The organism is Paracoccus sp. MKU1, assembly GCF_001447385.1.
In the GTDB taxonomy this organism is placed as follows: Bacteria; Pseudomonadota; Alphaproteobacteria; order Rhodobacterales; family Rhodobacteraceae; genus Paracoccus.
Genome location: NZ_LLWQ01000187.1, coordinates 1 through 41,567, shown reverse-complemented (window position 1 = coordinate 41,567; position 41,567 = coordinate 1). Strand labels below are relative to the sequence as shown.

42 protein-coding genes and 1 pseudogene are annotated in these 41,567 nt (G+C 66.8%); 9 read left to right on the top strand and 34 right to left on the bottom strand.

Features of this window, described 5'->3' with window-relative positions; all coding sequences use genetic code 11:
- From AQY21_RS27945 to epmA, 3 genes and pseudogenes are all read right to left on the bottom strand, one after another.
- Window positions 1-205 (bottom strand): annotated as a pseudogene (locus tag AQY21_RS27945) (transposase); the annotation flags it as partial.
- Between the two features lie 348 nt (window positions 206-553).
- Window positions 554-1,828: a lytic murein transglycosylase gene (locus AQY21_RS15515; RefSeq protein WP_058098529.1), complete on the bottom strand. Its 1,275-nt coding sequence runs from the start codon at window positions 1,826-1,828 to the stop codon at window positions 554-556.
- A gap of 147 nt (window positions 1,829-1,975) precedes the next feature.
- Complete coding sequence (epmA, locus tag AQY21_RS15510) at window positions 1,976-3,022, bottom strand: EF-P lysine aminoacylase EpmA (protein ID WP_058098528.1); 1,047 nt, start codon at window positions 3,020-3,022, stop codon at window positions 1,976-1,978.
- Window positions 3,023-3,157: 135 nt separating this feature from the next.
- Between epmA and efp the strand changes: the two genes are divergently transcribed.
- A complete protein-coding gene (efp, locus tag AQY21_RS15505) occupies window positions 3,158-3,724 on the top strand; it encodes an elongation factor P (RefSeq protein ID WP_018001045.1) in 567 nt (188 codons plus the stop codon).
- An 88-nt stretch (window positions 3,725-3,812) separates the two neighbouring features.
- On the opposite strand, the gene AQY21_RS29380 is transcribed toward efp, so the two are convergent.
- Both AQY21_RS29380 and argC read right to left on the bottom strand, forming a co-directional pair.
- Window positions 3,813-3,980 carry a hypothetical protein gene (locus AQY21_RS29380; protein WP_203416519.1) on the bottom strand — a complete coding sequence of 56 codons (168 nt, stop codon included), beginning with the start codon at window positions 3,978-3,980 and terminating at the stop codon, window positions 3,813-3,815.
- A gap of 123 nt (window positions 3,981-4,103) precedes the next feature.
- Window positions 4,104-5,132 carry an N-acetyl-gamma-glutamyl-phosphate reductase gene (gene argC / locus AQY21_RS15500; RefSeq protein ID WP_058098527.1) on the bottom strand — a complete coding sequence of 343 codons (1,029 nt, stop codon included), beginning with the start codon at window positions 5,130-5,132 and terminating at the stop codon, window positions 4,104-4,106.
- Window positions 5,133-5,577: 445 nt separating this feature from the next.
- On the opposite strand from argC, the gene panB reads away from it, so the two are divergent.
- Both panB and panC read left to right on the top strand, forming a co-directional pair.
- Complete coding sequence (gene panB / locus AQY21_RS15495) at window positions 5,578-6,408, top strand: 3-methyl-2-oxobutanoate hydroxymethyltransferase (protein WP_058098526.1); 831 nt, start codon at window positions 5,578-5,580, stop codon at window positions 6,406-6,408.
- Complete coding sequence (panC, locus tag AQY21_RS15490; protein ID WP_058098525.1) at window positions 6,405-7,253, top strand: pantoate--beta-alanine ligase; 849 nt, start codon at window positions 6,405-6,407, stop codon at window positions 7,251-7,253. The genes panB and panC overlap by 4 nt, the downstream gene beginning before the upstream one ends.
- A 42-nt stretch (window positions 7,254-7,295) precedes the next feature.
- Here panC and AQY21_RS15485 read toward each other — a convergent pair whose 3' ends face one another.
- Genes AQY21_RS15485 through AQY21_RS15475 form a run of 3 tightly spaced genes read right to left on the bottom strand, consistent with a single transcriptional unit; the run spans window position 7,296 to window position 9,690 of the window.
- Entirely contained in the window at window positions 7,296-8,675 is a 1,380-nt protein-coding gene (locus AQY21_RS15485; protein WP_058098524.1) for a HAMP domain-containing sensor histidine kinase, read from the bottom strand.
- Window positions 8,672-9,376 (bottom strand): response regulator transcription factor, encoded by a 705-nt coding sequence (locus tag AQY21_RS15480; protein WP_058098523.1) that lies wholly within the window; start codon window positions 9,374-9,376, stop codon window positions 8,672-8,674. Before AQY21_RS15480 ends, AQY21_RS15485 begins: the two co-directional genes overlap by 4 nt.
- Complete coding sequence (locus AQY21_RS15475) at window positions 9,376-9,690, bottom strand: PepSY domain-containing protein (protein WP_058098522.1); 315 nt, start codon at window positions 9,688-9,690, stop codon at window positions 9,376-9,378. Before AQY21_RS15475 ends, AQY21_RS15480 begins: the two co-directional genes overlap by 1 nt.
- Before the next feature lie 243 nt (window positions 9,691-9,933).
- On the opposite strand from AQY21_RS15475, the gene AQY21_RS15470 reads away from it, so the two are divergent.
- Complete coding sequence (locus AQY21_RS15470; protein ID WP_082658129.1) at window positions 9,934-10,650, top strand: calcium-binding protein; 717 nt, start codon at window positions 9,934-9,936, stop codon at window positions 10,648-10,650.
- Window positions 10,651-10,861: 211 nt separating this feature from the next.
- A complete protein-coding gene (locus AQY21_RS15465; RefSeq protein WP_058098521.1) occupies window positions 10,862-11,326 on the top strand; it encodes an SRPBCC family protein in 465 nt (154 codons plus the stop codon).
- 89 nt (window positions 11,327-11,415) lie between these two features.
- Here the strand turns inward: AQY21_RS15465 and AQY21_RS15460 are convergent, their stop codons facing one another.
- Together AQY21_RS15460 and hppD are read right to left on the bottom strand one after the other, a co-directional pair.
- Window positions 11,416-11,772: a Rieske 2Fe-2S domain-containing protein gene (locus AQY21_RS15460; protein ID WP_058098520.1), complete on the bottom strand. Its 357-nt coding sequence runs from the start codon at window positions 11,770-11,772 to the stop codon at window positions 11,416-11,418.
- A gap of 4 nt (window positions 11,773-11,776) precedes the next feature.
- Window positions 11,777-12,889 carry a 4-hydroxyphenylpyruvate dioxygenase gene (gene hppD, locus AQY21_RS15455; RefSeq protein WP_058098519.1) on the bottom strand — a complete coding sequence of 371 codons (1,113 nt, stop codon included), beginning with the start codon at window positions 12,887-12,889 and terminating at the stop codon, window positions 11,777-11,779.
- A gap of 137 nt (window positions 12,890-13,026) precedes the next feature.
- Here hppD and AQY21_RS15450 point away from each other — a divergent pair, with 137 nt between their 5' ends.
- Both AQY21_RS15450 and AQY21_RS15445 read left to right on the top strand, forming a co-directional pair.
- Window positions 13,027-13,482, top strand: a complete 456-nt coding sequence (locus AQY21_RS15450; protein ID WP_238986800.1) for an Lrp/AsnC family transcriptional regulator — start codon at window positions 13,027-13,029, stop codon at window positions 13,480-13,482.
- A gap of 78 nt (window positions 13,483-13,560) precedes the next feature.
- Window positions 13,561-14,601, top strand: a complete 1,041-nt coding sequence (locus AQY21_RS15445) for a lysine-2,3-aminomutase-like protein (protein ID WP_058098517.1) — start codon at window positions 13,561-13,563, stop codon at window positions 14,599-14,601.
- A 90-nt stretch (window positions 14,602-14,691) separates the two neighbouring features.
- Here the strand turns inward: AQY21_RS15445 and AQY21_RS15440 are convergent, their stop codons facing one another.
- From AQY21_RS15440 to hmpA, 23 genes are all read right to left on the bottom strand, one after another.
- On the bottom strand, window positions 14,692-15,531 hold the full coding sequence (locus AQY21_RS15440) for an ATP-binding cassette domain-containing protein (protein WP_058098516.1): 840 nt from the start codon (window positions 15,529-15,531) through the stop codon (window positions 14,692-14,694).
- Entirely contained in the window at window positions 15,528-16,364 is an 837-nt protein-coding gene (locus tag AQY21_RS15435; protein ID WP_058098515.1) for an ABC transporter ATP-binding protein, read from the bottom strand. The genes AQY21_RS15440 and AQY21_RS15435 overlap by 4 nt, the downstream gene beginning before the upstream one ends.
- Window positions 16,365-16,367: 3 nt before the next feature.
- The gene (locus tag AQY21_RS15430) at window positions 16,368-17,270 is read right to left on the bottom strand and encodes an ABC transporter permease subunit (RefSeq protein ID WP_058098514.1); all 903 of its coding nucleotides are present in this window, start codon (window positions 17,268-17,270) and stop codon (window positions 16,368-16,370) included.
- Window positions 17,267-18,274 carry an ABC transporter permease subunit gene (locus tag AQY21_RS15425; RefSeq protein WP_058098513.1) on the bottom strand — a complete coding sequence of 336 codons (1,008 nt, stop codon included), beginning with the start codon at window positions 18,272-18,274 and terminating at the stop codon, window positions 17,267-17,269. The genes AQY21_RS15430 and AQY21_RS15425 overlap by 4 nt, the downstream gene beginning before the upstream one ends.
- 72 nt (window positions 18,275-18,346) lie before the next feature.
- Window positions 18,347-19,951 (bottom strand): ABC transporter substrate-binding protein, encoded by a 1,605-nt coding sequence (locus tag AQY21_RS15420; RefSeq protein WP_058098512.1) that lies wholly within the window; start codon window positions 19,949-19,951, stop codon window positions 18,347-18,349.
- A gap of 206 nt (window positions 19,952-20,157) precedes the next feature.
- Window positions 20,158-20,964: a 5-deoxy-glucuronate isomerase gene (gene iolB, locus AQY21_RS15415; RefSeq protein ID WP_058098511.1), complete on the bottom strand. Its 807-nt coding sequence runs from the start codon at window positions 20,962-20,964 to the stop codon at window positions 20,158-20,160.
- A complete protein-coding gene (locus AQY21_RS15410; RefSeq protein WP_058098510.1) occupies window positions 20,961-21,146 on the bottom strand; it encodes a hypothetical protein in 186 nt (61 codons plus the stop codon). Before AQY21_RS15410 ends, iolB begins: the two co-directional genes overlap by 4 nt.
- Before the next feature lie 9 nt (window positions 21,147-21,155).
- Window positions 21,156-22,052: a myo-inosose-2 dehydratase gene (gene iolE / locus AQY21_RS15405; RefSeq protein WP_058098509.1), complete on the bottom strand. Its 897-nt coding sequence runs from the start codon at window positions 22,050-22,052 to the stop codon at window positions 21,156-21,158.
- A gap of 10 nt (window positions 22,053-22,062) precedes the next feature.
- On the bottom strand, window positions 22,063-23,904 hold the full coding sequence (iolD, locus tag AQY21_RS15400; protein WP_058098508.1) for a 3D-(3,5/4)-trihydroxycyclohexane-1,2-dione acylhydrolase (decyclizing): 1,842 nt from the start codon (window positions 23,902-23,904) through the stop codon (window positions 22,063-22,065).
- Window positions 23,901-25,826, bottom strand: coding sequence for a 5-dehydro-2-deoxygluconokinase (gene iolC / locus AQY21_RS15395; protein WP_058098507.1), 1,926 nt, complete (start codon window positions 25,824-25,826; stop codon window positions 23,901-23,903). Before iolC ends, iolD begins: the two co-directional genes overlap by 4 nt.
- Entirely contained in the window at window positions 25,823-26,629 is an 807-nt protein-coding gene (locus AQY21_RS15390) for a TIM barrel protein (RefSeq protein WP_058098506.1), read from the bottom strand. The genes iolC and AQY21_RS15390 overlap by 4 nt, the downstream gene beginning before the upstream one ends.
- An 8-nt stretch (window positions 26,630-26,637) precedes the next feature.
- Complete coding sequence (locus AQY21_RS15385) at window positions 26,638-27,648, bottom strand: Gfo/Idh/MocA family protein (protein WP_058098505.1); 1,011 nt, start codon at window positions 27,646-27,648, stop codon at window positions 26,638-26,640.
- 2 nt (window positions 27,649-27,650) lie between these two features.
- On the bottom strand, window positions 27,651-28,553 hold the full coding sequence (locus tag AQY21_RS15380) for a sugar phosphate isomerase/epimerase family protein (protein WP_058098504.1): 903 nt from the start codon (window positions 28,551-28,553) through the stop codon (window positions 27,651-27,653).
- Window positions 28,554-28,560: 7 nt separating this feature from the next.
- Complete coding sequence (locus tag AQY21_RS15375; RefSeq protein ID WP_058098503.1) at window positions 28,561-29,673, bottom strand: Gfo/Idh/MocA family protein; 1,113 nt, start codon at window positions 29,671-29,673, stop codon at window positions 28,561-28,563.
- Between the two features lie 3 nt (window positions 29,674-29,676).
- Window positions 29,677-30,693: an ABC transporter permease gene (locus AQY21_RS15370; RefSeq protein ID WP_058098502.1), complete on the bottom strand. Its 1,017-nt coding sequence runs from the start codon at window positions 30,691-30,693 to the stop codon at window positions 29,677-29,679.
- Between the two features lie 25 nt (window positions 30,694-30,718).
- Entirely contained in the window at window positions 30,719-32,230 is a 1,512-nt protein-coding gene (locus AQY21_RS15365; RefSeq protein ID WP_058098501.1) for a sugar ABC transporter ATP-binding protein, read from the bottom strand.
- Window positions 32,231-32,291: 61 nt separating this feature from the next.
- Window positions 32,292-33,233 (bottom strand): sugar ABC transporter substrate-binding protein, encoded by a 942-nt coding sequence (locus AQY21_RS15360; protein WP_058098500.1) that lies wholly within the window; start codon window positions 33,231-33,233, stop codon window positions 32,292-32,294.
- Window positions 33,234-33,451: 218 nt separating this feature from the next.
- Window positions 33,452-34,483, bottom strand: coding sequence for a LacI family DNA-binding transcriptional regulator (locus AQY21_RS15355; RefSeq protein WP_058098499.1), 1,032 nt, complete (start codon window positions 34,481-34,483; stop codon window positions 33,452-33,454).
- 71 nt (window positions 34,484-34,554) lie between these two features.
- The gene (locus tag AQY21_RS15350) at window positions 34,555-35,229 is read right to left on the bottom strand and encodes a DUF2270 domain-containing protein (RefSeq protein WP_058098498.1); all 675 of its coding nucleotides are present in this window, start codon (window positions 35,227-35,229) and stop codon (window positions 34,555-34,557) included.
- Between the two features lie 95 nt (window positions 35,230-35,324).
- Complete coding sequence (locus tag AQY21_RS15345) at window positions 35,325-36,362, bottom strand: GlxA family transcriptional regulator (protein ID WP_058098497.1); 1,038 nt, start codon at window positions 36,360-36,362, stop codon at window positions 35,325-35,327.
- Between the two features lie 110 nt (window positions 36,363-36,472).
- Complete coding sequence (locus AQY21_RS15340; protein WP_238986799.1) at window positions 36,473-37,819, bottom strand: MFS transporter; 1,347 nt, start codon at window positions 37,817-37,819, stop codon at window positions 36,473-36,475.
- A gap of 153 nt (window positions 37,820-37,972) precedes the next feature.
- Complete coding sequence (locus AQY21_RS15335) at window positions 37,973-38,437, bottom strand: hypothetical protein (RefSeq protein WP_058098495.1); 465 nt, start codon at window positions 38,435-38,437, stop codon at window positions 37,973-37,975.
- 13 nt (window positions 38,438-38,450) lie between these two features.
- Window positions 38,451-39,659, bottom strand: a complete 1,209-nt coding sequence (hmpA, locus tag AQY21_RS15330; protein WP_058098494.1) for an NO-inducible flavohemoprotein — start codon at window positions 39,657-39,659, stop codon at window positions 38,451-38,453.
- A gap of 124 nt (window positions 39,660-39,783) precedes the next feature.
- On the opposite strand from hmpA, the gene AQY21_RS15325 reads away from it, so the two are divergent.
- A complete protein-coding gene (locus tag AQY21_RS15325; protein ID WP_058098493.1) occupies window positions 39,784-40,227 on the top strand; it encodes an Rrf2 family transcriptional regulator in 444 nt (147 codons plus the stop codon).
- Window positions 40,228-40,233: 6 nt separating this feature from the next.
- Here AQY21_RS15325 and AQY21_RS15320 read toward each other — a convergent pair whose 3' ends face one another.
- Window positions 40,234-41,139, bottom strand: a complete 906-nt coding sequence (locus AQY21_RS15320; protein WP_058098492.1) for a LysR substrate-binding domain-containing protein — start codon at window positions 41,137-41,139, stop codon at window positions 40,234-40,236.
- A 122-nt stretch (window positions 41,140-41,261) separates the two neighbouring features.
- On the opposite strand from AQY21_RS15320, the gene AQY21_RS15315 reads away from it, so the two are divergent.
- On the top strand, window positions 41,262-41,567 hold a 306-nt coding region (locus AQY21_RS15315), incomplete at its 3' end, for an aminopeptidase P family N-terminal domain-containing protein (RefSeq protein WP_203416517.1).

Sequence of the window (41,567 nt, the reverse complement as noted above, 5' to 3'; positions counted from 1 at the left end):
GTATTCCTTCGGCGCGTCACACCACCGCAAGCCATTGCGATTGACGAAGATTATCCCGCTCAGCACATGCCGGGCATCCACGCGCGGCTTGCCCATCCTCAGGAAAACAGTCCCCCGGACTGTTTTCTGATCTTCGGATACTCTTGGGAAAGAAGGGCCGTAGCCGCTCCATATGCGCCTCGCTCAGCCAGAAAAGATTGCTCATCGATCAGCTCTCCTTGCGGAGCCTGAAGCACGCCAAAGGCCTGAAAGCAATGGGTCTGGAGCCTAGGCAGGGCGCGGGTGTGCTGATCTTCGAATTGGGCGGGACTGAGATACTTAGGCGAGCAGTCTTGCCGCAATCTGGGCCGCGATACATGGCGCGAACAGCTCCTGCTTGCCGAAAATGTCAGGTTCACAACCGTAAAGTGATCGATCAGACAGGCGTGGTCGGTAGGCGGTAGCTTGTTGTGGTGGTAAGCGGTGCCGGTTTTGCTCCGACAGGACCGGGCGAGCGCGTGGTGGCGTTCGCCCGGTCGTCCGCTTCAGAGCACCGCGCCAGGCGCGATCCCCATCAGCCGCGACGCAATTGCTCGAGCAGCGCCGCCGAGGGCTCGCCGGTCACGGGCAGCCCGCGCGAGGCTTGATAGGCCCTGATGGCACTGATCGTGTTCGAGCCGACATTGCCATCGACGCCCTGGGTGTCGAAGCCGCGCGCGGTCAGCAGGCGCTGCATCTCCTTTCGCTGTTCGATGCGCAGGCCGGGATGGTCGGCCGGCCAAGGATTGGCGAGGCCCGGATAGCCCTTCAACCGATCCGCCAGATGCGAGACCGCCAGCGCATAGCTGTCGGCATTGTTGTAGCGCAGGATGGCGTGGAAGTTGCGGGTGATCAGGAAGGCCGCGCCCGAGGAACCGCCGGGCAGGATCAGCTCGGTCGAGGTGCCGGCGGGCGGCAGGGGCCGCTGGTTGGCCTGGCGCACGCCCAGCGACTGCCATTCCGCGACGCTGCGCCGCTTGCCCTTGCCGGCCAGCGCGGTGTTGAAGCCGGGCGGCAGCGTGACCTCGACCGCCGCCGGCAGGCCGCGCTGCCAGCCCGATTTCGCCAGGTAGTTCGCCGCCGAGGCCAGCGCGTCGGAGGGATCGTTCGACCAGATGTCTCGTCGGCCGTCGCCGGTGAAATCGACCGCGAAGCTGAGATAGGTGGTCGGAATGAACTGGGTGTGGCCCATGGCGCCGGCCCAGCTGCCGGTCATGTGGCCCGGATCGATGTCGCCGGCTTGCAGGATGCGCAGCGCCGCCATCAACTGGCTGCGGAAGAACTCGCCCCGGTAGCCCTCGTAGCTGAGCGTGGCCAGGCTTTCGATCAGCGGCAGGTCGCCGCGCCGCTCGCCATAGGTCGATTCCATGCCCCAGACGGCGGCGACGACTTCCTTGTCCACGCCATAGGTCGCCTCGATGCGGCTCAGCACGCCGCCATATTGCGCCAGCGCCGCCCGGCCGTTGGTCTGGCGCTTTTCCGAGACCGCGTTCTCCAGATATTCCCAGACGGACTTCTTGAACTCGGCCTGGCTTTGCGAGCGGCGGATGACCTCGGGATTATAGATCACGTCGCGGAAGGCGAAATCCAGCGTGCTGTCGCTGATCCCCTGCCCGCGGGCGCTGGCCTTGAAGCCCTGGACCCAGCTGTTCAGCCCGGCCACCTTGGCAGGGGGTGGGTTCTGGTTGCGGCCCCATTTGATCTCCTGGCTCTGCTGCGGCACCCCGGTGCCGGGATAATTGCCGGCGCAGCCGCCAAGCAGCAGGGCCATGGCCGTGAGCGTCGCTGAAACTCGCAATGAAAACCGCATTCCTGTCCCCTCGGTCGAGCGTTTTGGCCCAGCCTAGCGCCCGATTCCCAGGGCCGGAAGCCGGAATTTCCGGGCCGGCGAGAGGCCGCCTTTGGGGGAAACCCATAAACGACATGAGATAGGCGGGACTGCCGATTGATTTTCAGGTCATTCCGCAAGCGGCGTCCAGATCACCTCGTCGATTCGCGGGGCGCCGGTGGCCAGCATCACCAGCCGGTCGAACCCCAGCGCACAGCCCGAGGCCGGCGGCATGAACGCCAGAGCGGCCAGGAAATCCTCGTCCAGCGGGTAACGCTCGCCATAGATTCGGGCCTTCTCTTCCATCTCCAGCTCGAAGCGGCGGCGCTGCTCGACCGGGTCGGTCAGTTCGCCGAAACCGTTGGCCAGCTCGACGCCGCAGGCGTAAAGCTCGAACCGCTCGGCCTCGCGCGGCTCATCCGCGGCTCGGCGGGCCAGCGCGGCCTCGGCGGCGGGATAGCGATCGAGGATCAGCGGCCGGCCATGGCCCAGATGCGGCTCGACCTTTTCAACCAGCACGCGCGACAGGATGTCGGACCAGCCGTCGTCGGGGGCTAGCCGGACCCCCTGTCCCTCGGCTTGGGCGCGCAAGGCGGCCGCATCGGTCTCGGCCCCGTCGCAGGTCGCCAGCAGATCGATGCCGGCAAATTCGCGGAACGCCTCGGCCATGCTCATCACCTCGGGCGCGGCATAGGGGTCGCATTCGGCGCCGCGAAAGCGCAGAACCTCGGCGCCGGCGGCCTCGGCAGCATGCCTTAGATATTGACCGCAATCATCGAAAAGAACACGATAATCATCGCCAGCGCGATACCATTCCAGCATGCAGAATTCGGGGCTGTGCAGCGCGCCGCGCTCGCGGTTGCGCCAGACATGGCTGAAGGCGAAGATGCGCTCCTCACCCGCCGCCAGCAGCTTCTTCATGGCGAATTCCGGGCTGGTATGCAGATACATCGGCCGCGCCAGCCCGTCATTGCCGATCCGGCTGGTGGCAAAGGCATGCAGATGCGCCTCGTTCCCCGGGCTGACGGCCAGAGCCAGGGGATCGACCTCGATGAAGCCCTGTGCCCCGAGCCAGTCGCGGATCGCGGCCTGGATGCGGCCCCTCGCCAGCAGCAGCGGCCGGCGGCCGGCGTGGCGGTCGCGGTCCCACCAGGGGCTTTCGGAGGCGGATCTCATGCGCGCAACTCCTGCATCTGTGTCGTTTTCCGCTTGCGGCTGGCGCAAGGCTGCGAAAAACGCTATGGGGTGTCATCTTCGCCGGACTTCGTATCCGGCCTTCCGGAAATTGAAAAGCAGGCAAGGGAAACCGCCTTGAAAGTCATCGCCTCCAGCCTTCGCAAAGGCAATGTCGTCGAGATCGACGGCAAGCTCCATGTCGTCCTGACGGCGACCAACTTCCACCCGGGCAAGGGCACGCCGACGACGCAGGTCGATCTGCGCCGCATCTCGGACGGCAACAAGGTCTCGGAACGCTGGAAGACCACCGAACAGGTCGAGCGTGCCCATGTGGACGAACGCGCCTATAACTTCCTCTACGAGGACGGCGAAGGCTTCCACTTCATGGAGCCGGAAAGCTATGAGCAGGTCGTGGTCTCGCCCGACGTGGTCGGCGACGACAAGGTCTTCCTCGAGGACGGCATCAGCGTTTTCCTGCAAGTCCATAACGGCGTCGCCATCGCCATCGAACTGCCGCAGAAGGTGACGGTCGAGGTGGTCGAGACCGAGCCGGTGGTCAAGGGCCAGACCGCCTCGTCGAGCTACAAGCCGGCGATGGCGCATAACGGCGTGCGCATCATGGTGCCGCCGCATATCGGCGTCGGTACCAAGGTCATCATCAACACCGCCGACCTGACCTATGTCGAGCGCGCCAAGGGCTGATTGCTGAAGCTCTCGGGCATGGGCGTCCTCGCGCCCTGCCCTTGTCTCGTCATGCGGCACGATCCGCGGAACGGCGGAATCGTGCGGATCAGTCCGCGGTCGCGGCTCCGATGGTCCCGCCCACCACGGCACCCGCCGGACCGGCGATCACCGCTCCGCCCAGACCGCCGGTCGCAGCGCGTTCGGTGGGGTTGTCGCCGCAACCGGCAAGCAGAAGCACCATCGCGGAAACGGTTGTCGCAATCAGGCTACGCATCTCGTATGTCCTCCTTTGAAGCGGCAAGACGCCGCTCATATTGGACAAGACGCGCGGGCCCGCCCTCCGGTTCCGCGCGCCGCCCTTGAGGATCGTGGACGAAGGGCCGCCTGGCGGCAGCCGTCAGGGAAAGATCGGCGCCAGCATCAGCCCTTCGGTTTCCGGCAGGCCCAGCATCAGGTTGGCGTTCTGCACCGCCTGCCCCGAGGAGCCCTTGCACAGGTTGTCCAGCGTCGAGACGACCAGCGCGCGCCCCGAGATCCGGTCGCCGGTCACGCCGATATGGCAGAAGTTCGAGCCCTGCACATGCGCCATCGCCGGCAATTGGCCATAGGGCAGCACCACGATGAAGGGCTCGTCGGCATAGGCTTCAGCCAGGGCGGCATGCACCGCCTGCGGCTCGCCCTTGAGATAGCAGGACGCCAGGATGCCGCGATTCACCGGCACCAGATGCGGAGTGAACTGGATGCGCACCTCGCGCCCGGCCAGCGTCGAGAATTCCTGGTCGAACTCGCCCAGGTGGCGGTGCTTGCCGCCCTGGGAATAGCCCGCCACATCCTCGGACCGCTCGGCGAACAGCATGTTCTCCTTGATCGAGCGCCCTGCCCCGGACACACCGTTCTTGAGGTCGCAGATGATGTCGTCGAGGTCGATCAGCTCTGATCCGATCAGCGGCCGCAGCGCGAATTGCACGGTGGCGGCGTTGCAGCCGGTGCCGGCGACCAGCCGCGCCTCGCGGATCTGGTCGCGGTAGAATTCGGTCAGGCCATAGACCGCCTGGGGCTGGATCTCGGGCGCGGCATGGTCGAGCCCATACCATTTCTTGTAATCCGCCGGATCGCGCAGCCGAAAATCCGCGCCCAGATCGACGATCTTCACATCGCGCGGCAATTGCCCGACCAGCGGCTGGCTGAGGCCATGCGGCAGCGCGCAGAACACCAGGTCGATGGCGCCGAAGTCGATCTCCTCCATCCTGACCAGGGCCGGCAGCTTCAGGTGTCGCAGATGCGGGAAGACCTCGTCATAGCCCTGCCCCGCCTTGCGGTCGGCGGAAAGCGCGGCGATCTCGATCCGGGGATGGGTGGCCAGGATGCGGACCAGTTCCGCACCCGTGTAACCCGAGGCTCCAAGGATGGCAGCGTTCAGCGTCATGTCTCGATCCCGAGGAACTGGCCGCATCGGCGCGGCGCTGGTTGGTCGACCCCGTTTCCAGAGCCGAAACCGGCACTAGGCCCCGACCCCCGGCATGTCAAGCCGCCAGCCCCGATGCCGATCGGGGTGGATCGGGCCGGCAGAACCCATGCAGGCGGCCCTGACGCCGGTGGCGCAGTCGCAGGGGTATTTGGACAACGAAGAAGCCGCCGGTCGTGGAGGGGATGCAGCCATGGCCTTGCCGGCGGGGGCAGCCTTGGGGGAGGTGTTTTTATTAATTCATTGCATTTTATATGTAAAATTCGATCTCTGCCGACCGTCGTCGCCGGGCGGCTTCTTTTCATGCGCGAGAATGCTGCATCTGCATCATTTTATTGCGAGACATGGCGACGCGAATCCAATATTCGGGCATCGGCCGCCAAGGCCCTGGAAAACGGAGGAAGTGATGAGCGCGACCCCTGATCGCAAGGGCCAGCTTGGCCCCGGTGACATCCGCGCCCGCAAGGGCGGCGAACCCGTGGTCTGCCTGACCGCCTATACCACGCCCATGGCCCGGCTGGTCGATGCGCATTGCGACATCGTGCTGGTTGGCGACAGCCTGGGCATGGTGCTGCACGGCTTGCCCTCGACCCTCGGCGTCACCATGGAAATGATGATCCTGCACGGCAAGGCGGTGGCGCGGGGCTGCGCGCGGGCCTGCATGGTGGTGGACATGCCCTTCGGCAGCTATGAGGAGGGGCGCGAGCTGGCGTTCCGCAATGCCGCGCGGCTGATGGCCGAGACCGGCTGCCAGGCGGTCAAGCTGGAAGGCGGGCGCCACATGGCCGAGACCGTGGCCTTCCTGGTCGCGCGCGGCATCCCGGTGATGGGCCATGTCGGGCTGACGCCGCAATCGGTGAACACGCTGGGCGGCTACAAGGTGCAGGGCCGCGGCCAGCACGAGGCCGACCGCATCGCCGGCGATGCCGCGGCCCTGGCCGATGCCGGCGCCTTTGCCGTGGTGCTGGAAAAGCTGCCCGGGGCGCTGGGACGGCGCATCACGCAAGAGATCGCGGTGCCGACCATCGGCATCGGCGCCGGGCTCGATTGCGACGGGCAGGTGCTGGTGGTCGACGACATGCTGGGGCTGTTCTCGGAGTTTCAGCCGAAATTCGTCAAACGCTACGCCGAGCTGGGACAGGATGCCGATGCCGCCATCGCGGCCTATGCCGCCGAAGTGCGCGCCCGCCGCTTCCCCGGTCCCGAACACGCCTTTGGCGAGGGCAAGCCTGCATGAGCACGCCGATCGTCCGGCCGCTGGCCGAGCTGCGCGCGCGGGTGCGCGACTGGAAATCGCGGGGCGAAACCATCGGCGTGGTGCCGACCATGGGCGCGCTGCACGAGGGGCATCTGAGCCTGGTCCGCGCGGCGCGCGCCAGCTGCGACCGGGTGATCGTGACCCTGTTCGTCAACCCTCGCCAGTTCAACAATGCCGAGGATTTCGCCCGCTACCCCCGCACCGAACATGCCGATGCGGCGCTGCTGGGCCCCTTGGGGGTCGATGCGCTGTTCGTGCCCGATGGCGACGAGGTCTATCCGCCGGACCATGCCACGGTGATCTCGGTCTCGGGCGTGACTGCCCCGCTGGAAGGGGCGCATCGGCCGGGCCATTTCGACGGCGTGGCCACGGTGGTGACGCTGCTGTTCAACATGACCCAGGCCGACCGGGCGTTTTTCGGCGAGAAGGACTGGCAGCAGCTGCAACTGGTCCGCCGGCTGGCGCAGGACCTGAAACTGCCGATCGAGATCGTGCCCTGTCCCTGCGTGCGGGCCGGGGATGGGCTGGCGTTGTCCTCCCGCAACCAGCGGCTGACGGCCGAGGGCCGCGCTCGCGCCGCTGCCCTGCCGCGGGCGCTGTTCGAGACTGTGCGCCGGATCGAGGCGGGCGAACCGGCTGCCGCTGTACTGGCAGCGGCGCAGGCGGGGCTGGAGGCGGCGGGCGTGGGGCCGGTCGAATATCTGGAGCTGCGTGACGGCGAGACGCTGGGCGAGACCCAGCCGGGCCGGCCGGCGCGGCTGCTGGTCGCCGCCTGGCTGGACGGGGTGCGGCTGATCGACAACGTGGCAGTCACGCTGCCCTGAACGCATCCATCGGGCAAGGTCGGCGCCGGGTGCGCGCTTGCCTCATGAGTATTTGGGAAACGGTGAAAGCGCTGCGCTTTGGGAGTCGGGCGGTGCCGCGTCGAGATGCAGCTCGACCAGGAAGCCGGGCTGCGCGTTCGCGAGTCGCAATTCGCCCTGCACCGCATCGGCGATGTCGGTGACCACGGCCAGGCCGATGCCCTGTCCTTCGCCGTTGGGGTCGAGGCTCAGCCCGCGCCGGGTCAGCCGTTCCAGATCCGCCTCGGGCACGCCCGGACCATCGTCAGCGATGGCGATGACGATGCGGCGGGCTTGGCGGCGGGCCGAGATGCGGACGGTTTCATGGGCATGGCGCATGGCGTTTTCCAGGAGCGCCCCAAGCGCCTCGGTCAGATCATCGGGGTCGATGCGGGCGCCAAGGCCCTGGGGTATCGAAAGCTGCCAGTCGATGCTGGCGCCCCGCGGCGTGCGGCGCAGCACGCCGACCAGCTTGGCCGCGATCGGGCCGGGTTCGGCAGCCGGGGCGTTGCGACCCGACTGGATGCGGGCTCGGGCCAGTTCCCGATCGACGTGGCGGCGCATCTGATTGGCGACGGTTTCGATGCTGCCGGCGATCTCGGCCTCGCCCTTATCGCGCAGTTGCGCGGCGTCGCCCAGCAGCGCCTGGAGCGGCGTCTTGAACCCATGCGCCAGATTGGCGGCGCGGTGGCGGGCGCGGGCCAGTTCGCCGTCGCGCGCGTCCAGCAGCTTGTCGATCTCGGTCGCCAGCGGGATCACCTCGGTCGGCAGGTCCCGGCCGATGCGCGGTCGCGCGCCCGATGCCAGCGCCGCCACCCTTGCGCCGACCTGCCGCAGCGGGCGCAGCCCGACGGTGATCTGCACCCAGCTGGCCAGCAGCAGGGCCGCGCCCAGCAGGCCGAGATAGGGCAGGAGATCGCCCAGGAAACCGCGCCGGGCCAGCGCCAGTTCATCGCGATCCGAGGCGACGATGATGCGCAGCGGCACCGCTTCCGAGCCCCGGCCCACCATCAGGCTTTGCTCGACCGCGAGCAGCGGCTCGCCCTGCGGGCCGGGCAGCGCCCGCACCGCGCTCTGGCCCGGCGCCGGTGCCGGCTGGTCGCGTGGCAGGGTATAGTCCCAGAGCGAGCGCGAGCGGCGCAGTTCCTCGCCCAGCTCGACTTGCCAGTAGTGACCCGAGAAAGGCTGGTCGTAGAGCGGATCGTCGGGGGGCGCACGCAGGCGGGTGCCGGCCGGCTGCACCATGGCGGCCAGCGCCAGCGCGCGGTCCTGGAGGTCGGCGACCGCGACACGCTCGACATGGCGTTCGAACAGCACGGCCAGCCCCATGCCCGACAAGGCCAGCGCCAGCGCGAGGGCCAGCGCCCCGGCCAGCACCAGCCGCCAGCGGATCGAGCGGATCACGCTCCACCCTGCGCTTGGCCACCCTGCGCTTGGCCAGTCCGTGCCTCGTCCTCGAGGTGATAGCCGAAGCCGCGCCGGGTGCCGATCACCCCCGGTCCCAGCTTCCGGCGCAGCCGGGTGACGATGGCCTCGACGGCGTTCAGCTCGCGCGAATCGTCGTCGCCATAGAGATGCTCCAGCAATTCGGTCGGGGGCACGGTGCGGTCGCGGTTCAGCGCCAGATAGGCGACCAGCCGGAACTCCAGCGGCGTGACCGGGACCGGGATGCCGTCGATGGCGGCGGTCATGCGGTTCAGGTCCACCGTCAGCCGCCCGACCTGCTGGGTCGCATTGCCCCGGCCGCCGGCGCGGCGCACCAGGGCGCGGGCACGGGCGATCAGCTCCTCCATGCGGAAGGGCTTGGGCAGGTAGTCGTCGGCGCCGGCATCGATGCCCTCGACCCGTTCGGTCCAGGCGCCGCGCGCGGTCAGGATCAGCACCGGGCTTTCACGACCCTCGGCCCGCCAGCGTTTCAGCACCGACAGCCCGTCCAGCCGCGGCAGGTTCAGGTCCAGCACGATCAGGTCATAGTCTTCGGTGCCGCCGCGGAACCAGGCGGCCTCGCCATCGGCGACCGTCTCGACCAGGAAGCCCGCCGCCCTGAGCGCCCGTTCCAGATCGGCGGCGATCCGGGGCTCATCCTCGACGATCAAGGCGCGCATCAGTCCTCGTCCTCCTCGTCCAGGGTAAGGATTCTTCCGGAGGCGGCGTCGATCTCGACCTCGATCAGCCGGCCGTCCTCGGTCACCAGTTCGACCTCATAAAGCGTCATGCCGTCCTCCTCGTCCAGATCGACCTCGATGACCCGGCCGGGCTGGGTCTCGTGCAGCTTGGCCAGCACCTCGGCAAGCGGCAGGATCTTGCCCTGTTCGACGGCATCGCGGGCATATTCGAAATCCGGCGCATCGGCGCCCTGCCCCACGGCAAGCAGCGGCGGCAGCGACAAAAGCACGGCAAGGACGGCAAGCGATCTCATGGCTTCCTTCATAGCGGCAAGGCACTGACAGGCGGCTGACAAAGACCGGCGGCGGGCCGCGCGCCGGCCGCCGCGTGCCGAAACGGCAACAGGACCGGATCGGCGGTTTTCCGCCGCAGGATGGGCTTTCTGACAGATCCCTGACAGGTCGGGTCAGAAGGCTGTCAGCCAGCCTGTGGCATGTCCCGGCCATAGTTTCGCGGCCGGGCGACCCCCGCCACAACACAGGAAAGGACCACGGACATGGTGCGCAAGATCGGGACGAATTTCGCGGACACGTTGAACGGAACGAAATTCAACGACTGGCTCTCGGGCCTTGGCGGCCCTGATCGGCTGTTCGGCCTTGGCGGCAATGACACGCTGCATGGCGGCGACGGCAATGACACGCTGGACGGCGGCGATGGCCATGATGATCTGATGGGCGGCAACGGCAACGATCTGCTGCATGGCGGCGCCGGCAACGACGAATTGGAAGGCGGCGCCGGCAATGACGTTCTGCACGGCGGCAACGGCAATGACGAGTTGGAGGGCGGTGCCGGCGCCGATACGCTTTACGCCGGGGCGGGTCACGACGAGGTCGAGGGCGGCGCCGGCAACGACCTGCTGTTCGGCGGGCTCGGCAATGACGAACTGGACGGCGATTCCGGCAATGACCGGCTGAATGGCGGCGATGGCCGCGACCGGCTGGAGGGCGGACGCGGCAACGACATCCTGACCGGCGGGGCCGGCGCCGATGTCTTCGAATTCGAGCGCGGCGATGGCCGCGACATCGTCACCGATTTCCAGAACGGCGTGGACCGGCTGGATTTCGACGATTTCAGCCGAGCGCAGGTGCAGGCGGTCATCAGCAATGCCCAGCAGGTCGGCGACGACCTCGTGTTGCGGCTGTCGGCCGATACCATCGTCACGATCGAGAACATGCAGAAGGCGCAGCTCGACATGGGCGACTTCACCTTCTGATCCGGCACGCCCTTGCTAGGCAGAATGCCGCCGCAGTTCCCTGCGGCGGCGCTTTCGTCACTTGCAGGCTATGCCGGGGCGCATTTTCCGGCCAATCTGCGGACGGGCAGCCGGTCCGCTTGCGGCCGAACGCCCCCGACGTTTCGCCGCGTTGTCGAAAGCGCGCTGCGGTTGTTCGAAACGGAACGCCAAGCCTGCAAGGAGAGATGCCATGACCACCACCCCCGACCATGTGTTGACGCTGGAGCGCGTGCTGGATGCCCCGGTCGCCAAGCTGTGGCGCTGCTGGACCGAGCCGGAATTGCTGAAGCAATGGTTCTGCCCCAAGCCCTGGTATGTGTCCGAGGCGCGCATGGACCTGCGTCCGGGCGGCGAGTTCTTCTCCGTCATGAACGGCCCCGAGGGCGAGCGGTTCGAGAATATCGGCGTTTTCCTGGAGATCGAACCGCAGCGGCGGCTGGTTTCGACCGATGCCTTTCGCCCGGGCTGGATCCCCTCGGGCCAACCCTTCATGGTCTCGCATGTGCATTTCGAGCCGCAGGGCGAGCGGACGCATTACGTGGCCAAAGCCATGCACTGGAACGAAGACACCCTGAGGCAGCACGAGCAGATGGGTTTTCACGATGGCTGGAACACGGCCGCCGACCAGCTGGAGGCGCTGGCGAGATCGCTGTAATATGGGTCTGTCTTTGTCTATATTTATCAATTTGTTGCGGATAATATCCAACGTCGATTCAAGGATATCTTATCCGTGCCCTTCCGCCTTCAGGCTTGCCCGATCCGGATCTTGCCGCCGCTGATCGCCAGCGGCACTGCGTCCAGACCGCAATCGGCGCCCTGCACGGCCGCGCCGCTGGTGATGTCGAACATCGCGCCATGGGCGCTGCACATCAGCCGCGTCCCATCGGCCGAGACGATCCGGTCGCCGCGATGGTCCAGCGGCAGGTATTGATGCGGGCAGGCATTCACATAGGCCCGGATGCCGTCTGCCAGCCGCACCAGCAGCAGGGGAAAACGACCGTTGCCGCTTTCCACGGTCAGGCAGCGGATGCGGCCGATCTCGGCCTCGTCGCAGATCTCGGTCCCGGCGGGCGGGGCCGAGGCATAGTCGGTCCAGCCCATCCCGTCACTCGGCCGCGTCGATCTTGAGCACGCCGCGGCGAATCTGGTCCTCTTCGATGGATTCGAACAGGGCTCGGAAATTGCCCTCGCCGAAACCGTCGTCGCCCTTGCGCTGGATGAACTCGAAGAAGATCGGCCCGATCACCGTCTTCGAGAAGATCTGGAGCAACACCCGCGTCATGCCGCCGCCGACCACGCCTTCGCCGTCGATCAGGATGCCGTGCTTTTTCATGCGGTCGATGGGTTCCTGGTGGCTCTTAACCCGGCGATGCGACATCTCGTAATAGGTATCGGGCGGGCCCGGCATGAACTCCATGCCGGCCCCGGCGATGCGGTCGGTGGCGGCATAGATGTCCTCGGTGGCGATGGCGATATGCTGGATGCCCTCGCCCTTGTATTCGCGCAGGTATTCCTCGATCTGGCTGTGATCGTCGGTCGATTCGTTGATCGGGATGCGGATCTTGCCATCGGGCGAGGTCAGCGCCCGGCTGACCAGCCCGGTCTGCTTGCCCTTGATGTCGAAATACTTGATCTCGCGGAAATTGAACGTGTCGTGGTAGAACTTGTACCAGGTGTCCATGTTGCCGCGCACCACGTTATGCGTCAGGTGGTCGAGATAGTAGAAGCCGAAGCCCTCGGGGCGCGGGTCGGGCTCGTCCAGCCAGTCGTAATCGGCCGCATAGGCGCTGCCGGCATCGCCGTAGCGGTCGATGAAATACAGCAGCGAGCCGCCGATGCCATAGACCGCCGGTGCGTCGATGGATTTGCCCGCGCCGGTATATTCCTTGGCGCCAAGCTCCAGCGCGCGCTTCAGCGCCACCTGGGCATCGACCACGCGCCAGGCCATGGCCGGGGCGCAAGGGCCGTGCTGGCCTACGAAACCGGCAGCATGGCCATCGGGATCGGCATTCAGCAGATAGTTGATGTCGCCCTGGCGATAGAGCGTGATGTCCTTGCGCTTGTGCTTCGCCACCGGAACGAAACCCATCTGGCGAAAGATGCGGTCCAGGACCTCGGCCTGCGGATGGGCGAATTCGACGAACTCGAACCCGTCGGTGCCGGCGGGGTTGCTGGGGCTGATCGTGGCTTTCGGGGCGTCATGCGGGAAAGGTCCCATGGCGTCTCCTCCTCTGTTCGCGTGTCCTGAAACCATGTTCGCGCGAATGCGGTGCAAGCCGGGCGCAAACTGTGCCATGATCCGAGCGAAAAGGCATGAAACGCGCATGATGGGGCGACCTGATGCAAGAAATTCGCATGGACGGATTCGACATCGCTATTCTCAACGCACTCCAGCGCGACGGGGCGATGACCAATGCCGCGCTGGCGGAGCTGGTGAACCTGTCGGCCTCGCAATGCTCGCGCCGGCGGGCGGCGCTGGAGGAGGCCGGCGTGATCGAAGGCTATGCCGCGCGGCTGAACCCGCAGAAGCTCGGCTTCGGCCTGCGCGCCATCATCCGCGTCAACCTGCGCAGCCATGGCCAGGGCAAGGAGGATGACTTCGCCCGTTTCGTCGCCGCGCATCCGCAGATCCGCTCGGCCTTTTCGGTCTCGGGCGATGCGGATTACATCCTGGACGTACGGGTGCGCGATCTGGAGGCGTTTTCGGATTTCATCCATCGCCACCTGCTGCCGCAACCGCAGGTGGCGCAGGTGCGCTCCGAGATCGTGCTGAGGACGCTCAAGGACGATCGCAGCCTGGCGCTGCCCTGATGCATGCCGGCCTTGCTCTTGCCAAGCGGCGCCAGGGGGTCGATAAACCGGCCTTCCCATTCGCCACGAGAGGCCGCCTTGTCCCAGCGCCCCATCACCACCGTCCCTGCCCTGGTCGAGGCCGGCTTGGTTGATCCCGCCCGGGCCGAGGCGCTGGACGAGGTCGCGGCCGAGTTCCGCATCCGCATCTCGACCACCATGCGCGGGGCCATGCGCACCCCCGGCGACGGCATCGCCGCGCAATTCGTGCCCGATGCGCGCGAATTGCAGATCCGCCCCGAGGAGCTGGCCGACCCGATCAGCGACGCGGCTTTCAGCCCGACGCCCGGGCTGACCCACCGCTATCCCGACCGGGTGATCCTGCACGTCACCAGGACCTGCGAGGTCTATTGCCGCTTCTGCTTTCGCCGCGAGGTGGTGGGCGAGGACGGCAGCCTGCCCGAGCCCGACCTGGCGGCGGCACTGGACTATATCGCCCGCAGCCCGGCGATCCATGAGGTGATCCTGACCGGCGGTGATCCGATGGTGCTGTCGCCGCGCCGCATCACGGCGCTGATGGCGCGGCTGGAAGCGATCCCGCATGTCGACATCGTCCGCTTCCACACCCGCGTGCCGGTGGTGGCCCCGGGCCGCATCGATGCGGAAATGCTGGCGGTGCTGCATCCCCGGCGGCTGGCGGTCTGGGTGGTGATCCACACCAACCACGCGCAGGAACTGACGTCAGAGGCGTGTGCCGCGCTGGCCCGGCTGGCCGAGGCGGGGATTCCGCTCTTGTCCCAGACCGTGCTGCTGAAGGGGGTGAATGCCGATCCCGAGGTGCTGGCCGAGCTGTTCCGGGCGCTGATCCGCAACCGGGTCAAGCCCTATTACCTGCATCATTGCGACCTGGCCCGCGGCACCGGCCATTTCCGCACCAGCATCGCCGAGGGCCAGGCGATCATGGCGGCGCTGCGCGGCCGGCTGTCGGGGACCTGCCTGCCGATCTATGTTCTGGACCTGCCGGGCGGGCATGGCAAGGTGCCGCTGGGGCCGGGCTATGTCGAGACGGTGGCGCCCGGCCACTATCGGATCCGCGACTGGCGCGGGCAGAGGCACGAATACCGCGATCCGGAAGGCTGAGGCCGGGGGCGCTTCGCCCCCCGGACCCCCCGAGGATATTTGGACACGAAAGAAGGCTGGCCCGGCGCTGCTTTGCGGCGGGCCAGCCTGTCAGGCGGTCGCGGCGCGCAGCGCCTTGCGGCGGGCCACGCGTTGGCGGATCGCCTCGACATCCGTGACCGGGGTCGCGGCGAACAACTCGCGCGTATAGGGGTGCCTGGGGTCGGCAAAGACCTCTTCCCGCGCGCCCTGCTCCACCGCCTCGCCCTTGTTCATCACCAGCACGTCGTCGGCGATGTAGCGCACCACCGACAGGTCATGGCTGATGAAGACATAGGCCAGGTTGAACTCCTCTTGCAGGTCGGCCAGCAGGTTCAGCACCTGCGCCTGCACCGAAAGGTCCAGCGCCGAGACCGGCTCGTCCAGCACCAGGAGCGTCGGGTTCAGCATCAGCGCCCGGGCGATGGCAATGCGCTGGCGCTGCCCGCCCGAGAACATGTGCGGGTAGCGGTTGAACACCTCGGGCGGCAGGCCGACCTTGACCAGCATCTCCTCGGCGCGCCGGCGGCGTTCCGCGGCCGGCGTGTCGGTGTTCAGGAGCAAGGGCTCCATCAGCACGTCGCCGATCTTCTGGCGCGGGTTCAGGCTGCCATAGGGGTTCTGGAACACCATCTGCACCTTGGAGCGCATTTCGCGCGTCAGCCGCGCCTTGGCGATATCGACCGGCTTGCCCTCGATCAGCAACTCGCCGCCCGAGGCCGGGTCGATCAGCGCGATGATCCGTGCCAGCGTCGATTTGCCCGAGCCCGACTCGCCGACGATGGCCAGGGTCTTGCCGCGATCCACCGAAAAGCTGATGCCCTTGACCGCGCGCACTTCCTTGGCCCGGCGGGTCAGCGAGCCGGGGACGTGATAGTCGCGGATGATGTTCTTGCCCTGAACCACGCTCATTTCGCGGCCTCCTCGAGGAAGGAGCCCACGGTGGGCAGCCGGTCGCCGGTGGCGTTTTCCGGCAGGGCCGAGAGCAGCGCCCGCGTATAGGGATGTTTGGGCGCCTCGAACAGCGTGAGCACGTCGGCCTCCTCCATCTTGCGGCCCTTGTATTGCACCTGCACGCGGTCGGCGGTCTCGGCCACCACGCCCATGTCATGGGTGATGAGGATCAGCGCCATGCCGGTCTGTTCCTGCAATCGCATCAACAGGTCGAGGATCTGCTTCTGGATCGTCACGTCCAGCGCCGTCGTCGGCTCGTCGGCGATCAGCAGGCGCGGGTTGGTGGCGATGGCCATGGCGATCATCACCCGCTGGCATTGCCCGCCCGACATCTGGTGCGGATAGGATTTCAGCTTTTCCTCGGGGTCGGGGATGCCGACCTGCCGGAACAGCTCCAGCGCCCTGGCCCGCGCCGCCCGTTTCGAGAGACCGGCGTTGAAGCGCAGCACCTCCTCGATCTGGTAGCCGGTGGTGAAGCTGGGGTTCAGGGACGCGATGGGCTCCTGGAAGATCATGGTGATCTCGCGCCCGATGATGCGGCGGCGCTGGCGCGAGGTCATCTTGAGCAGGTCCTGCCCGTCGAAGCGCATCTCGTCGGCGGTGACGGTGGCGGTGTCGGGCAGAAGCCCCATCGCCGCCAGCATCGAGACCGACTTGCCCGAGCCAGACTCGCCCACGATGGCCAGCACCTCGCCCTTGTCCACGGTCACGTCGATGCCGTCCACGGCGGTAAAGCTGCCGGTCGAGGTGGCGAAGCGCACGGTCATGTTGCGGATTGTCAGCAAGGCCATGGCTCAGCTCCGCTTCAGTTTCGGGTCGAGCGCGTCGCGCAGACCGTCGCCCATCAGGTTGATCGCCAGCACCGAGACCAGGATGGCGAGGCCGGGGAAGGTCACCACCCACCAGGCGCGCAGGATGAACTCGCGCGCCTCGGCCAGCATGGTGCCCCATTCCGAGGCCGGCGGCTGCGCCCCCATGCCGAGGAAGCCGAGCGCCGCGGAGTCGAGCACGGCGCTGGAAAAGCTCAGCGTCGCCTGCACGATCAGCGGCGCCAGGCAGTTGGGCAGGATGGTCTTGAACATCAGCCGCAGGTTCGACGCACCCGCCACCTTGGCGGCGGTGACATATTCGCGGGCCTTCTCGCTCATCACCGCGGCGCGGGTCAGGCGGGCGAAATGCGGCTGGTAGACGATGGCGATGGCAATCATCGCATTGGTCAGGCCCGGCCCCAGGATGGCGACCAGCACCAGCGCCAGCAGCAGCGAGGGGAAGGCCAGCACCACATCCATGACCCGCATGATGACGGTATCGACCCAGCCGCCGAAGAAGCCGGCGAAAAGCCCGATGATGATGCCGCCGGTCAGGGCGATGGCGACGACGACAATGCCGATGAACAGCGAATACTGCGCGCCGTAGATCAGCCGCGACAGCATGTCCCGGCCCACCGCATCGGTGCCCAGAAGGAAGCCGGCGCGGCCGCCCTCCTGCCAGATCGGCGGCACCAGCAGCGCGTCGCGATATTGCTGGGTGGGGTCATGCGGCGCGATCAGCGAGGCGAAGACGGCGGTCAGCACCAGCAGGACGAAGACGACGAGGCCGATCACCGCGCCGCGGTTCTGGCTGAAATAGAACCAGAATTCCTTCAGCATCCGGCGGCGGATGGCCGCGTCCGAAATCTTGACGGTGGTATCGGTCATTTGTGCCGGATCCTCGGGTTGATGAGACCATAGGTCAGGTCGACGATCAGGTTCACGATCATCACGATGGCGGCGATCAGCAGCAGGCCCGACTGCACCACCGGATAGTCGCGGCGCGAGATCGAATCGATCATCCACTTGCCGATGCCGGGCCAGGAAAAGATCGTCTCGGTCAGGATGGCGCCCGCCATCAGCACGCCGACCTGCAAGCCGATGGTGGTGATGACCGGGATCAGGGCGTTGCGCAGCGCATGGACGCCGATCACGCGGCGCGACGACAGGCCCTTGGCACGGGCGGTGCGGACGTAATCCTCGCCCATCACCTCCAGCATGGCCGAGCGGGTCTGGCGCGCGATCACCGCCAGCGGAATGGTCGCCAGCACGATCGAGGGCAGGATCAGGTGGCTCAGCGCCGAGGCGAAGGCGCCCTTCTGCCCCGAGATCAGGCTGTCGATCAGCATGAATCCGGTGACCGACGGGAAGAAATACATCAGCGAGATGCGGCCCGAAACCGGCGTCCAGCCCAGCACGCCGGAAAACAGGATGATGAGCAGAAGCCCCCACCAGAAGATCGGCATCGAGAACCCGACCAGCGCCGCGGTCATCGAGATCTGGTCGAACCAGGAACCGCGCTTGATTGCCGCGATCACGCCCACCGGCACGCCGATCACCGTGGCGATGATGATGGCCACCAGCGCCAGTTCGACCGTGGCCGGGAACAGCGCCAGGAACTCGGTCAGCACCGGCTTCTTGGTCACCAGCGAATTGCCCAGGTCGCCCTGGAGCAGATTGCCGAGATAGTGGAGGTATTGCTGCCAGACCGGCTTGTCATAGCCGAGCTGCGCCGCGATCTGGGCGTAGCGCTCGGGCGAGACGCCGCGCTCGCCGGCCATCAGCAGGACGGGATCGCCGGGCAGCAGCCGGATGAAGCCGAAGGCCACCAGCGTGATCCCGATCATCGTCGGAACCAGGTAAAGCAGTTTCTTGAGGATGAATCTGAGCATCGAACCCTAACCTAAGGGCCGTGCAAGGAAAATTCCCTGCACGGCCGCGAGAGTTTCAGTCCGGAACCGACCTTATTCGGTCAGGTCCACGGTGTCGAAGGCATAGTCGCCCAGCGGCGATTGCACGAAGCCGGTCACGTTCTTGGCCATCGGCACATATTGCGTCGAATGCGCCAGCGTGGCCCAGGGCGCCTCTTGCTTGAAGATGACCTGCGCCTGTTCGTAGAGCTTCACGCGCTCGTCATGGTCGGAGGTCGCCTTGGCCTTGGCCAGCAGGTCCGAGAACTCCTGGTTGCACCAGAAGGCCCGGTTCGCGCCGCCCGGATTGGCCGCGGCGCAGCTGAGCAGCACCGACAGGAAGTTGTCCGGGTCGCCGTTATCGCCGGTCCAGCCCAGGATGACGGCGCCCTTGCGGCCCTCCTCCATCGATTTCTTCAGGTATTCGCCCCATTCGTAGCTGACGATCTCGACCTTGACGCCGACCTTGGCGAAATCGCTCTGGATCAGCTCGGCGGTGCGGCGGGCATTGGGCATGTAGGGGCGCTGCACCGGCATGGCCCAGACTTCCATGGTCAGATCCTTGACGCCGGCCTCCTCCAGCATCGCCTTGGCCGCCTCGGGGTCGTGTTTGTCGTCCTCGATGGCGTCGTTATAGGACCACATGGTCGGCGGGATCGGGTTCTTGGCGACCTCGGCATTGCCCTGATAGACGGCGTCGATCAGCGCCTGCTTGTCCAGCGCCATGTTCAGCGCCTTGCGGACCTGCGGATTGTCGAAGGGCGCAACCGTGGTGTTATAGGCCAGATACCCCACGTTCAGGCCGGGCTGTTCGTCCAGCTTGAGGTTCGGGTCGGCCCGGATCTCGTCCAGGTCGGCCGGCGCGGGATAGGGCATCAGGTGGCATTCGCCGGCCTTGAGCTTTTGCAGCCGCACCGAGGCGTCGGGGGTGATGGCAAAGACCAGGTCGTCGATCTTGGGCGCCTCGCCCCAGTAATCGGCGTTCTTCTGGTAGCGGATCACCGCGTCCTTCTGATAGGCGACGAAGCGGAACGGGCCGGTGCCGATGGGGGCGTTGTTCAGGTCCTCGCGGGTGCCGGCGGCGTCCAGCGCATCGGCATATTCCTTGGAGACGATCGAGACGAAGGGCATCGCCACATTGGCCAGGAACGGTGCCTCGGGCTGGTTCAGGGTGAACTTCACCGTGTGGTCGTCGACCTTTTCGATGGACTTGATCAGCTTGTCCATCTCCATCGACGAGTAATATTCATAGGTGATGCCGGGGATGTATTCGTGCCAGGGATGGTCGGCGCTGGCCTGGCGCTCGAAGGTGAAGATCACGTCGTCGGCGTTGAAGTCGCGCGAGGGCGTGAACTTGTCGTTGGAATGGAACTTCACGCCCTGGCGCAGGTGGAAGGTGTATTCCAGACCGTCCTCGGACACGTCCCAGCTTTCGGCCAGCGCCGGCTCGATCTCGGTCGTGCCGGGCTTGAACTGCACCAGGCGGTTATAGACCGCATGGCCAGAGGCGTCGAAGGTGGTGCCCGAGGTATAAGGCGCCGCGTCGAACCCTTCGGGCGAGCCTTCCGAGCAATAGACGAAGGTCTTCGCATGCAGCGGTGCCGCAGCCATCAGCGCAAAGGCCGACGCCGCGAGCATGCGGGTGGAGAAGAACGACATAATGCCTCCCATGTCTAGAGATATTCCCTGACCTGATGCAAACGAATCTGCCTGACAGGTCAAGAGCTCTGCCGGGTCTGACCGTCATTTTGCTTGAATGACGCAGCGAAACGCCGAAAAATCCGACAGGTTTCCGGCGTTTTGCTGGCCGAGCATGGGAAGGAGAGGCGCCCCCGGCCCGGCGGAATCCGGCCGAACCGCCTTGTTCAGGCGTTGTCGCGCTGCCAGATCCAGTCGTGGTCGGGATGATTCTCATAGCGCCATTTGCGGATCGGCCCGGCCATGACGTTGAGGTAATACATCTCGTAGCCATAGGGCACGCCGCAGGGGTGGTGGCCGCGCGGCACCAGCACGACATCGTGGTTCTTGACCGCCATGGTCTCGTCGAGGCTGCCGTCGTCGGTAAAGACCCGCTGGATGCCGTAGCCCTGCGGCGGGTTCAGCCGGTGGTAATAGGTTTCCTCCAGATAGGTCATGCGGGGAAAGTCATCCTCGTCATGGCGATGCGGCGGATAGCTCGACCAGTTCCCATCCGGGGTGAAGACCTCGGTGACCAGCAGGCTGTCGCAGTAGTCCTGGTCCTCCATGGCGATGTTGTTGATGAAGCGGGTGTTGGCGCCCTGCCCGCGCTGGGTCAGGCTGATGCCCTCGGGACCGATGCGGCGGGCGGGATGGCCGCCCTTGCCGGGGGCGAGGCAGACGGCCAGGGTCAGCGGTGTCACGGCCTCGGCCCGCCAGTCGCTGCCATCGGGCAGATAGAGGCAATGCGGCGGCGTCTTTTCGAACACGTCCAGCCGCTCGCCCATCTCGCCCCAGTCCCGGCCGGCGCCGCTGATGCGGGCCTTGCCCTCGACGATCACCAGAATCGCCTCCATGCCGCCGGTATGGCCCTCGGCCACTTCGCCGGGCCCGAGCCGCCAGAGGTCGAAGCCGACATGGGACCAGCCCGCATCCTCGGCGGTGACGTGATGGACAAGACCGTGCTGGCCGGTCGGTTTGCGCAAGAGTTTCATCGGTCCTCGCTGCGGTTCAGGAAAAGCGCCACGAAAAGATAGACTCCCGCCGCGCCGAACAGGATCGCCCAGAAGACCGCGCCGCTGGCGGCCTCGAACCCCGCCCAGAGCAGCGGCAGCAGGACGCAGAGGACACGGATCCAGAGCGGGCGGAAGAACGGGTGTTTGGGATCGACCAGCATGCCGCCAGCCTAGTGCAGCCCGACGGCACGCGCCATATCCTTGAGCGATTTCAGCCCAAGCGACTGGTATTCCAGCGGGTTGCGCTTGTCGGGATCCTGCTCGGCCTCGATGACCAGCCAGCCGTCATAGCCGGCCTCGGCCAGGATCTTCAGCAACGGCTGGAAGTCGATGGCGCCCTCGGGATCGCCCGGCACGGTGAAGGCCCCGGCCAGCACGCCTTGCAGGAAGCTCATGTCCCGGGCCCGCACCGCCTCGGTCACGTCGCGCCGGATGTTCTTGGCATGGAAATGCGCCACCCGGCCGACATGTTTCCTCAGCACCGCCTCGGGGTCGCCGCCGCCGAAGGTGCAATGCCCGGCGTCGAACAGCAGATGCGTCGCCGGTCCGGTCGCGGCCATGAAGGCGTCGATCTCCTCGGGGCTTTCGACCACGGTGCCCATGTGGTGGTGATAGGCGAGCGTGATGCCCTGCCCGGCCAGATAGCGCGCGAACTCCTCCATCTTGCGGCCGAATTCGGCCATTTCCCCTGCGGTCAGGCGCGGCCGGGCATTGACCGGCACATCGGGCCGGCCATGCACGGTGTTCGAGCATTCGCAGGCGATACAGACCTTGCAACCGTTGGCCTTGAGCTTGGCCAGATGCGCCTGGACCGCCGCGATCTCCTCCTCGACCGAGCGGGTCAGCAGTTCGGTCGAATACCAGCCCGAGACGAATTTCAGGCCGTAGCGGCCCAGCAATTCCTTGAGCTGCTGCGGGTCCGAGGGCCAGCGATGGCCGTTCTCGATGCCGTCGAAGCCGATGACTTCGCCCGCCTCGTGCAAGATCTGCTCGGTCGGGATGTGGGCGCCGATCGACTGGTCGTCGTCATTGGCCCAGGCGATGGGATTGGTTCCGAAACGGATCATGGGGATTCCTTCAATTGACGGTTGCCTGCTTGCGGCGGTTTTCGATGTATTTCGCATAGGCTTGGCGGAGCCTGTCCGACCCACCCACCTGGGGCACGGCGACGTCCCACCAATGGCCGGCGCCGGTCAGGCCGTCGCCGGGGCCGGGGGCGGCGGTGGTGTCGATGACGATCACCGTGGGGATGTCGCGGCTGCGGGCCTCGGCGATCTCGGCCTCCAGATCGGCGATGCCGCCGGCCTTGACGGCATGGGCGCCCATGCTCGCGGCATGGGCGACATAGTCGATCTGCGGCTGCACCTCGACGTTGCAGTCCACATACATGTTGTTGAACTCCTCGCCGCCGCAGCCCTGCTGCAAGCGGTTGATGCAGCCATAGCCACGATTGTCGGTCAGCACCACGGTGAAGGGCACGCGGCGCATCACCGCCGTGGCCAGTTCGCTGTTGGCCATCATGTAGCTGCCGTCGCCCACGAAGCAGATCACCTCGCGCTCCGGCCGCGCCAGCTTCAGCCCCATCGCCCCGGCGATCTCATAGCCCATGCAGGAGAAGCCGTATTCCATGTGATAGCCACCCTGCGCCGGCTGCCAGAGCAGCTTCAGCGCGCCCGGCATGGTGCCGGCGGCGCACATGGCGATGGCCTCGGGGGCCGCGCGCTGCACGGCGCCGATCACCTGGGCGTCGATTGGCAGCGCGTTGTCTTCGGTCGGTGCGGCGCAATGGGCGTCGACCGCCGCCAGCCATTCGGCGCGGGATTGCGCATCGGCATTGCCGGCGCGGTAATCGGCCAGCAGATCGCCCAGCTTCTCCAGCGCCACCTTCGCATCCGCAACCAGACCTACCGCACCATGCTTGTCGGCGTCATAGGGCTGGACGTTGATCGAGACCAGCTTGCGGACCGGATTGGCGAACAGCGCCCAGGAGCCGGTGGTGAAGTCCTGGAAGCGGGTGCCGATGCCGATCACCAGATCCGCCGTCGTCGCCACCGCATTCGCTGCCGCCGAGCCGTCCACGCCCGCGGCACCGAAGTTCATCGGATGCGCCTGGGCCAGCGCCGACTTGCCGGCCTGTGTCTCGATCACGGGGATGCCGTGGCGGCTGGCGAAATCAGCCAGCGCCGCCTCGGCGCCGGAATAGATCACCCCGCCGCCGCAGACGATCACCGGAGCCTTGGCACTGCGGATTAACTCCGCCACCCCGGCCAGCTCCGCCGCATCGGGCTCGGGCCGGCGGATACGCCAGACGCGCGGCTCAAAGAACGCCTCGGGCCAGTCCCAGGCCTCGGCCTGCACGTCCTGGCAGAAGGCCAGCGTGACCGGGCCGCAATTCGCCGGATCGGTCATCACCCGCAGCGCGCGCGGCAGCGCGGTCAACAGTTGCTCGGGGCGCTGGATGCGGTCGAAATAGCGGCTGACGGGACGGAAGCAGTCGTTGGCGCTGACCGTACCATCGTCGAAATCCTCGACCTGTTGCAGCACCGGATCCGGGCGGCGGTTCGCGAAGACGTCGCCCGGAATGAACAGTACCGGCAGGCGGTTCACATGCGCCAGCGCCGCGGCCGTGACCATGTTCGTGGCCCCCGGCCCGATGGAGCTCGTCACCGCCTGCGCCCGCCTGCGGCCCTTGGCCTTGGCATAGGCGATGGCGGCATGGGCCATGGTCTGCTCGTTCTGGCCGCGCCAGGTGGGCAGCGCATCACCGATCCCGTGCAGCGCCTCGCCCAGGCCCGCCACGTTACCATGGCCGAAGATCGCCCAGACGCCCTCGATGAAGCGCTCGCCGTCCTCGGTCATCTGCACCGACAGCCAGCGCACCATCGCCTGTGCGGCGGTCAAGCGGATGGTATCGGTCATGCTGCATCCTCCTGCGCGGCCGTCCGCGCCTTGTCCCATATCAGGCAGAGTCTCTGGTAACGTTTGGCCATCTCGGCCACGGCGGCCTCGTCACCGATCTCGCCCTGCAGCCAGCGCCGCGCCACCGCGCCGAAAATCGTGCGTCCGACGGCAAAGCCCCTGACCAGTTCGAAGCCGGCAGCGACCTGGAAGCTGGCGGCCAGTTCCGCCTCGGGCGCGTCGAGGCCCAGCACCACGATGCCGCGGGTGTGGCGGTCGTGCTCCTCGATGGCGGCGATGGCGTTGGACCAGGCGGCCCGGCTGGTCAGGGGTTCCAGCTTCCACCAGTCGGGATAGATGCCGATGGCATAGAACTGCCGGATCAGCGTGGCGGTGGTCTGCTCGTCCACCGGCCCGACCTTGGACGGAATGATCTCCAGCAGGAACTCCAGCCCGTTGCGGCGGGCGGCGGTGTAGAGGCGCTTGACCGTCGCCTCCTGCGCGGCGCGCGTTTCGGCGTCGTCATCGGGATGGCAGAAGCACAGCACCTTGACCACATTCTCGCGCGCCCAGGCGCCCAGCCCGCCGCAATCCGGGCCCAGTTCAGGCTCCAGTTCCAGCGGCCGCGAGCCCGGCCATTCGCAGGGCCGACCAATCCAAAGCCCCGTCCCCGAGGCCGCATGCAGCGCCCGCCGCCCGATGCGGTTGTCGCACAGAATGCCGTAGCCGGGCTGACCATCGGCGACCTGCAAGGCGGCTTGCAGGCACAGTTCCTTGAACGCGCCGCCCTTTGCCGGCGTATAGCCCGGCATCTCTTCCAGCTGGACACGATGGTCGAAGGCAAAGACCCGCATGGTCGACCAGTCGCCGCCCATCCGGCCCTGGCGGTTCGTCGACCAGTGGATCTGCTCAAGCTCGGCATCGTTCCTCAGATCCGGCCGCAGCACCCCGCGCTTGAGGAAGAATTCCAGTTCTGCCAGCGACGGATAGGCCGGCGTGCAGCCGTGGCGGGAAACCGCGAAGGCCCCGCAGGCATTGGCGTATTCCAGCGCCCTGGGCCAGGCCTCGCCGTCCAGCCAGCCCTTCATCAGCCCCGAGAAGAAGCCGTCGCCCGCCCCCAGCACGTTGAACACCTCGATCGGGAAGCCCGGCCCGGCCTGGCCCGCGTCGAGGTTGTCCGGGATCGCGCCCTCGAAGGCGACCGCGCCGGCCGCGCCGCGCTTGCAGACCAGCGTGGCGGCGCTGACCTCGCGCACCGCGCGCAGGGCTTCGATCGTGTCGGTGGAGCCGCCGGCGATGTGGAATTCCTCCTCGGTGCCGACGATCAGGTCGAAGAGATGCAAGGTCGATTGCAGCTTCGCGGTTACCGCAGCGCTTTCGACGAAGCGGCTCTCGCCCTCGCCGTGCCCAGCCAGGCCCCAAAGGTTCGGGCGATAATCGATGTCCAGCGCCGTCCTGGTGCCGTGCTTCCGCGCCAGGTCCAGCGCCTTGAGCACCGCGGCCTCCGTGCGCGGATGCGACAAATGCGTGCCAGTCGCCAGCACCGAGCGGGCCTCGGCGATGAAGCTTTCGTCGATGTCGTCCTCGCTCAGCGCCATGTCGGCACAGTTCTCGCGGTAGAAGATCAGCGGGAAGCTGTCCTCGTCGCGGATGCCCAGCAGAACCAGCGCCGTCAGCCGCTCCGGGTCGGTCGCAACGCCGCGGGTGTCGACGCCCTCGCGCGAAAGCTGCTCGCGGATGAACCGGCCCATATGTTCGTCGCCGACCCGGGTGATGACGGCGGAGCGCAGCCCCAGCCGGGCCGTGCCGCAGGCGATGTTCGTCGGAGAGCCGCCGATATACTTCGCGAACGACCCCATGTCCTCCAGACGACCGCCAACCTGCTGCCCGTAGAGATCAACCGACGAACGGCCAATCGTGATAACGTCAAGCGTCTTGCTCATGCCGGGCTCTCCGCGGATTCCGCGACGGCGGCGCGCAGATGTTCCATGCTGGCGCGCAGGGCGGACTCGATATCCTCCAGCGCATGGACATCCGGCGCGAAGGGCTCGAAGCTGACCGGCCCCTCATAGCCGTCCGCCAGCAGCGCGCGCAGCTGCGCCGCGTTCTCCAGCCGGTCCGCGGCGTCCACCAGTACGCGATGGCCGTCCAGCATCGCCGCGACCGCCAGCGACGGATCGGTCACGCCCGAGACATGCACGAGCCCGGTGCGATGCGGGAAGCATTCCGTCTCGCCCGCCAGATGGTGGTGGAAGCTGTCATGCAGCAGGCGGAAGGCGTCGAACCCGCCGGCCTCGGTGATGGCGGCGACAGCCTCGGCCTTGCGGCGCAGCGCGCTTTGCGGAAAGCCCAGCGGCTCGACCAGCCCTATCAGCCCGCGCGGCTGCAGGATGGCGCGCAGCCGGTCCAGCGCCGCCACCGTCTCGGAATGGGCGATCTCGGTGCCGTCGTTCAGCGGACAGAGCACCAGCGCCTGCGCCCCTGCCCCGGCGGCGAAATCGGCCAGCCGCTCGGCGCGGCCGGCGAGGTCCTCGCTCCAGCGGTTGAAGGGATAGAGCGCATTGACCGACAGGATCGAGACCCCGGCCTCCGCGGCCATGCGGGCGATCTCGGCCGGGGCCTGGCCGGTCACGTCGGGCAGGTCGTTGCGGATCTCGACCTCGGTGCAGCCGAGGCGGCGGGCCAGGGCGAAGAACTCGGCCAGCGAAAGCCGGGGGGCGACGATATGGTTCAGGGCGAAGCGCATGGCGGACCTCAGGCGTAAAGGGCGGGACGGGGGGGCAGTTCGATCCTGACGGACTGGCCTTCGGATTCCTGGGCGGCGACGCAGGCATCGGCGGTGACGGCGGCGACATAGCCGTCCCAGGCGCTCGGGCCGGCGGCGGTGCCCTCGGCCGCCGCTTTCAGGAAATCGGCCAGTTCGTAGTCGTAGCTGTCGATGAAGCGGTCCTTCCAGTCCATCAGGATCGGCTGGCCCAGCACGGCGCCCGAGCGGGTCTGGATGCTCATCGGCTCGGGCAGCTTGGCGGTGCCGTCCTCCCCGACGATCTCGCACTGGATGTCATAGCCGTAATGGCAGTTCACGAAGATCTCGACATAGATCACCACGCCCTTGGCGGTTTCCAGCACCACCACCTGCGGGTCGCGCAGCTTTTCATGGGCGCGGGGCGATTTGCGCGGGAAGAACACCCGGGCGCTGACATAATCGTCGTCCAGCAGCCAGCGCAGCACGTCGATCTCGTGGATCAGCGTGTCGTGGATCGCCATCGGGGTCTGGTAATTCTCGCCCACCCGCGGGTTGCGATGCGCGGCATGGACCATCAGCGGCGCGCCGGTCACCGCGGCCACCGCCTTTTTCAGCGCGACATAGCCGGGGTCATAGCGGCGCATGAAGCCGACCTGCACCAGCCGCTTGCCGGCGGCCTGCTCGGCCTCGACGATGCGGCGCGCGCCCTCGGCGGTGGTGGCCAGCGGCTTTTCGCAAAAGCAGGGCTTGCCGGCGGCGATGGCGGCCAGCACGTATTCCTCATGCGTCTGGCCCCAGGAGCAGACCAGGACCGCATCCACATCCGCATCCTTGATGAGCGCATGCGGGTCGTCGAAGATCCGCGCCTCGGGGGCATGGTCGCGCCGGCAGGCCTCGGCATTGGCGCGATTGACGTCGTTCAGCGCCGTGACCTTGGCGCCGGCCAGCACCTGGTTGATGCGCCGGGTATGGTCCTGGCCGATGGCGCCGGTGCCGATCACTCCGATCTTCAGGGTCATGGTCATTTGCTCCAATAGGTGTCGATGTAGCGCTGCATTTCGCGGCGCATGAACTTGCCGGATTCGTCGGCGCGATCTTCCCAGGCGAAGACGCAGGCGGTCATGATGCCGTCGAAGCCGATCTCGGCCAGGGTGCCGAAGAAATCGTTCCAGGGCACCTCGCCCTGGCCGATGTCGAGATGCTGGTGGATGCGCGCCTGCGTGCCCGGCGGGTTCAGGATGTAGCGCAGGCCCGAGCTGGCCTTGTGGTTGAAGGTATCGCCGACATGGACATGCGCCAGCACATCGGCGGCCTCGCGCAGCATGGCCCGGGTGTCGTCGCCGAAATAGTAGGTATGCGGCGCGCAATAGAGGAACCTCACCCGCGGCGAGTTCACCGTGCGGATGATGTCGAGCGCCGGTTGCAGCGTCTCGCACCAGTCCTCGGGATGGGGCTCGACATGCAGATTGATGCCCTCGCGCTCGAAGATCGGCACCAGTTCCTCCATGCTGCGCCACCACGCGTCCTCGCAGGCCTCGATCATGCTGCCGGTGTGGCAGCAATAGCAGGAGCCCTTGTCGGGATGCGGGCCGCGGCCGAATTCGCTGTTCATGGTGTCCACGCCCAGCTCGACGGCGATCTCGATGGCGCGCTTCCAGTGCTTGACGGCGGCCTGGCGCTCGGCCTCGTCGTTCGACGCCCAGCGATACATTGGCAAGAGGCTGGCGATGCCGACCTCGGCGTCCTTCAGCGCCTGTTTCAGTGCCTTGATGCGGTCGGGAAAGACGCGCGGGGCCTTGAACCATTCCAGGAAATCGCCGCGCGGGCTGAGTTCGATCCAGTCGTAGCCGAGTTCCTTGACCTTGGCCGGGATCTGCTCCAGCGGCAGGTGACGGTGCATGAAGGGGTCGATGGCAATTTTCATGGCGTCCTCAGAAAGTGACGGGCTGGCCGGTCTCGGCGGAGCGGGCCATGCCGTGAATGACGTGCTCGATGGCGAGGCCCGCGGTGAAATCGGGCCAGGCCGGGGTGCCGGTCTCGATGGCCTCGCGCAGCATCTGCGCCTCGACCACCTTTTGCTCGTTGAAGCCGAAATTATGGCCGCCCGCCGGGCAGAAGGCCGCGAAGCCGGGCTGGGCCGGGCCGGTCAGGATGCGGCGGAAGCCGTCGGTCTCGGCAGCGCCGGGCTGGTAGAGCCAGAGCTCGTTCATCCGCTCCTGGTCGAAGCGCAGCGTGCCCTCGGTGCCCTGCACCTCCCAGGCCAGGCGGCAGCGATAGCCGCGCGCCACCCGCGAGCAGGAGAATTCGCCCGAGGCACCGCTGACAAAGCGGAGCAGCGCTTGGGCCTGGTCCTCGTTCTCGACCGATGCCGTGCCGCCCTGATGCGGACGCGCGGCGATCACGGTATCGGCCTGGGCATAGGCGCGGGCGACCGGCCCCATCAGCGCCAGCATGACCGAGACCAGATGGCAGCCCAGGTCCCCGAGCGCCCCCAGCCCGCCGTCCTTGCGGGTCAGCCGCCAACTCCAGGGCAGGCCGGGATCGGCCATGTAATCCTCGTCATACATGCCGCGGAAATGGATCGGCCGGCCGATGGCGCCCGAAGCCACCAGCTCCGCTGCGGCGCGGAAGGCGGGCGAGCGGGTATAGTTGTAGCCCAGCAGCGTGACCCGGCCCGAGGCGCGCGCCGCCGCCTCCATCGCCTCGGCATCCGCGACGGTCAGGGCCATGGGCTTTTCCAGCCAGACATGCTTGCCCGCTGCCAGCGCCGCCTCGGCCATCTCGCGATGCAGGCCGTTCGGGGTGGTGATCGAGACCACATCGACGGCCGGGTCCGAGACCGCCGCGCGCCAGTCGTCGGTGGCGCGGGCGAAGCCGAAGGAATGCGCCGTCTCGGCGGCCCTGTCGGCAGGCGTGTCGGCCAGGATCTCCAGCCGGGGCGGCGTGCCGCCGAAGGCGGTGGCGAGGTTGCGCCAGGCCATGGCGTGGCATTTCCCCATGAAGCCGGTGCCGATCAGCGCGACACCCAAGGAGCGGTTGTCCATGGCTCAGGCCTTCTTGCGCTTCTTCTGGCGATAGACATCGGCGACCACGGCGGCGACGATGATGACGCCCTTGATCATCTCCTGGTAATAGGCGTCGAGGCGCAGGAAGGTGAAACCCGAGATGATGACGCCGAAGATCACCATGCCGATCATCGTGCCCAGGATCGAGCCGCGCCCGCCGGTCAGCGACACGCCGCCGATCACCGCCATGGCGATGGCGTCGAGCTCGTACATGGTGCCCATGCCGGCCTGCGCCGTCAGGCCCCGCGCGGCGACCACGATCCCGGCCAGGGCCGACAGGAGCCCGGCAATGGCATAGATCTTGACCAGCTGGCGCTCGACATTGATGCCCGAGACGCGCGCCGCCTGCGGATTGGCGCCGATGGCATAGGTGAACTTGCCATAGCGGGTGTATTTCAGCGCCACGTGAAAGATCAGCGCCACCGCCAGGAAGATGAAGACCGGCATCATGCCCTTGCCGATGGCGGCGAAGCTGTCCGTGGGGAAGCTGATCGGCTGGCCCTTGGTGTACCATTTGGCAAAGCCGCGCGCCGTCACCATCATGCCCAGCGTGGCGATGAAGGGCGGGATCTTGGTATAGGCGATCAGCGCGCCGTTGATGATGCCGCAGATCAGCCCGAACAGCAGCCCGACCAGCAGCGGCACCACCACCGGCAGGCCGGTCAGCTCGGGATAGATCGCCCGCTCGTAGCCGGCGGCCTGCGCAAGGCTCATCGAGATCATCGCCGTGGCTCCGACGATGGAGCCCGAGCTGAGGTCGATGCCGCCCGAGATGATGACCTGCGTCACGCCGATGGCGATGATGCCCACCACCGAGACCTGAAGGATCATGATCGACAGCCGCTGCCAGTTGCCCAGAAACGATTGCCCCTGCATGATCCAGCCCAGGATCTCGAAGGTCAGGCAGATGCCGGCCAGGACCAGCAGGATGTTGAGTTCCGCCGGCAGCCGGTAGGGCGATCCGGTCGGGGTCGCGGTGGTCTGCGAAGTTGCATTCATTGTCGTTCCTCCTCCCCGCAAGGCGTCAGCGCGCCGCAAGGTCCATAATCCGCATCTGGTCCGCCTCGGCGCGCGCCAGCTCGCCCGAGACATGGCCTTCGTGCATGACGACGATGCGGTCGCTCATTCCAAGAATTTCCGGCAGTTCCGACGAGATCATCAGGACTGCCACGCCCTCTGCCGCGAGGCCGGTGATCAGGCGATGGATCTCGGCCTTGGCGCCGACATCGATGCCGCGCGTCGGTTCGTCCAGGATCAGGATGCGCGGCTTGGTCAAGAGCCAGCGCGCGATCAGCAGTTTCTGCTGGTTGCCGCCGGACAGGTTCTCGACCGTTTCGTGCAGGCTGGGGGTCTTGATCCGCAGCTTGGCGGCCATCTCCTCGGCCAGCCTGCGCACCTGCCGTTCCTGCACCATCCCCGCCTTGACATGGCTGCGGGTAATCAGCGCCGACTGGATGTTCTCCAGGCAATCGAGGATCAGGAAACAACCGGTCTCCTTGCGGTCCTCGGTCAGGAAGGCGATGCCGTGCCCCATCGCGGCGGCGGGGCTGGCAATGCGCACCGGCTTGCCGTCGATCAGGATCTCGCCCGAGGCGGCGGGTTTCACGCCGAAGATCGCCTCGGCGACGTTCGAGCGCTTCGAGCCGACCAGCCCCGCCAGACCCAGGATCTCGCCCCGGCGCAGGGTGAAGGAGACGTCGTGGAACACGCCCGGCAGGGTCAGGTTACGCAGCTCCAGGACGGTCTCGCCGATCTCGCAGTCGATCTTGGGGAACATCTCGGTGATCTCGCGCCCTACCATCATGCGGATGATGTCGTCGCGGGTCACGTCGCTGCTGGCATGGGTGCCGACATATTTGCCGTCGCGGAAGACGGTGAACTCGTCGGCGATCTCGAACAGCTCGTTCATCTTGTGGGTGATGTAGACGATGCCGATGCCGCGCGCCTTCAGGTCGCGGATGATGGCGAACAGGTGCTCGACCTCGCGCTCGGTCAGGGCCGAGGTCGGCTCGTCCATGATCAGCACGTCGGAATTGTAGCTGACCGCCTTGGCGATCTCGACCATCTGCTTCTCGGCCACCGTCAACTCCGAGACCGTCGCCGCCGGGTCGAGCTGGATGTTCAGCCTTGCGAACAGGTCGCGCGTCATCTGGTTCATCCGGGCATGGTCGATCAGCCCCAGCCGGTTCCTGGGCTCGCGGCGGATCCAGACATTCTCGGCCACCGTCATCGGGTTCATCAGCGCCAGTTCCTGGTGGATCATGGCGATGCCCTGTTCCAGCGCGTCCAGCGGCGAGTCGAGCTCGACCGGCTGGCCGCGCAGCCGGATCTCGCCGGCATCCGGCTTCTGTATGCCGGCGATGATCTTCATCAGCGTCGATTTCCCGGCGCCGTTCTCGCCCATCAGCGCATGAACCGTGCCGGGCCGGATGCGCAGCTGTACGCCGGCCAGGGCCACGACCCCGGGAAATGCCTTGGTGATGTCATCGGCTTCCAGAATGTATTCGCCTTGCCAGGCACTCGTCCGGTCAAGCATCGGCTCCCCCTTTCTTTTCAGGTCAGGCAGGGCGGGCGCGGCGCCCGCCCCGCCGCAAGCGTCAGTTCCGGGAAAGGAACTCGTCCGCCGTCTCCGGGGTGACGAGTTGGAAGGGGATGTAGACCCGCTGCTCGACCGGCTCGCCGCGGGCAAGCTTCAGCGCGGTATCCACCGCGCCGGCGCCCTGCCCCGCCGCATCCTGGAACACGGTCACGTCCAGGTCGCCCGCCTTCATCGCCGCCAGCGCGTCCTGCGTCGCGTCGATGCCGCCGATCACCACCTCCTCCATGGCGCGGCCCGCCGCCTTCAGCGCCTGGATGGCGCCGATCGCCATTTCGTCATTGTTCGAGATCACCGCGTCGAACTCGGTCCCCGCCGAGAGCCAGTTGGTCACCAGATCGGTGGCGGCGGTGCGCTGCCAGTTCGCCGTCTGCTCCTGCACGATGGTGATGAAGCTGCATTCCGGCGTCGCCAGCACGTCCTTGATGTCCTGGGTGCGGATACGCGCGGCCTGGTTCGACAGCTCGCCCATCAGCACCACCGCCTTGGCCTCGGTCTTGCCCTGTTCCTTGAGCAGCCGGCAGATCTCCTGCGTCTCCAGCGTGCCGGATTCCTTTTCGTCCGAGGCGACGAAGGCCTGGCCCTCGGGCAGGCTGTCCAGGTTCACCGGCTGGCGGTTGACGAAGACCAGCGGGATGCCGGCGTTCTGCGCCGCCGCGCTCATGGCGATGGTGGCATCGGTATCGACCGGGTTCACGATGATCGCATCGACGCCCGAGGCGATGAAGTTCTCGATCTGGTTCAGCTGCTTGCCGACGTCGTTCTGCGCATCGTCGACCTGGATCGTCACGCCGTCCAGCGATGCCGCGTGCTCCTGCATGCCGTTGCGCAGCACGGTCAGGAAATTGTCGTCGAACAGCGCCATGCTCACACCGATGTTCTCGGCCATGGCCGCGCCCGAGACCGAAACGGCGCAGGCGGTCGTCAGCAGAAATGCTCTCATCCTTGTCCTCCCAATCTGTTCCGCAGGCCCCTGGCCCGCCCGGGAGCGGCGGATGCCGATATGCGATCCCGCTCCCCAACCGGACCGCGGTTCCTCATCCCGCGGGCCGTGCAGGAGACTTCGGCCAGAAAGCGATTCCGGTCAAATGCTTTGAGATGAATTTTCCATCATGGATGATAGAATAGTATCGAGTTTTGATATTTTTCCATCATTTTTGATCAGAGGCTTTCGGGCGTCACCACCAGCGAGGTGACGAAGCGTTGCCCGGGATTTTCCGCCATGCCATGTTCCAGCACATGCGCCACGGCGCTCAGCAGGTCCGCCGCCAGCGGTTGCAGCGGTGTCGCCAGCACCACCGAGACCACGCCCTGCATCAGCCCCTGGCGCGATTCCGGCGTCAGTTCGTTCACGATCAGCGCCACCTTGCCGCCCAGGCCCAATTCCTGGATCGCGGCAATGGCACCTTCCATGCCGCCGCCGGCGCAATAGATGCCGGCAAGGTCCGGGTGGCGCGCGGCGATTTCCAGCGTCGTCTCATAGGTCAGCTGCCGGGTCTCGAGGTTGATCATCGTGTCCAGAAAGGCGATCTCGGGTGCGTATTCGCGGAAATAGCTGCGAAACCCGGCCTCGCGCAGGTCGTGGCCGTGAAAGCGGTGGCCGCCGATGAACAGCGCCAGCTTGCCCGGATGGCGCATGATGCGATGCATCAGCCAGGCGGCGGTGCGTCCGGTCTTGAGATTGTTGGTGCCCAGATAGGCCTCGCGCACCCCGGCGGCAAAGTCGGACAGCAGCGAAAACACCGGGATGCCGCGACCGCGCAGCATGGCAACGGCCGAGGTCACGTCATGATGGTCGATGCCGGTCGCTGCGACGGCCTGCACCTTGCCGGCCATGCCGGCGATGGTTTCGGCGAAATCGGCCGGCGACTGGCCGGGCGAGAAGCGGATGGTCAGCCGCCAGCGGCGCAGCGGATCATGGCGCGCGGCCTCGTGGATGCGGGCGGCGAAATCCTGGTAGAAGGCATGGCGCTCCTTTTGCAGCACGATGCCCAGGTGCAGTTCGGGCACATGCGCCAACGCTCGCGCCCGGATCGCCGGGGCGGCGTGATAGCCGACCGCCTCGGCCGCCTCGGAAACCTTGCGCGCGGTTTCCTCGCGCACCTTGGCGCGGCCGTTCAGCACGCGATCCACCGTCGCAACGCTGACTCCGGCCGCCTTGGCCACATCCTCGATCGTCGGGCGTCCCGGCATGTCTTCCCTCATCCTTATGAGGTAAACCGTGATGGAATCCTTTCAGGATTGCAATGCCCGGCAGAAGGGTTTCACCCCATGCCCAGGGGATCGCGGCGCCAGCGCGCGCGCTGGCGGTCGTCGCGCAGGCTCCACAGCGCGATGACGCCCCAGCTGGCGCAATACAGCAGGCCCAGCCCCAGCACCAGCCAGCCCGGTATCGGGCCGATGGCGGCGCGCTCCAGCAGTTCGCCGAAGGATTGCAGCGCGGCGGGATGCACCACCAGCTTGCCCAGATAAGCCGCGGTCTGGATCAGCAGGATCCAGAAGTAATTGCGCCGGATCCGCCTGCCGATGGCGGTGCGCAGGCTGACGTGATAGACGGGATGGCGGTAATCCTCGGCCAGCCGGTCCTGCCAGCCGGAATCGAGCCGTATGTCCCCCTCGCTCAGCATCGGCGCCATGAAGTTCAGCTCCATCCAGCGGCAGCGGGCGCGCCAGACGTTGAAATAGCGATAGCGCCGGGCCTCCAGCATCAGGAAGAAGATGATGAGGATGCCGACCAGCACCAGCGGCAAGGGCGAGGCCTGGGGCGAGGAAAAGGTGATCGACAACGCCACCCCCAGCGTCACCACCGACCAGTTGGTGGTGGTGTCGAGCCGCGTTCGCCAGATGGTCGAGCGATAGATCTCGGCCCGGTAAAGATGCGCCAATGCCCCGATTTCCGCCGTGTCCAGCGGTTTGCGACTGTTCCTCTGCCCGTCCATATGCGCGTTCTCCCTGCCTTGCAGCTTGGCAGGGGACGGCTTTCGGGGCAAGTGCCCGCTTTCCAGGCAGGCAAGGCGAGCGGCGCCGGCCCCCCTCATTCCCCCGCGCGCTTGCGGGTCAGCGAGAACTTGTAGGGCGAGACGCCGTATTGCGTCCGGAACACCTTGGAGAAATACGAGGACGAGCTGAAGCCGCAGGCCACCGCCACCTGCATGACGCTGAGATTGGTCTCGGTCAGCAGCGAGCGGGCATGTTGCAGCCGCACCTTGTTGAGATATTGCAGCGGCGTGGTGTCCAGGTAGCGCTGGAACAGCCGCTCCAACTGGCGGCGCGAGATGCCCAGGTGGCTGGCGCATTCGCCCAGATCGACCTCGTCCTCGACATGGGCCTCGATATAGGCCACGGCGCGGATCAGATGGTCGTTGCGCGTGCCCAGGCGGACGGAAAGCGAGCTGAGCTGCTCGTCCTCGCCGCGCCGGATCTGGCCCAGCAGGCACATGTTCATCACCGCCTGGCTCAGCTCGGCGCCGTAGTAATCCTCGATCAGCTTCAGCGCCAGTTCGGCCGAGGCGACGCCGCCGGCGCAGGTGACGATGCGGTCGTCGATGCAGAAGATGCGCCGCTCGGGCGCGAGGTCGGGATATTTCTCGGTGAAGTTCGGGATGTTCTCCCAATGCAGGGTGAAGCGGCGGTTGTTGAGGATGCCGGCCCGGGCCAGCGCATAGGCGCCGGTGCAAAGCCCGCCGACCGTGCCGCCATGGCGCCATTGTTTGCGGATCCAGTCGGTCAGCTCGGTGCTGCAACCCGCATCCGGTTCGACCCCGCCGCAAACCAGCACGTAATCCGAGGCCGGCGCCTCGGACAGCGGCGCGTCGGGCACCAGCGGCACGCCGTTCGAACAGGTGATCGGCGCCCCCGTCTCGCTGTGGATGCGCCATTTGAACAGCAGCCTCTCGGTCAGCTGGTTGGCCACGCGCAGCGGCTCGATCGCCGAGGTGAAGGCCAGCATGGTGAAGCGCGGCATCAGCACGAAGGAAATCGTGATCGGCGCCCGGGGCGGCGTCGAAAGCTTCACATGGGCAATGCCCCGCGCGATATAGCGTTCGCTGTCGTCGGCAACAGATTGCGACACGATACCTTTCCCGAATGCTGCGCCCGGGCCGGCGGACCGGGCGTCAGCTTCGCATTGCCACAAGGCACGGGGCGCTGCCAAGCCCCCCTGCCGGTCCGGCTTTCCCGCCTTCAGCGCAGCGTCTTGCGCTTGGTCTCGGGCGCCCAGAGGATCGACAGGATCAGCCCCAGCAGCGGAAATCCCGCCATGATCAGCAGCGACGCCGAGGCGCCGAAGACCTGCAACGACACCGGCAGCAGATAGACCGCCGAGGCCGCCGAGATGCGCGAGAAGGCGGCCGAGAAACCCACTCCGGTCGAACGCAGCCGGGTGTCGAAGATCTCGGCCGGATAGACATACTGGATGTTGTTCGCGGCTGGCGCGATGAACATGTAAAGCCCGAACAGCGGCACCACCAGCCACAAGGGCGCCTGCGGCATCAGGCCGATGGCCAGGAGTGCCGCGAACATGACGGCGAAGGTCCAGATGACAAAGGACCGCCGGCTCAGCCAATGCAGCAGCAAGAGGCCGAAGACCGCGCCCAGGATCTGCAAGGCGTTCAGCCACAGGTCGACCGTGGTCGCATCCCTGATGCCGAGCGCGTCGAAGACCGGGCCGATGAAGGTGAAGATGGCGAAGAACGGACCGACCTGGCAGAACCAGAACAGGCCGGAATAGAGATGCTGGAAGCGGTTCTCGCCCACAAGCAGCTCTTTCGGCGAGGCGTGGGCCTTTTCCAGCTCGACCGCGGGGATGGTATAGCCGGGGCCGAAATGCCGCTCGACGACGGCGCGGGCCTCGGCCTCGCGGCCGCGCGCCTTCAGCCACATCGGCGTCTCGGGCAGGCCCATGCGCAGGATGAAGGTGATGATCGCCGGCACCGCGCTGGTCGCCAGCAAAAAGCGCCAGTCGCTGCCGGTGTAAAGGCTGCCGACCACGAAGGCGATGGTAAAGCCCACCTGCCAGCCGACGGCGAAGCTGCCCAGCAGCACGCCCCTGCCCTTGCGGCGCGAGAACTCGGCCAGGACCGAGGTGCCGACCGCGTATTCGACGCCGATGGCGAGGCCAAGCACCAGCCGCAGCGCCACGAGCTGCCAGACCTCCTGGACGAAAAGTTGCAGGATCGACAGCACCACGAAGGCGGCAAGGTTCCAGGAGAAGACCGGGCGCCGGCCATAGCGGTCGGCAAGGCTGCCGAAGAACAGCCCGCCGATGAAGACGCCGATCAGCGCGCTGGCGGCGATCAGGCCCTGGCTGACGGCCGACAGGTTCAGCTCGCTCCCGGCCAGCGCCAGCGACGGGCCGACGATGCCCAGCACGTAACCGTCCAGTGCCGCGCCGCCCAGAACCGCTGCCGCCGCCAGCAGGTGAATCGGCTTGAGCGGCGCCTCGTCCAGGCTGACAGGCCCCGAGGCATCCTGCGGCCAGGCCGCGTCTTGCGTCGTCGTCAGATACATAGCTCCCCCCAGATCTGCCATGCGGCCACCGGCCAGGACGGCAATCGCCGCCCGGCTTTGGCCCCCTGCCACGGGTGGTAACCCGGTCAGTTTCCCATCCGAGGCGAGATTTGCGACGCTTGGCGGAAATGAAGCGACCTTGTCCCGGCGCGGTGCCGGGGCGCTAAGGCGGCGCTAGAACAGCCCGTGGCTGCCACCGACAGCGCCGATCGCCGCCACGACCGACAGCGCCAGCAGGATGCGGTGCATCCGGGCCAGCCGGGCGAAATCGCGCCCCGGCTCGCGCGACTGTTGCATGCGCCGATGCAGGAACAGCGGCTCGACCACGCAGAGCAATGCGGCAAAGACCAGCCAGACCGCCAGCATGGCGTGCATCCACCAGAACCCCGCCTCGGTGAAGCGGTGCCACATGTCGCCGCGCCAGACCATCCACAAGCCGCTGGCCCCGGCCAGCAGCACCCAGAGCCGGGCCTGCGGGGCGAAGCGGCCCTCGATGCGGTGAAAGAAGTGCAACCGCTCCGCCGCCGGGAAGGCGGCGGCGATGGCGGGGATCAGCACCGTGGTGACGAAGGCCACGCCGCCGATCCAGAACAGCACGGCGACGACATGGACGATCCGCGCCAGGGTGAAGTCGTCCATGGCCCGCCCTGCCTCAGGCCGCCAGCAATTCGTCGGCCGGGCCGAAGAATTCGTAATGGATCCGGTCCGAGGGCACACCCGCCAGCGACAGCGCCGCCACCGCCGCGCGCAGGAAGGGGCGCGGGCCGCAGATGTAGTAATCCGCCTCGCTGGCCGGAGTGTTGGCGAGCAGCCATTCCTCGGTGATCAGCCCGGCATGGTCGTAGTCGCGGCCCGCGACCTCGTCCGCCAGCGGCGTCTGGTGGAAATCGGTGACGGCGATCTGCGGCCGGCCCTCGGCCAGCGCCCGCACATGGGCGCGCATCGCATGGGTATCGCGGTCATGCGTGCCATGGATGTAATGCACCGGCACCTGGGCGGCCGATTGCACCAGCGCCTCCAGCATGGCGACCATCGGCGTCAGCCCCACGCCTCCGGACAACAGCACCACCGGCCGCTCGGGGTGTTCGGGCAGGAAGAATTCGCCCGCGGGCGCGGCCACCTTCAGCACCGTGCCCGGCGCCTGCTGGTGCAGCCAGCCCGAGGCCAGCCCCTGCGGCTCGCGCTTGACCGAGATGCGATAGGTCCGGCCGTTCGGCGCGGCCGAGATCGAATAGTTGCGCTTGGCCGGGGCATGGCCGGGGATCTCCAGCCAGAAGGTCAGATACTGGCCCGGCTTGTGCGCCATCACCGGCCCGCCATCGACCGGGCGCAGGATGAAGGAGGCGATGGTGCTGCTTTCCCGGACGATCTCGTCGATGCGGAAGTCGCGCCAGCCGTTCCAGCCGCCCTCCACGGCCAGCTGCTCGTCATAGATCCGCCGCTCGCGCGCGATCAGGATATTGGCGAGGAACCAATAGGCCTCGCCCCAGGCCTCCAGGATCTCGTCGGTGGCGGCCTCGCCCAGCACGGCGCGAATGGCGCCCAGCAGCGCCTCGGCGACATGCGGGTAATGTTCGGGCAGGATCTGCAAGCCGACATGCTTCTGGGCGATGCGTTCGACCGCCGGCACCAGCGCCGTCAGGTTGTCGATATTGTTGGCATAGGCCAGGATCGCCCCGGTCAGTGCGCGCGGTTGCGCCTCGGACCCGCCCTGATGCGACTGGTTGAACAGGTCGCGGATTTCCGGGTTCCGGAACATGCGCGCATACATTTCGCGCACGACATCAAGGCCATGCGCCTCGAGCGCGGGAACGGTGGCTTTGACCAGCGCAATGGTTTGCGCGCTCAATGGCTGCGGCATGCATTTTCTCCTGCAAGGTTGCACGGCGGGGATTCCGGCCGCGACTCAAAACATGTATCGTGGGTACATCTATCCTTGCCGCCAGAAACATGCAATCAGGATACATGTTTTATCGGAGTCCGCGATGCGCCTGACGCGCTATACCGATTACGCCATGCGCGTGCTGCTGTATCTGGGCCGCGAGCCCGAGCGGCTATGCTCGATCGGCGAGATCGCGCAGGCCTATGGCATCTCGCAGAACCACCTGATGAAGGTCATCAACGATCTGGTGCATGCCGGCTTCCTGGCCAGCCTGCGCGGCCGCAACGGCGGCATCCGGCTGGCCCGGCCGCCGGCCGAGATCAATATCGGTGCGCTGGTGCGCCATACCGAGGACGATTTCGACCTGGTCGGCTGCGGCAGCTGCATCATCGCCCCGGCCTGCGGGCTGACCTCGGTTCTGGACGAGGCGATGGCGGGCTTCATGGCGGTGCTGGACGGCTACAGCCTGGCCGATGTGCTGGCGCGGCGGCCGGATTTCTCGCATCTGCTGAATCCGGTCGCGCCGCGCGAAGCGGTGCGGTCCTGACCAGGATCAGGCGCCCTGCCCTGCATCCCGTTCCCGAAAGGCCCAGTCCTGAAAGGCCTGGGCGTTCTCGGCCAGATCGGCGGGCTGCGGATCGTTGGCCAGCAGGTAGTAGCCGTAATTCTCCAGCACCGTGAGCGGCGACAGCCGCACCAGCCGGCCGCTGTCCAGATCGTCGCGGATCATTGCCAGCGGGCAAAGCGCCACTCCCTGCCCGGCCAGCGCGGCGGCGCGCAAGAGGTTGAAATCCTCGAAGACCGGCCCGGCCTCGTCCGGGCCGATGCCGTTGCCCGCCCGCAAAAGCCAGGCGCGCCAGGCGGATGTGTCGGTATCGTGCAAGAGCCCCGCCGCCTTGATCTCGGCCGCCGAGGGCGGCGCCTCGCCCAGTCCGGGCAGCAGCGAGGGGTTGCAGACCGGCGCGCTTTCGCCGGGCAGAAAGGCCATCACCCGCACCCCCGGCAGGACCGGCGGGCCGTCGGCGAAGACGAAGGCGAAATGCGTGCTGCGAAAATCGATCTCCTGCCCGTGCATGGCATAGACCACCCGCAGCGCCAGGTCGGGATGCGCCTGCCGAAAGCGCGAGAGCCGCGGAATCAGCCAGCAGATCGCGACCGAGGGGATAGCGGCGATCACCAGCGGCTGCCCCTGGCCGGCGCTGCGCACCCGCTTGCAGGCGGCCTCGATCTCGGCCAGCGACAGGCTCAGCGTGCGCGCAAGCTCCTGCCCGCGTGGCAGGATGCGCGGCCGCGGCCCCGAGCGGTCGAACAGCGCCACGCCCAGAAATTCCTCAAGGTGGCGGACCTGATGGCTGACGGCCGATTGGGTAACGAACAGCGCCTTCGCTGCCTCCTTGAAGCTTTTCATCCGGGCGACCGCCTCGAAGGCGCGCAGGGCGTTCAGCGGCAAAAGCGACATGGGCGTTCCGGAACCGTTTGAGATTTTCTCAAGTGAAGCATGAGAAACCGTCTTTTGACAAGAGCCCCTCCCGGCCCGATCCTGCCGCCATCCGAACCCCAGAAAGACGAAAAGGACATCCCATGCACCGCGACAGGCTTCAAAGTTTCGTCGGCAATGGCGAGAAGGCGTCGCCGACCTTCACGGCGGCGGAGATGCAGCGCCGGCAGGATGCGATCCGGGCGCATATGGCGCAGGCGGGCATCGATGCGGCGCTGTTCACCTCCTATCACAACATCAACTATTACGCCGATTTCCTCTATTGCCAGTTCGGCCGCCGCTACGGGCTGGTGATCGACCACGACAAGGCCACCACCATCAGCGCCGGCATCGACGGCGGCCAGCCCTGGCGGCGCAGCTTCGGCGGCAACATCACCTATACCGACTGG

Excerpts from the sequence above, each read along its gene's own strand:
- AQY21_RS15515 (WP_058098529.1), bottom strand. The coding sequence starts at position 1,828 with ATGCGGTTTTCATTGCGAGTTTCAGCGACGCTCACGGCCATGGCCCTG.
- epmA (WP_058098528.1), bottom strand. The coding sequence starts at position 3,022 with ATGAGATCCGCCTCCGAAAGCCCCTGGTGGGACCGCGACCGCCACGCC.
- AQY21_RS29380 (WP_203416519.1), bottom strand. The coding sequence starts at position 3,980 with ATGCGTAGCCTGATTGCGACAACCGTTTCCGCGATGGTGCTTCTGCTT.
- argC (WP_058098527.1), bottom strand. The coding sequence starts at position 5,132 with ATGACGCTGAACGCTGCCATCCTTGGAGCCTCGGGTTACACGGGTGCG.
- panB (WP_058098526.1), top strand. The coding sequence starts at position 5,578 with ATGAGCGCGACCCCTGATCGCAAGGGCCAGCTTGGCCCCGGTGACATC.
- panC (WP_058098525.1), top strand. The coding sequence starts at position 6,405 with ATGAGCACGCCGATCGTCCGGCCGCTGGCCGAGCTGCGCGCGCGGGTG.
- AQY21_RS15480 (WP_058098523.1), bottom strand. The coding sequence starts at position 9,376 with ATGCGCGCCTTGATCGTCGAGGATGAGCCCCGGATCGCCGCCGATCTG.
- AQY21_RS15475 (WP_058098522.1), bottom strand. The coding sequence starts at position 9,690 with ATGAGATCGCTTGCCGTCCTTGCCGTGCTTTTGTCGCTGCCGCCGCTG.
- AQY21_RS15470 (WP_082658129.1), top strand. The coding sequence starts at position 9,934 with ATGGTGCGCAAGATCGGGACGAATTTCGCGGACACGTTGAACGGAACG.
- AQY21_RS15465 (WP_058098521.1), top strand. The coding sequence starts at position 10,862 with ATGACCACCACCCCCGACCATGTGTTGACGCTGGAGCGCGTGCTGGAT.
- AQY21_RS15460 (WP_058098520.1), bottom strand. The coding sequence starts at position 11,772 with ATGGGCTGGACCGACTATGCCTCGGCCCCGCCCGCCGGGACCGAGATC.
- hppD (WP_058098519.1), bottom strand. The coding sequence starts at position 12,889 with ATGGGACCTTTCCCGCATGACGCCCCGAAAGCCACGATCAGCCCCAGC.
- AQY21_RS15450 (WP_238986800.1), top strand. The coding sequence starts at position 13,027 with ATGGACGGATTCGACATCGCTATTCTCAACGCACTCCAGCGCGACGGG.
- AQY21_RS15440 (WP_058098516.1), bottom strand. The coding sequence starts at position 15,531 with ATGAGCGTGGTTCAGGGCAAGAACATCATCCGCGACTATCACGTCCCC.
- AQY21_RS15435 (WP_058098515.1), bottom strand. The coding sequence starts at position 16,364 with ATGGCCTTGCTGACAATCCGCAACATGACCGTGCGCTTCGCCACCTCG.
- AQY21_RS15430 (WP_058098514.1), bottom strand. The coding sequence starts at position 17,270 with ATGACCGATACCACCGTCAAGATTTCGGACGCGGCCATCCGCCGCCGG.
- AQY21_RS15425 (WP_058098513.1), bottom strand. The coding sequence starts at position 18,274 with ATGCTCAGATTCATCCTCAAGAAACTGCTTTACCTGGTTCCGACGATG.
- AQY21_RS15420 (WP_058098512.1), bottom strand. The coding sequence starts at position 19,951 with ATGTCGTTCTTCTCCACCCGCATGCTCGCGGCGTCGGCCTTTGCGCTG.
- iolB (WP_058098511.1), bottom strand. The coding sequence starts at position 20,964 with ATGAAACTCTTGCGCAAACCGACCGGCCAGCACGGTCTTGTCCATCAC.
- AQY21_RS15410 (WP_058098510.1), bottom strand. The coding sequence starts at position 21,146 with ATGCTGGTCGATCCCAAACACCCGTTCTTCCGCCCGCTCTGGATCCGT.
- iolE (WP_058098509.1), bottom strand. The coding sequence starts at position 22,052 with ATGATCCGTTTCGGAACCAATCCCATCGCCTGGGCCAATGACGACGAC.
- iolD (WP_058098508.1), bottom strand. The coding sequence starts at position 23,904 with ATGACCGATACCATCCGCTTGACCGCCGCACAGGCGATGGTGCGCTGG.
- iolC (WP_058098507.1), bottom strand. The coding sequence starts at position 25,826 with ATGAGCAAGACGCTTGACGTTATCACGATTGGCCGTTCGTCGGTTGAT.
- AQY21_RS15390 (WP_058098506.1), bottom strand. The coding sequence starts at position 26,629 with ATGCGCTTCGCCCTGAACCATATCGTCGCCCCCCGGCTTTCGCTGGCC.
- AQY21_RS15385 (WP_058098505.1), bottom strand. The coding sequence starts at position 27,648 with ATGACCCTGAAGATCGGAGTGATCGGCACCGGCGCCATCGGCCAGGAC.
- AQY21_RS15380 (WP_058098504.1), bottom strand. The coding sequence starts at position 28,553 with ATGAAAATTGCCATCGACCCCTTCATGCACCGTCACCTGCCGCTGGAG.
- AQY21_RS15375 (WP_058098503.1), bottom strand. The coding sequence starts at position 29,673 with ATGGACAACCGCTCCTTGGGTGTCGCGCTGATCGGCACCGGCTTCATG.
- AQY21_RS15370 (WP_058098502.1), bottom strand. The coding sequence starts at position 30,693 with ATGAATGCAACTTCGCAGACCACCGCGACCCCGACCGGATCGCCCTAC.
- AQY21_RS15365 (WP_058098501.1), bottom strand. The coding sequence starts at position 32,230 with ATGCTTGACCGGACGAGTGCCTGGCAAGGCGAATACATTCTGGAAGCC.
- AQY21_RS15360 (WP_058098500.1), bottom strand. The coding sequence starts at position 33,233 with ATGAGAGCATTTCTGCTGACGACCGCCTGCGCCGTTTCGGTCTCGGGC.
- AQY21_RS15355 (WP_058098499.1), bottom strand. The coding sequence starts at position 34,483 with ATGCCGGGACGCCCGACGATCGAGGATGTGGCCAAGGCGGCCGGAGTC.
- AQY21_RS15350 (WP_058098498.1), bottom strand. The coding sequence starts at position 35,229 with ATGGACGGGCAGAGGAACAGTCGCAAACCGCTGGACACGGCGGAAATC.
- AQY21_RS15340 (WP_238986799.1), bottom strand. The coding sequence starts at position 37,819 with ATGGCAGATCTGGGGGGAGCTATGTATCTGACGACGACGCAAGACGCG.
- AQY21_RS15335 (WP_058098495.1), bottom strand. The coding sequence starts at position 38,437 with ATGGACGACTTCACCCTGGCGCGGATCGTCCATGTCGTCGCCGTGCTG.
- hmpA (WP_058098494.1), bottom strand. The coding sequence starts at position 39,659 with ATGCCGCAGCCATTGAGCGCGCAAACCATTGCGCTGGTCAAAGCCACC.
- AQY21_RS15325 (WP_058098493.1), top strand. The coding sequence starts at position 39,784 with ATGCGCCTGACGCGCTATACCGATTACGCCATGCGCGTGCTGCTGTAT.
- AQY21_RS15320 (WP_058098492.1), bottom strand. The coding sequence starts at position 41,139 with ATGTCGCTTTTGCCGCTGAACGCCCTGCGCGCCTTCGAGGCGGTCGCC.